The organism is Pseudomonas sp. ICBG1301 (assembly GCF_016918385.1).
GTDB classification, from domain to species: Bacteria; Pseudomonadota; Gammaproteobacteria; order Pseudomonadales; family Pseudomonadaceae; genus Aquipseudomonas; species Aquipseudomonas palleroniana.
Genome location: NZ_JAEKGB010000017.1, coordinates 1 through 57,671, shown reverse-complemented (window position 1 = coordinate 57,671; position 57,671 = coordinate 1). Strand labels below are relative to the sequence as shown.

Genomic DNA, 57,671 nt, shown 5'->3' with positions numbered 1-57,671 from the left:
CAGTTCATATCCGACAGATCAGTCAAGATCACTCGCCGCATGCCGTTCAAGCACACCCTCATCGGCCGAAGTCCGATTCACCCGCCGCCCGCGCTGCACCGCCGGCCGTGCCTCGATCGCCTCGGCCCAGCGCAGCACATGCTTGTACTCATGCACCGACAAAAACTGCGCCGCGCCATATAGACGCCCTTTCACCAACCCGCCATACCAGGGCCAGATCGCAATATCGGCAATGGTGTACTCATCCCCGGCAATGTATTGGCTCACCGCCAAACGCTGGTCCAATACATCGAGCTGGCGCTTGGTCTCCATGGCAAACCGGTTAATGGGGTATTCCATCTTGCTCGGCGCATACGCATAAAAATGTCCAAAACCACCGCCCAGATAGGGTGCGCTGCCCATCTGCCAGAACAACCACGACAAACACTCGGCATGCGCGGCCGGCTCGGTCGGCAAGAACGCGCCAAACTTCTGCGCCAGGTACTGCAGGATCGCCCCCGACTCAAACACCCGAATCGGCGTATCGCCGCTGTGGTCCATCAAGGCCGGGATCTTGGAGTTCGGGTTGACCGCCACAAAGCCGCTGCCGAACTGATCGCCGTCGCCGATCTTGATCAGCCAGGCGTCGTATTCCGCGCCCTTGTGCCCCAGGGCCAACAGCTCTTCGAGCAGGATGGTGACCTTCTGCCCGTTCGGCGTGGCCAGGGAATACAACTGCAACGGGTGCTTGCCGACCGGCAGTGCCTTATCGTGAGTCGCGCCGGCAATCGGCCGGTTGATACTGGCGAAGGTGCCACCACTTTCGCTGTCCCAGGTCCATACTTCAGGCGGTACGTAATCGGTCATGCTGAGTGCTCCAGAGGCGCTTTCGATCAACGAAGCGCTCCAGACTAAACCAAAGGTTGATGGTTGGTCACGCAGTGGAAATGGCCCTTTACGGCGTGCTGTCGCCCATGGCGCGTCATTTCACCGCGTGGCTGCTGACCCATTTGCAGGGAGACCCGACATGAACGAGCGGCTTGAAGACATCCTCGCCGAGCACCTGAGCGTGGTGTTCTGCGGTATCAACCCCGGCAAGGGCTCCGCCGCCATCGGCCAGCACTTTGCCAATCGCAGCAACCGCTTCTGGCGCACGCTGCACCTGGCGGGTTTTACGCCCCATGAGATTCACCCCGAGGACGGCCCCACGTTGTTGCAATACCACTGCGGCCTGACCACGCTGGTGGAGCGGCCCACCGCCAGCGCGGGGGAACTGGCCCGGCATGAATTCCTGCAGGCGGCGACAGCGTTCGAACAGAAAATCCGCCGCTGTCGGCCGCGCTACCTGGCGTTTCTCGGCAAGGCCGGTTACGGCGCACTCTCCGGCCAGCGCACCCTCGCCTGGGGGTTGCAGCCACAACCCTTCGCCGAGGCCTCGGTGTGGGTACTGCCCAACCCCAGTGGGCGCAACCTGGCATTCAGCCTGGAACAATTGGTTCAGGCCTACCAGCCGCTGCGTGAAGCGATTGCGCGCGCCGAGCCGATGCCCTTACTCTCTTGAGCCCGATACCCGCAAGCAATGGAGGCTTCATGAAACTGATCGGCATGCTGGACTCGCCCTACGTACGCCGCGTGGCCATATCCCTGGACCTGTACGGGGTGGACTTCACCCATGAAGCACTCTCGGTGTTCAGCACTTACACCGAATTCGCCCAGATCAACCCGGTGGTCAAGGCGCCCACCCTGGTGCTGGACGATGGCACGGTACTCATGGATTCGAGCCTGATCCTGGACTATCTGGAAACCCTGGCCCCGGCTGACAAAAAGCTGCTGCCCCCCTCGCCCGCCGCACGTGCCCGCGATCTGCAACTGCTCGGGCTGGCGCTGGCCGCCTGTGAGAAAAGCGTGCAGATCGTGTATGAGCACAACCTGCGCCCCGCCGAGAAGCAACACGCCCCCTGGCTCGACCGGGTCAGCGGGCAATTGCTGGCCGCCTTTGGCTTGCTCGACAAACACTTGGGCCAGGCCGCCGGTAACGCGATCTCCCAGGCGTCGCTGACGGCGGCAGTGGCCTGGTCCTTCAGCCAATTCACCGTACCCTCGGTGGTGAAAGCCGACGCATTTGCCAACCTGCAACGCCACGCCGAGCAGTTGGAACAGCATCCAGCCTTCAAACGCTACCCGATCGAGTAAATTCACAGCGTCGTCGCACCACACGGTGCGGCGACCAGCTCGCCCTCCAGATAAACGCGATCCTTGCCATTACGCTTGGCGCTGTACAAATTCCTGTCGGCGCTCTTGAGCACCACCGACAGCTCCGCCCCCGCTGAAAACCGCGCCATGCCCGCACTGCAGGTGTAGTTATGCGGCGCGGCGACACTGCGCCGGATCGCTTGCAACAGGTCCAGGGCAAAGTCGCAGGCCAGCGCCGAGTCATCGCCCAGCCACAGCACGCCGAACTCCTCGCCGCCGATCCGGCCGAAACTGTGGCTGCCCTGGGCATTTCTCAGGCAGGTGGCCATGGCACACAGGATCTTGTCGCCGACATCGTGGCCGTAAAGGTCATTCTTGGATTTGAAACTGTCGATATCCAGCATCAGGAAGTAGCCGCTTTGCCCCTCGGCGATCAGGTTGTCGAAGCATTGCATGAACGCGCGGCGGTTGAGGATGGAGGTCAGGTAATCGGTCTCCGCCATCACGCGGAACTCACTTTCCACCAGCAGTACCGAACGCAAGGTCTTCAAATAAGAAAAGCTCAAGACAAAGCCGATCGACACCGACGACAGGCAAAACATCCACAGGTAGGTCTGCGTTTGAGCGTAGTTATCGGTCTGCATCAACGGCCACAGGATCAGCCACACCAATGCCGTGCAGACCAGATAGTCGCGAACACTGATAAACAGGATGGCGCTGCTGATGACCAGTGTGACCGCCAGCGGCAGCACAAAAATACGCAACGCGTCCTGAGCCTCGATGACATAGGCAAAACCGGCCGACAGCACCACCACGTAGACAATGCCCAGCGCCCGCCACAGGTGAAAGTTCTCGACCACATAATGAAGCCGGCACACCACCAGCAGGCAGATACTGATCAACAAGGTGATACCGTCGAACTCAATGCCCGGATGAATCAGCAACTGGCCCACCCAGGCCACAATCCCTATCCCTTCGGCCCAGGTGACCGCCGGCGAGAGCAACCGGCGCATTCTGGGTCTCAACTTCAAGTGAGCAGGCATCTTTTAGGCTCCCATCTCGACGGCATGCACGCTCACCGCAAATGAAAACGCCATGAACCGCCGGACCAGGCTGGCAAATCGCGGCAGCACTTCCAATCGGGTCTTGGAGTGGACTTTGAAGTAGCCCTTTTCGACCCCCTCCTGAACCACTCGGATGACGTGGGTTTTCGATACTGAAAGTTGTTTGGCCAGTGCCAGGTAGGAAGACGAACGAAAGCGTGCCCGTTGATTGTCCGGCGCAAACGCATCGTTGTAGATGGCGAGCATCAACATATGCCCGGCATCTCGCTTGACCAGCCAGTAACACTCGGGCAGCAACACATCGACGGTCAGGTCGGCGGCCAGGATGACGCCAAAGCCTTTGAAATAGGTGGCCAGGAACTGCTGGTCATCCAGCGCATGCATGCGCTGCAAGGTGGCGCGATCCGGGCACATCCGGGTCAATGAGTGGGTAATCGACGCCAGCATCAGACGCACTTCGCGACAGGCTTCCTCCGACGGTGAATACACTCGGAAACGGCTGTCTTCCGGGTGTGGCGCGACTTCCATGAAACCCAGGGCACGTAGTAACGAAAAGATCGACTCCAGGCTGTTTCGCGAGCAGTACCCGCGCGCCACACAAAAGGTTTTGACCTCGGACAGTAACGGCGTCGGCTTGCGGAAGTATTCACTCAACAACGCAAACGACACCATCAAACGGCTGTATTTGAGTGCGCTCTTATAGAAAAACGGCCGTCTTGAATAGGGGCCCAACTGCACCGTGTAGTGGGCCCGGATGGAACGTTCAAAATCCACATGGCGTTCGAGCTCCTGCGCCGTGTGACATATAGCCAACTTCAACGAACTGACGTGCATGAATGAGCCCTGACCAACCAACTGTCTTCCACTGATCTCGGCCACAGAAGTTTCCGTGACCCGGTCCCACAACAAATCACGTCGCAAAACTTCAGGTAATGGCGCTTTGCCTGATGGCGCAATGTACAGCGATTGGCCGACCACACATCATCAATACCAAAGTTGTTCCAAGGCGCTGAACGCCCACAATCCAGAGAACTCTTGTGACACTTCTCCAACACTTACGCCTTGTACTTATTGAATAACTCCTCGCTCGCATTGATCAGCGAACCTTTGCCTGGCTGCGCACGTCCGAATCAATGCACTGACTACCCACAGCCTCGCGAGGTCTCCACTTGAAAGCCGCCCTCCTCAAGAAATACCGTCTGATCGTCAAAACCCTGGGTTACGTGGGCTGGTCATTGTTCTGGCTGCTGTTGTGGGATATCGCCGTCACGGTGGATTTCATGCTGTTTCTCAATGCCAAGATCAACCTGCCGCTGATGCCCCTGACACTGCTGGGTTCGGCCCTGGTGGTATTGATCAGCTTTCGTAACAGCAGCGCCTATAACCGTTGGTGGGAAGCGCGCACGCTGTGGGGGGCGATGGTCAACAACTCGCGCAGCTACGCCCGCCAGGTGTTGACCTTGCTCGATGATGTCCAGGGCGAGGTGAACCCGATCAAATCGACTTTGTTGCGTCGCCACGTCGCCTATGTGAACTGCCTGGCGGCGCACCTCAGGGGTCGCCCTTGCCCTGATGAGGTGCGTGCGTTTATTCCCGCAGACGAGTTCGCACGCAACGGCGCCACCAATAACTTTGCCAATGACCTGCTCACCGGTTCGGCGACCTTGCTGGCCCGGGAATACCAGGCCGGGCGCCTGGACAGCATTCGCCTGGCGCGGCTGGAGTCGACGCTGGTGGATTTATCCAACAGCCAGGGCGGCATGGAGCGGATTGCAAATACGCCGCTGCCCTACCCTTACGTGTATTTCCCCCGGTTGTTCATTTCGCTGTTTTGCCTGATCGTGCCGGTGGGCCTGGTGGAGTCCCTGGGCTGGTTCACCCCGCTGGCCTCAACGGTGGTGGGCTTCATGCTGCTGGCGATCGAACGCATCGGCACCGACCTGCAAAGCCCGTTTCGCTCCAGCGAACACCAGATACAGATGGAAAACATCTGCGAGACCATCGAGAAGAACCTGCAATCCATGCAGCGTGATGCCCTGGCTTGACGCCGGGCATCATCGCCGAGCCGGTAACAGACTATTACCGAGCATAATGTACTAACTGGTTACTTATATTGCTAAAATCGCGCCTCTGCCTCTCACCTTCGAGCATTTATCGATATGAAACGAGCATCGCGCGCCACCGGCGCCTCTAGATTTCTCCTGCTGGGCCTGGGCGTCATCATCGCCCTGCTCGGCGTGGCGCTGGCCGTGGGCGGCGCCAAACTGGTGAGCCTTGGCGGCTCCTGGTACTTCCTGATCGGCGGCCTGGCGATGGCGGTGTCGGGGCTGTTGATTGCCCAGCGCAAACCGGCGGGCGCCTGGTTGTTCGCGACGTTCCTGGTAGGGACCGCCGTGTGGGCGATCGCGGATGTGGGCCTGGTGTTCTGGCCGATGTTCTCGCGACTGTTCATGTTTGCGGTGATCGGCGTGGTCGTGGCGCTGGTGTACCCGCTGCTGGTCAACCGGCCGGCACGGGGCGCCTATGCGATTGCCGCCGTGCTGGCGGTGGGCGTGGCGGTTGCGGCAGGCAATATGTTTGTCGCCCACCCAAGCGTCGCGTCGACCGGTCAAGGCCCTGGCATCACGCCGGTCGCTGCGGCCGACGCGCAAAAAGACTGGGCTCACTACGGCAATACCGAAGGCGGCAGCCGCTTTGCCGCACTGGACCAGATCAACCGCGACACCGTCAATAAGCTCAAGGTGGCCTGGACCTACCACACCGGCGACGTGGCGATCAGCGACGGCAACGGTGCCGAAGACCAACTGACACCGTTGCAGATCGGCAATAAGGTGTTTATCTGCACCCCCCACAACAACCTGATTGCGCTGGATGCCGACACCGGCAAAGAGCTGTGGAAGAACGAGATCAACGCCAAGTCGGCGGTGTGGCAGCGCTGCCGTGGCATGGCGTATTTCGACGCCACCGCGCCGATTGCCCAACCGACGCAGCCCAACAGCTCGCCGATCCTCGCCGCCAGCCTACCGGCCGGTGCGCAATGCCAGCGTCGCCTGCTGACCAACACCATTGATGCGCGCCTGATCGCGGTGGATGCCGACACCGGTAAATTCTGCGAAGACTTCGGCACCCATGGTCAGGTGGACTTGAAAGCCGGCCTGGGCGACGTACCGGACAGCTACTACCAATTGTCCTCGGCGCCCTTGATGGCCGGCACCACCGTGGTGGTCGGCGGGCGCGTGGCGGATAACGTGCAGACCGACATGCCCGGCGGCGTGATCCGGGGCTTCGACGTAATCAGCGGCAAAATGCGCTGGGCCTTCGACCCGGGCAACCCCGAAGACAAGCAAGCTCCTGCAGCCGGCAGCACGTATGTGCGCAGCACGCCGAACAGCTGGGCACCGATGTCCTATGACCCATTGATGAACACTGTGTTCTTGCCGATGGGCAGTTCCTCCACCGATATCTATGGCGTGGAACGCACCCAGCTCAACCACAAGTACGGCGCCTCGGTGTTGGCACTGGATGCCTCCACCGGCAGCGAAAAATGGGTCTACCAGACCGTCCACAACGACCTGTGGGACTTCGACCTGCCGATGCAGCCGAGCCTGATCGACTTCACCCCGCCGGGTAGCGACAAAGCCGTGCCCGCCGTGGTGATCGGCACCAAGGCCGGGCAGATCTATGTGCTCGACCGCGCCACCGGCAAGCCGCTGACCGACGTCAAGGAAGTGCCCGTCAAGGCGGCGAACATCCCCAACGAGCCTTACTCGCTGACCCAACCTAAATCGCTGGGTATGCCGCAGATCGGCGCGCAAACCCTGACCGAGGCGGACATGTGGGGTGCCACGCCGTACGACCAGTTGCTGTGCCGCATCGACTTCAAAGGCATGCGCTACGACGGCCTGTACACCGCGCCGGGCACCGATAAATCGCTGAGCTTCCCAGGTTCCTTGGGCGGCATGAACTGGGGCAGTATTTCCACCGACCCGGTGCACGGCTTTATCTTCGTCAACGACATGCGCCTGGGCCTGTGGATCCAGATGATCCCGTCGCAGAACAAGGCCCAGGCCTCGTCCGGCGGTGAAGCACTCAACACCGGCATGGGCGCGGTACCGCTCAAGGGCACGCCGTATGCGGTGAACAAAAACCGCTTCCTGTCGGTGGCCGGTATTCCGTGCCAGGCACCGCCGTTCGGCACCCTGACCGCGATCGACATGAAGACCCAGAAAGTCGCCTGGCAAGTGCCGGTCGGCACCGTGGAAGACACCGGCCCGCTGGGTATCCGCATGCACCTGCCGATCAAGATCGGTTTGCCGACCCTTGGCGGTACGCTGTCGACCCAGGGCGGCCTGATCTTTATCGCCGGCACCCAGGACTTCTACCTGCGCGCTTTCAACAGCGGCAATGGTGAAGAAATCTGGAAAGCCCGCCTGCCCGTCGGCAGCCAGGGCGGCCCGATGACCTACGTCTCGCCGAAAACCGGCAAGCAGTACGTAGTCATCACCGCAGGTGGCGCACGCCAGTCCACCGACCGTGGCGACTACGTGATCGCCTACGCCCTGCCATAAAAACCCTGTGTTTGCGCGGTGCTTCGGCACCGCGCCGTCTATTTGGAAGAACCTGCATGCTCCCCGTTTCTCCTACGTCCATTGGGCGCCTGTTGCTGGGCCTGGCCTTTGGCGCCGCGCTGCCCGCACAAGCCGACGACACCACCTTGACCGGCGACTGGGGCGGCCTGCGCCGTGAACTCGACGAACAAGGCATCCGCTTCACCGGCGACTACAGCGGCGAGACCGCCTACAACGCCGACGGCGGCCAACACCGTGCGGCGCGTTACTCGCAGAACATCAAGCTCGGCGTGCAGTTCGACCTGGGCAAGCTCTACGGCTTCAACCATGGCGACCGCATCCAGGTCACGATCAATGACCGGCGCGGCAACAGCGCCTCCGAGGATCTGGTGGGTAACCGCCTGCCGATCCAGGAAAACTACGGCGGCCTCTACACCCGCCTCACCGAACTGAGCTACGAGCGCACGCTGTTCACCCCAGCGCTTAATGTCAAGCTGGGCTACATGGCCATGGGCAATGACCTCGGCGGCCTGGACAGCGGCATCCTGTGCAACTTCATGAACGCCGGTTTCTGCGGGCATCCGCTGAACATGTCCGGCGGCAGCGGCTGGACCAACTACCCGAATGCGCGCCTGGGTGCCCGCGTGAAATACGATTTTTCACCGTCCTGGCAACTGCGCGTCGCAGCCTTCAACGTCGACCCCGAGAGCAACGGTAACTCCAGCCGCGCCTGGCGCCTGGACCCGAAACACACCACCGGCACCGTGGTACCGATCGAACTGGTGTACAAACACGCAGGCGCGCTGCCCGGTGAGTACAAGTTGGGTTATTACTACGACAGCTCCAACGTCAAACGCATCGGCAGCAATAAAGAGGTCAACGGGCGTGGCGGCCATTACCTGCTGATCGACCAGGCGGTGTGGGCCTCCGAGGCCTCCGCCGGGCGCACGCTGCATGCTTTCGGTCAGTACTCGGCAGCCAGTGAAGCAGCGTCGCCGTTCAGCAAGTGGTACGGCGCTGGGTTGGTGCTGTACAAGCCCTTCGAAGGTCGGCCACGCGATACCGTCGCCCTGGGTTACGGCCGTGCGGTGCCGAACCCTCGCAGCCGTGACGTACAGGAACTGGCGGCCTTCAAGGCGGGGACCGAGTATCCCGACCTGAACAATGCCGAGCAGTTGATCGAACTCAGCTATGGCTACCAGGCCACGCCCTGGCTGACCCTGCGCCCGGATGTGCAATACATCATCGAGCCGGGTGCGTTTTCGGGTGAAAACATCGATAACGCGCTGGTCGTAGGGTTGCAGGTCAAAGCCGTGTTCTAGGCCGCGCCCTGCTGGTATTCGCGTGGCGTGCAGCCGAACTCCCGGCGAAACACCGTGTGCAGGTACTGCGCCGATTTGAAGCCGCAGCGCGCGGCAACCTCGGCAATCGCCACGCGGTGGTTCTCCAGGCCCTTGGCGGCGGCCGCCAGTTTGAAGCGCAGGATCTCGTCGTGCACGCTGCAGCCACGTTCCTTGCGAAAGTGCGACTCCAGGGATGAGCGTGATACGCCCACATAGGCCGCCACCTGGGCGGTCTTGATACCCTGGCATGCGTATTGGCGGATAAACAGCAACGCCTGCATCACGTAGGGGTTGCCCAAGGGTTGGTGCAGGCTGGAGGCTTGCACGTTGATCGCCTCCGGCGGCACCAGGATCTGCGTACCGGCGCAAGGTTTGCCGTGCAGCATCTGGTGCAACAGGGCGGCGGCGGTACGGCCCATGGTCTCGGTGCCCTGGATCACCGAACTCAGCGGCACCCGCGTGAGGGTGCGGGTCAACGGGTCGTTGTCGATGCCGATCAACGCCACTTCTTCCGGCACGGCGATCCCGGCCGTCAGGCAGGCTTGCAGCAGTTGCCGGGCACGGGCGTCGGTGACGGCGATGATGCCGATGGGTTTGGGCAGGCTTTCCAGCCAGGCAATCTGCTGCTCCACCGCGCTGTCCCACAGCGGTGCGCTGGTGCCCAGGCCGCGATAGATCTCCACCGGCACACCATCACGCGTCAACAGGCTGCGAAAGGCCTTTTCGCGCTCCTGCGCCCAGCGGTTGGCCTGGGCCGGCGGCAAGCTGAAACAGGCAAACCGGGTCAACCCCGCCTCGATCAAATGTTCATACGCCAACTTCATCAGGCCATGATTGTCGGTGGCCACATAGGGAATGCCCTTGGGGTAGGCACGCACATCCTCGTAGGAGCCGCCCACCGCCACCACCGGCAAGCGGCTCCCGGCCAGCGCTTCGCCGATCAGCGGGTCGTCGAAATCCGCAATGATGCCGTCGCCCTGCCAATGCTCGATGCCTTTGAGGCGGCACAGAAAGTCTTCCTCCAGAAACAGATCCCACGACGCACGGGTACTGCTCAGGTAGTTGCCGATGCCGGCGATGATGCCGCGATCGTAGATTTTGCTGCCGTTGAACAACAGGGCGATACGGTGAACGGGCGGTAGGGTTTTCATTGTTTTTGTCCTGAGGCCAGTCGCCACAGACTAAACCCCGCCACTCAAAATCGCACCCTCCCTTGGTGATTTTCATAATCGGCGGGCCCAACGCCGTTGCTAGTATCCAGACACCGCCAAGAACAATAAGGAAAACGCCATGCAGTATTTCCCTGGTGTCGAGAAGGTCCGCTTCGAAGGCCCCGACAGCGACGCGCCTCTCGCCTTCCGCCACTATGACGCCAACAAACTGATCCTCGGCAAACCCATGCGCGAGCACTTGCGCATGGCCGTTTGTTATTGGCACACCTTTGTCTGGCCGGGCTCGGACGTGTTCGGCCAGGGCACCTTCAAGCGGCCCTGGCAGCGCAACGGCGAGCCGATGGAGCTGGCGATCTGCAAGGCGCAGGCCGCCTTTGAGTTCTTCTCCAAACTGGGTATCGATTACTACAGCTTTCACGACACGGACGTCGCCCCCGAAGGCAGCTCGCTCAAGGAATATCGCCATAACTTTGCGCAGATGGTCGATCACCTGGAGCGTCATCAGGAACAGTCCGGCATCCAGCTGTTATGGGGCACCGCCAACTGCTTCAGCAACCCGCGTTTTGCCGCCGGCGCCGCCAGCAACCCGGACCCGGAGGTGTTTGCCTATGCGGCCGCCCAGGTGTGCAGTGCAATGAACGCCACCTTGCGGCTCAAGGGCTCCAACTACGTGCTGTGGGGCGGTCGCGAGGGCTATGAAACCCTGCTCAATACCGACCTCAAGCGCGAACGCGAGCAGCTCGGCCGGTTTATACGCATGGTGGTGGAGCACAAGTACAAGATCGGCTTCAAGGGCGACCTGCTGATCGAGCCCAAGCCCCAGGAGCCGACCAAGCACCAGTACGATTACGACAGCGCCACGGTGTTCGGCTTCCTGCATGAGTACGGCCTGGAACAGGAAATCAAGGTGAACATCGAGGCCAACCACGCGACCCTGGCCGGGCACAGTTTTCAGCATGAGATTGCCACCGCCGTGTCCCTTGGCATTTTCGGCAGCATCGATGCCAACCGTGGCGACCCGCAGAACGGCTGGGACACCGACCAGTTCCCCAACAGCGTCGAGGAAATGACCCTCGCCACTTATGAAATCCTCAAGGCCGGTGGTTTCAAGAATGGCGGCTACAATTTCGACTCCAAGGTCCGTCGCCAAAGCCTGGACGAAGTCGATCTGTTCCACGGGCACGTGGCCGCCATGGATGTCTTGGCCCTGGCGTTGGAACGCGCAGCCGCCATGGTGCAGAACGACCGCTTGCAACAATTCAAGGACCAGCGTTATGCCGGTTGGCGACAGCCGCTGGGCCAGGCCGTACTGGCCGGCGAGTACAGCCTGGAGTCCCTGGCCGAGCATGCGTTTGCCCATGAGCTGAACCCGCAGGCCGTGAGCGGGCGACAGGAGATGCTCGAAGGTGTCGTGAACCGCTTTATCTACAGCTGATTGTAGTGAGCGGGCTCGCCCCGCGCTGGGTGGCGCAGCCGCCCCAGACAGGGACGCCAGGGTGTTTCAGAAAGACCGAGGTGCCTGGTTTTGGGGCGGCTGCGCCACCCAGCGCGGGGCGAGCCCGCTCACTACAGAGTCTTACTACAACAATAAAAGGACGCACCACTATGAAGTCATTCAAACGCACTCTTCTTGCCTCGGCCCTGGCCTTGCTCGCCCTGCCGGTGATGGCTGATTCCGCTCACCCGAAAATCGGCTTTTCCATCGACGACCTGCGTCTGGAACGCTGGTCCCGCGACCGCGACTACTTTGTGGCGGCAGCCGAAAAGCTCGATGCCAAAGTGTTTGTACAGTCGGCTGATGCCAACGAGCAGAAGCAGATTTCCCAGATCGAAAACCTGATCTCCCGTGGTGTCGATGTGATCGTCATCGTGCCGTTCAACGCGACCGTACTCACCAACGCCGTCGCCGAAGCCAAGAAGGCCGGGATCAAGGTGGTGTCCTATGATCGCCTGATCCTCAATGCCGATATCGACGCGTACATCTCCTTCGATAACGAAAAAGTCGGCGAGATGCAGGCCGGCGGCGTGCTGCAAGCGGCGCCCAAGGGCAATTACTTCCTGCTCGGCGGCGCCCCCACCGACAACAACGCCAAGGTGCTGCGCGAAGGCCAAATGAAGGTGCTGCAACCGGCCATCGACAAGGGTGATATCAAGATTGTCGGCCAGCAGTGGGTCAAGGAATGGAACCCTACCGAAGCCCTCAGCATCGTCGAAAACGCCCTGACGCGTAACGACAACAAGATCGACGCCATCGTCGCTTCCAACGACGCCACCGCCGGTGGTGCAATCCAGGCCCTGGCCGCACAGAAGCTGGCCGGCAAGGTGCCGATCTCGGGGCAGGATGCTGACCTGGCCGCCGTGAAGCGCGTGCTCGACGGCACCCAGACCATGACCGTGTACAAGCCGCTCAAGCTGATCGCCACCGAGGCGGCCAAACTCTCGGTACAACTGGCGCGCAATGAAAAACCTAGCTACAGCTCGCAATACGACAACGGCAGCAAAAAGGTCGACACCATCCTGCTCACGCCCACCCCGCTGACCAAGGCCAATATCGATCTGTTGGAGAAGGACGGGTTCTATACCAAGGCACAGATTGCCGGGCAATGATGGTCATGTCCGACTACCTGTTGCAAATGCGCGGCATCGTCAAGACCTTTGGCGGTGTGCCCGCCCTGAACGGTATCGATATCAACGTGCGGCCGGGGGAATGTGTCGGCCTGTGCGGTGAGAACGGCGCCGGTAAATCCACCTTGATGAAGGTGCTGTCGGCGGTCTATCCGCACGGCACCTGGGAGGGTGAAATCCTCTGGGATGGGCAACCGCTCAAGGCCCAGTCCATCAGCGAAACCGAGGCTGCCGGCATCGTCATCATTCACCAGGAGCTGACCCTGGTGCCTGACCTGTCGGTGGCTGAGAACATCTTCATGGGCCACGAGCTGACTTTGCCCGGCGGGCGCATGAACTACCCGGCCATGCTCCACCGCGCCGAAGCCTTGATGCGCGAGCTCAAGGTACCGGACATGAACGTGGCGTTGCCGGTGTCGCAATACGGCGGCGGTTACCAGCAATTGGTGGAAATTGCCAAGGCCCTGAACAAACAGGCACGCCTGTTGATCCTCGATGAGCCCTCCTCGGCCCTGACCCGTTCGGAAATCGAGGTACTGCTGGATATCATCCGAGACCTCAAGGCCAAGGGCGTGGCCTGCGTGTACATCTCCCACAAGCTCGATGAAGTGGCGGCCGTGTGCGACACCATCGCCGTGATCCGCGACGGCAAACACATCGCGACCACCGCCATGGCCGACATGGATATCCCGCAGATCATCACCCAGATGGTCGGCCGCGAGATGAACAACCTCTACCCCACCGAACCCCACGCGGTGGGCGAAGTGATTTTCGAAGCACGCAACGTCACCTGTTATGACGTCGACAACCCCAAGCGCAAACGCGTTGACGATATTTCCTTTGTGCTCAGGCGCGGGGAAATCCTCGGCATCGCCGGGCTGGTGGGCGCCGGACGCACGGAACTGGTATCGGCGCTGTTCGGCGCCTACCCCGGCCGCTACAGCGGCGAAGTGTGGCTGGACGGCGTGCCGGTCGACACGCGCACGCCGCTCAAGTCGATCCGCGCAGGGCTGTGCATGGTGCCCGAAGACCGTAAGCGCCAAGGCATTATTCCGGATTTCGGGGTGGGCCAGAACATCACCCTGACCGTGCTGGAAACCTACTCGCGCCTGACGCGCATCGACGCCGAAGCCGAGTTGGGCAGCATCGAGCAACAGATCGCCCGCCTGCACCTCAAGACGGCCAGCCCGTCGCTGTCGATCACCAGCCTGTCCGGTGGCAATCAGCAAAAAGCCGTGCTGGCGAAGATGTTGATGGCCAAGCCCAAGGTGCTGATCCTCGATGAGCCCACACGCGGCGTGGACGTGGGCGCCAAGTACGAGATCTACAAGCTGATGGGCGCGCTGGCGGCCGAAGGCGTGTCGATCATCATGGTTTCCTCGGAACTGGCCGAAGTGCTGGGCGTGTCCAACCGCGTGCTGGTGATCGGCGACGGCCAACTGCGTGGCGACTTTATCAATGAAGACCTCACCCAGGAACAGGTGCTCGCCGCCGCGCTCAGCCAAAACCATCATGATCGGAAGACCGCGTAGATGAATCAGGTCAAACACCTTTTTACCCGCTATAAAATGCTGGCCCTGGTCATCGCCGTGGCGTTTATCTGGCTGTTTTTCAGCTGGCAGACCGAAGGCGGCTTCGTGACGCCGCGCAACCTGTCGAACCTGCTGCGGCAGATGTCGATCACCGGAATCCTGGCCTGCGGCATGGTGCTGGTGATCATCAGCGGCGAGATCGATTTGTCGGTGGGCTCGTTGCTCGGGCTGCTGGGCGGGCTCGCGGCGATCCTGGACGTGGTGTACCACATTCCGCTGCTGGCCAACCTGAGCCTGGTGGCGTTGTGCGGGCTGATGATCGGCTTGGCCAACGGCTACATGACGGCTTACCTGCGTATCCCGTCGTTTATCGTCGGTTTGGGCGGGATGCTGGCGTTTCGCGGGATTCTGCTGGGGATTACCGGCGGTACCACCATCGCACCGGTATCGCCGTCACTGGTGTACGTGGGCCAGGGCTATTTACCGCATACGGTAGGAGTCGGCCTGGGCGTGCTGCTGTTTGCGCTGACCGTGTTTCTCACCTGGAAGCAGCGGCGCAACCGCGCCTTGCATGGCCTGGCGGCGCACTCGCGAGTGCGTGATGGGTTGCGCGTGGGGGTGATCGGCGTGGTGTTGGCCGGGTTCGTCACCACCCTCAACAGCTACGACGGCATCCCGGTGCCGGTGTTGTTATTGCTGGTGCTGCTCGGCGTGTTCAGCTACGTCACCAGCCAGACCGTGTTCGGTCGTCGCGTCTACGCGGTGGGCAGCAACATGGAAGCCACACGCCTGTCGGGTATCAACGTACAGGCGGTGAAGCTATGGATCTTCGGCATCATGGGTGTGATGTGCGCCCTCGCCGGCCTGGTCAACACCGCCCGCCTCGCGGCCGGCTCGCCGTCGGCGGGCAACATGGGTGAACTCGACGCCATTGCTGCGTGCTTTATCGGTGGCACGTCCATGCGCGGCGGTTCGGGCACGGTGTATGGCGCGTTGCTCGGGGCGTTGGTGATTACCAGCCTGGACAACGGTATGTCGATGCTGGATGTGGACAGTTACTGGCAGATGATTGTGAAGGGCAGCATTCTGGTGCTGGCGGTGTGGGTGGATGTGAGTACGCGGGCTGGGCGGCGCTGAACCCGCCACGCTCATTCCCACTGAACGTGGGAATGAGCGTGGCTATGCGTCCGTGCCGAAAGCGTACGACGTCAATAAATCTGGGCGCCATTGTAGATATTGTAGAGATGGTCAGGGACCTCGGAAGGCGACGAAAAATAGACGAACAACTTTCCACCGTGTTCCTGGACAGCCAATACTTTGATGGGTTGGCCCGCGCCGATCGCGACATGATCCTTCAAGAAACTGGTTGATACGTTCTTCTTTGGTATGGACTCATCAAAGACATAGACGACCTGCTGAGTCCCCTCCCCTTTACCTTTTGCCACGCCTTTCGCCCAGCCTTCCCACTCCACTGAATTGTGCACGGTCGCCGAGGCGGACTGTACCCCAGGATCCTGGAAGACTTTGCCTACGCCATTTTTAAGCCGGCTTGCACCCTCTGGGGTGACGAACGCCGAACGATACGCCTTGCCCTCATAGGGCTTTAATTGATCAAACTCACGCAAAAACGCTTCAAGTTCCGGCGTACGCCGATTCGCACGCAGGGGCTGATTGACGAAGTCTGAGCCTGCGCGAGTATAAGTACCCACATGCTCAAAATCATCAGCATTACTTTCTCCGACAAGTTTAGTGAGGGTCTTGGTGAACTCGTCCTTCTGCTGCTCGGAGAGCGCGCCCCCTGACTGCTTGTGTTTTTCCACAACGCCAGCCAGTTCCTTACGGGCATCTCTATATTTTTGCGAAAAAACCTCTGATATTTTCCCGCCGCCCTCGACGCCTCTTCTCTTCCAGACACCTGCGTCATCAGGCTTGGCAATTTTTCCGCTACTGACTAACTGCGTAGGGTCATCCGGTTTGGCGATGCGTAACACATAGTGGACGCCATCGCCGGCATCAGGTTTTTCGGAAACAAAATACTTCACACCATTCAGCTCAATCGGCCTGACACCCGGTTGACTGCGGGGCAACGGCACGGCGGCAGCCTTGAACTGCTCAATGCCCTGAGAGGCTTTTTTGGAAGCATTGGGTGCCCATTTCAAACCCTGTACGCCGCCTTCCCATTTAACCCCGGCAACCCCAGGCTTTAAGCTGTAACTCGCAAAATTTACCGACGGCTTCAAGAACTTCGGGAGGATGGGTTTGACCCATCGGACAACCCCCCTCGTCAAGCCAGCGGCGGCTTGTTCAACAGGCGTAAACAGTGAAAGCAGATCTATCCATATTTGCGCGATGCCTTCGAGTGGGCGGCCGGCAACTATTGCCTCGACACCGTGCCAAAAAGGCACGAAACCTTTAAGGATTTCACGACGTTTCTCCCTGTCGGCCTTGAATGCCTGATAGTTTTCTCTGTCCTCTTTCTCGGCTTCAGTCACGCGCTCCGGATCCTCTTTTGCCCTCTCCAGCAAATCCAGATCCTTCATAAAAAACAGTTTTTCCGACACCGTCGTGCCGATCTGGCCGGTTCGCTCCACGAACTTTGCCTGATAGGTTGGCTTTCCGGCGCTGCCTTGCGCAGAGGCCGGAAAGGTCGCTAGCGGTTCCAACGTATAAAGCTGGGCGGAAAACGGCGTATTGTCCGATCGGGCGCCCACTGGCCGATCAGCTTTCGCCTCATAGCGCTGCCCTTGAATGCTGGGTTTTGGCCACGCGGTGAATGCGTTCGCATAACTGCCGTCGGGTAAACGTTGTTTTCCGATGACACTGTGGCCCTGAAAGACACCGACGTAATCGTCCCGCTTAACCACGGTCCCCCGTTCAGGGTTGACTTCATAGACCTTCGTCTTTCCTTCGTGAACCGCTTTAATCAAGAACGTAGTGCGCTCGGGCTCGCCGCCCTCTCCGGGTGACTTCATCGCATACACACCGACGTCACCGTGCGCTATGGCGATTTGATCCGCCGGGGGCAGCGTTGAGAGAGCGTATTGGATTATCGTGCCGTAGGCGGCTTTCTTGTTCGCCAGATCGGCTTTGAAGTCTTCGCCGAATTTTTGGTCATCGTAGATAGCCACCGGGTATTTTTTATTATCCGGATCGGCATGGCCTTTGATGGGCGATACCTGTTGCGTCCCAAGGAAATAATCCTTCCTCATTGGCATGGGGCTAGAGAGGCTAGCGATGGCACCCGCCATCTTTTCAAGATGCTGATCCAATGCGGCAAGGGCTTTTTGAATGTCCGCCTGCGAAAATTCGGTTTTATCTTCAAGAATGCCGTTGGCAACGGCCCACTCCAGCGCGGGGCCAATGCGCGTCGACTCAATCAATAGCGCCTGTTCGGGTGTCACCGCCATAGCACTCATTTTGCCGGGCAAGGCGATCAGTTCATCCTGGGTCATCCGCTTCGAAGAGCCCGGCTCGATGGCTTCGGCCAGGTTGACACCGTGCTGATAACTCACCCAACTCACAGAGCTTTTGCTGAGTTCCGATGGCGCATTATTTTTGCCCGCATGGGCCGATAAGTCGCCAGTGACCTGAGGCGGTCTGGCGGCTGAGGGGCCTGATGCGGATTTGGGCGCCTCACTGTTGCCCGCTGCGTCAGAATCCGAAGATCGTTTGGTACGACTGCTCGCTGTTTCTGCGCCCCCTTCAAGGTTTCTGGCCCAATGGCGATCAGTAGGAAATGCAAGAATATTGGTGGTCATTATTCATCATCATGCGAGTGGAATGTTCTCTCGACCACGGTAGGAAACACGGCGGTAGATTTGTCCACCCTGTGTGGTACTGAGGTAAGAAATTGTTCCATTGCACGATGGATGCCTGAATGCGACCAAACTTGTGGGAGGGGGCTTGCTCCCGATAGGCCGCGCAGCGGCCTCAAAAATGGGCCTGCTACGCAGTCCATCGGGGGCAAGCCCCCTCCCACAGTTTCCCGGCGGTGTTCTTCAGGTCGTTACTTGGACACCGGCATGGCGAATTCGGCGCCTTGTTCGATGCTCTCCGACCAACGCTGCATGATCGACTTCTGCTTGGTGTAGAAGCGCACACCCTCCGTGCCGTAGGCATGCATGTCGCCAAACAGGCTCTTCTTCCAGCCGCCAAACCCGTGCCAAGCCATGGGCACGGGGATCGGTACGTTGATGCCGACCATGCCGACTTCGATACGCCGGGCAAACTCGCGGGCAATGTGGCCGTCGCGGGTAAAGCAGCTGACGCCGTTGCCGAACTCGTGGTCGTTGACCAGTTTGATCGCTTCGGCGAAGTCGTTGACGCGCACGCAGGCCAGTACCGGACCGAAGATTTCTTCGCGGTAGATGCTCATGTCCCGGGTCACGTGGTCGAACAGCGTGGCGCCGAGCCAGAAGCCGTGTTCCAGGCCGGCCTCGGACGGCACGTAACCCCGCCCGTCGAGCAGCAATTGCGCACCGGCTTGCACGCCCTGTTCGATGTAGCCACTGATACGCTCCAGCGCGGCACGGGACACGATCGGGCCCATTTCGGCTTTCAAGTCCCGGCCATCGGTGATGCGCAGTTGCTTGGCCCGTTCGGTCAAGGCGGCGATGACTTTGTCACCCACATCGCCTACCAGCACGGCGACGGAAATGGCCATGCAACGCTCGCCGGCACTGCCGTAAGCGGCGCCCATCAGTGCGTCGACGGTTTTCTCGATATCCGCGTCGGGCATTACCACCATGTGGTTTTTCGCGCCGCCCAGCCCTTGCACGCGCTTGCCGTGACGGGCGCCGCTTTCGTAGATGTACTGGGCGATCGGCGTGGAGCCGACGAAACTCACGGCCTTGACGTCCGGGTGTTCGATCAGCGCATCCACTGCTTCCTTGTCGCCCTGCACCACGTTGAACACGCCTTTGGGCAGGCCGGCTTCGCGCAGCAGTTCGGCCATGAACAGCGAGGCGCTCGGGTCGGTCGGGCTCGGCTTGAGGATGAAGGTGTTGCCCGCCGCAATGGCGATCGGGTACATCCACATCGGCACCATTACCGGGAAATTGAACGGCGTCACGCCCGCCACCACGCCCAGTGGCTGGCGCATCGTCCAGTTGTCCATGCCACGGGACACCTGGTCGGAGTGCTCGCCCTTGAGCAGGTTGGGAATACCGCAAGCGAACTCAAGAATGTCGATACCACGGTCGACTTCACCCTGGGCATCGGTGAAGACCTTGCCATGTTCGGCGACGATGATGCGCGCCAGGTCATCCTTGCGCTCACGCAGCAGGTGCAGGAACTCGAACAACACGCGGGCACGGCGGATCGGCGGTGTGTCGGCCCAACCGGCGAACGCAGCCTGGGCAGCGGCGACGGCTTCGGACACGGTCTGGCGACTGGCCAGGGCGACGCGGCCGGTCTTTTCGCCAGTGGCCGGGTTGAAGACGTCCTGATAGCGATCATCGCGGCTCACGCGCTGGTCGTTGATGTAGTGCTCGAGGGTGGTGGTCATGGCAGAGGCTCCCTGGTGGATGGCAATGGAAGCCACGATAGGCTTTCGCTTTGTTCCCAACCAGAGCAGAATTCAGAACTTATTGTCCATACAAGCGAACAATAGCAGCATGGAAAAAGCCGAGATCGAGGGGTTGTGGACCCATATTCACTGGCTGTCGGTGCTGGAGGAGCAAGGCACCTACACCGCCGCCGCGGCGCGCCTGGGCGTGAGCAAGTCCGCCGTCAGCCAGCGCATCTCGGACCTGGAGAAAGCCACCGGTACACGGTTGGTCACCCGCACCACACGCAGCGTGCGACTGACCGATGCGGGGCAATCCTTGACCCGCGAAGTACGCAGCGCCTATGCCCAAATCGCGCGCAGTTTCTCTTCGGTACGCGACTCGGCCGGGGAGATTCGCGGCCTGGTGCGCCTCACCGCGCCGGTGGCCTTTGCCCGGCAACAGTTGGTGCCGCATCTGTCGGAGTTCTTGCAACTCTACCCGCAGGTGCGCATTCAACTGGATGTTTCCGATACCTTGAGTTCGCTGGCGGCCGAGGGCTACGACCTGGCGGTGCGCCACGGTTTCCAGGTGCCGGAAACCCATGTGGCGTGGAAGCTGTGCGACACCGCTTCAGTGCTGGTGGCGACCCGCGAATACTTGCAACGCCACGGCGAGCCGTGCGAACCCGGCGACCTCACTGCGCATAATTGCCTGTTCTATCCACGCGGGGCCGACCAACCGGCCTGGACCTTCGAACGCCACGCCGAGCGTATCACCGTGCCCATCGCCGGTAGCTTTGCCACCAACAACAGCGAAGCCCTGCGCGACTCGGCGCTCAACCACCTGGGTATCGCCCTGCTTCCGGATTTCAGTGCCCACGCCGCATTGGCCAGCGGCACGCTGGTGAAGGTGCTCAAGGGTTGGACACTCAAAGGGGTATTTGCCGATGAGATCTACTTGATCCGCCCCTACTCGCCCCATGTACCCAAGTCGGTCAGTACGTTAGTTGGCTATCTAAAGAACAAGTTATCAGCGGGGTTTCGTTTCATTGGATAAACAACAAGCACATTAAGCGGAATCATTCTCGACAAACCGCTTTTTAATAAGAAACCATATAGCCAGCGGCAATAATCCTCATAACAAACACTTCAACTATGTGGGCTCATAACAAGTTATTGACGCCCGCTGAATTTCAATACAACTAATTGTATTGAATATAAAAATCTTGCCCATACCGCCTACGTTACAGCCGTTGTGACTCGACGTACTTGCAAAAAAACCACAACCGTCTAGGTTCATGAATACCGTGAAGGCCAACCGCCATTGTTCATTCAGCCAGCCATTCTGGCGAGGGATTCTATTGCTCTGAAACAAGACCCGACGCTGCTCTAAATACAGACACGGAACTTAAGTCTTAATACTCAGAAGGGATGCTTTGATGAAACGCAGCCAGCCGTATCGTGCGTTCTTGAAAAAGGGGCCAGCCCAACATTTCTGGCTGTCATTGTTTGGCTTTTGCGTGTTGGTCATCGCCAGCTTCCTGTTGTTCGAGCAACAGATCCAGGCCTTCCTGCTTCACCTCAACCTGTACCAACCTTCCACGCCCGGTGTGGCACTCAACCTGGCCCTGCTGCTGATTACCCTGCTCGCGCTGGATGTGCTGCTGCCCGTACCCTCGAGCGTGGTTGCGCTGCTGGCGGTTGCCATGCTCGGCAGCCTGGGCGGCTACCTGGTGATTTTTATCGGCTTGTGCCTGGGTGCCGGGTTGGGCTACGCGTTGGGCGCCGGCTACTTTCGGTTGTTATCCGGTCGTCTTGGCCTGCATCAGCGTCGCCCGGGGCACTTGGCGTATCGGCTGAACACGCTGTCGTTGATTTGCCTGCGCGGGGTGCCGGTGCTGGCGGAAACTTCGGTGGTGGCCGCCGGAATGCAGCGTTACCCGCTGCGCGCGTTTCTGTTGATTACCACGCTGGCCAATGCGGGCCTGGCGTTGGCCTATACCGCCATCGGCACGTTCCTGATCGAGCAGAATGCACTGCTGGTGACGATCCTTGCCAGCATGCTGCTACCGCTGCTGTTCGTGGCGGGGTACAGCCTGTTCAAGACCTTGCGTAAACCCGCTGCCGAACAAGCGTTGCGTGGCTGCTTCAGCGTCAGCTATGACTACCCGGTGGTGTTCACCGACCACCTGTTCGACCCACGCAACCCTTGCCTGCATCAACAACTCAGCGCACCGCACAACGGGCCAGTGACGGTGCTGATATTTGCCGACGCACAACTGCTGCACAGCGCGCCTCAGCTGCGGGAGCAGATCGACGCGTATTTCGCCGCCCACACCGACCTGCACCTGCAAACGGCGCCCATCGCCGTGCCGGCCGGCGAACTGAGCAAAAACACCCAAGTCCTGGAGCAGCTCTACAGCGACATGCTGCAGCACCATCTGGACCGGCATTGCTACGTACTGGCCCTGGGCGGCGGTGCGGTGCTGGACGCGGTGGGCTACGCCTGCGCGACCTTTCATCGCGGCATCCGTCTGGTGCGCGTCCCCAGCACGGTACTGGCGCAGAACGACGCCGGTATCGGGGTGAAAAATGGCATCAATGCCTTCGGTCAGAAGAACCTGCTGGGCGCGTTCTATCCCGCTACAGCGGTGCTCAACGACTTCCAATTGCTCACCAGCCTGACCCACCGCGACCAGATCGCCGGGCTGGCCGAAGCGGTCAAGGTGGCGCTGATCAAGGACTCGGTGTTTTTCGAGTGGATGGAGCAGCATGCCGACGCCCTCGCGCGCTTTGATCACCCGACCAGCCGCTACGCCATTCGCCGTTGCGCCGAACTGCACCTGGGGCATATCACCGGCGCCGGGGACCCGTTCGAACGCGGTAATGGCCGCCCACTGGACTACGGGCATTGGGCCGCGCACAAGCTGGAAAACCTCAGCCAGCACCGCCTGCGTCATGGTGAAGCCGTCGCCGTGGGTATGGCTCTGGACGGTCTGTACGCCAATGCCGTGGGGTTGTTGAGCGCTAGCGACACGCAACGGCTGATGAACCTGCTGCACACCCTGGGCTTCAACCTGTGCCCGCCGGAACTGAAGATGAAAGATGCCCAGGGCCGCTCCCAGGTGTTGCTCGGCCTGGAGGAGTTCCGTCAGCACCTGGGCGGGCAGCTGTCGATCCCCATGCTTCTTTGCATCGGAGAGTCGGTAGACCTGCATGCCATCGATGACGCACAAATGGAACAGGCGCTGCAACGGTTGGCGAACCGCGGCGACCTGGCGCTGCCACTGAGTTACGCGCAATGAGCCAGGCCAACCTGAAAACCTGGTTGACCCTGGGTCGCGTGTCCAACCTGCCCACGGTGTGGACCAACACGCTGGCTGCCGCCCTGCTCGCCAGCAGCGCCGGAGCGTTGGCGCCGCCGTCGTCGCTGGTCTGGGGGTTGCTGCTGAGCACGCTGTCGCTGTTGTACCTGGCCGGCATGCTGTTGAACGACTGGCTGGACGCCGACTGGGATCAACAACACCACAACCCGCGCCCCATCACCCTGGGCCTGGCCAGCCGGCAGCAAGTGGGCCTGGCCACGGCGCTGCTGCTGATCCTCGCCGCCATGGCCGTGCTGGGCCTGAGCCGCCTGATCGATCAGCCCCACTGGCTGCTTGGCGGCGTGGGGCTGCTGCTGGCCTGCATCTTCGGCTACAACCTGCTGCACAAAAAATACGCCCACAGCGTATGGCTGATGGGAGCGTGCCGCTCGGCGCTGTACCTCACGGCGGCAGCCAGCCTCGCACTGCCGCCGGAGCCGATCTGGCTGTGCGCAATGCTGCTGGGCGTGTACATCAGCGGCCTGACTTACCTGGCTCGCCAGGAACACCGCAACCAACTGGTCAGCCGTCTGCCGCTGTTGCTGATGCTCAGCCCGCTGGCTTTGGCGATCTACTCCAACAACCTGTGGTTCTGGCCGGTGCTGCTGCTCTGGCTGGGTTGGTTGGGCCTGCACTACCGCAGGCACCTGGCCAACCCGCAACAACGTCAGGTGCGCGCTTTTATCGGCGCAGGCCTGGCGGCGTTGCCGCTGTTCGATGGGCTGGTGTTGGCCGTGGCCGACCAGCCGTTGGGCAGTCTGCTGTGTGTGCTGGTGTTTTTGCTGCTTCCCCACTTTCAGCGTTGGATCAAGCCGACATGAACATGCGCCAGGATCGCCTTATCGAACTGCGCCAAGTCCTAAGCCAGCGACTGCACGACAGCCAAGCGCTGTGGTGGTGCCAGGCGCAGGCCGCGCTCGCGCAACAACCGGACGCCACCACGGCGGCATTGTTGAGCAGCCAGTGCAAGCGTCACTTGACGGCCCCTGAGGTCGACCTGGCGCGTGCACTGCTGCTGGGCCAGGTGCTGGAAACCGCCGCCATTGCCGAACATTTAACCCTGCTACGCCAGTGGTTCCTGTGGGGCGACGATCAGGAAAAAATCGCCCTGCTCGGTGCCCTCGACTGGCTCGACAGCAACGGTCAGTGCCTGGCGCTGGCCTTGCAGGCCGGACGCACCAGCAACCCGCAGGTGTTTGCCGCCCTGGCCCTCGACAACGCCTACCCATCACGCCATTACCCCGAGCGGGCCTTTCACCAGCTTGTACTCAAGGCACTCGGCATGGGCCTGGACGTCGGGCGTGTGGTCGGCCTCAAGCAACGGCATAGCACCACGTTCAATCAGTTGGCCCTGGACCTGATGCAAGAGCAACAGGCCGCGGGCCGTCCCATATCGCCCGGCCTGCCCGAGGTGATCGCCTTCCACCTGCTGGACCCGGAACAACGCCGACACCTGCCACCGCAGTGGCACCCGTACCTGAACTGAGACTTTCCCTGAAGAGGATTCACTATGCCCACCTACTTCGATCCGCATATCCATATGGTCAGCCGCACCACTGACGACTACCAGAACATGGCCGCCGCCGGGATTACCGGGGTGATCGAGCCGGCGTTCTGGCAGGGCCAGGCACGCACCAGCGTCGGCAGTTTCATCGACTACTTCGACACCTTGCTCGGCTGGGAACGCTTTCGCGCCAGCATGTTCGGCATCCATCATTTCTGCACCATTGGCCTGAACCCCAAGGAGGCCAATGACCTGTCCGTGGCCAATGAGGTGCTGGAGATATTGCCGCGTTACCTGGTGAAAGACGGTGTGGTGGCCGTCGGTGAAATCGGCTACGACGACATCACCCCCGAAGAGGACCGTTTTCTCGCCGCGCAACTGGAGCTGGCCAGGCAGTTCAACCTGCCGGTGCTGGTGCACACGCCCCACCGCGACAAGATCGGCGGCACCAAGCGCACCCTGGCGGTGATCCGCGAAGTGGGGATTGCCGAGCACCTGGTGATCATCGACCACCTCAACGAACTGACCTTGCCCCTGGTGCTCGACAGCGACTGCTGGCGCGGCCATTCCATCTACCCCAACACCAAGATGTCGGAGCAGCGCATGGTCGCCTTGCTCCAGGAATACGGCACGGAAAAAATGGTGGTCAACAGTGCCGCTGACTGGGGCATCAGCGACCCGCTGAAGGTGCCCAAGACCGGCCAGGCGATGTTGGCGGCGGGCTTCAGCCAGGCCCAGGTCGAACAGGTGCTGTTCCATAACCCGGTGGATTTCTTCGCCCAGAGCGGCCAGCTGGACAAGGCCCTGGTCAGCACACCGCTGCCCATCGACCAGCGCAAGCAATGGCAGGACAACTCGGCCCTGCGCGGCCAGGAGCCGGTGGTCAAATGAGCGACATCGGCGGTTGGACGGCCACTCAGGTCGGCTATTGCAGCAATGTGCACCCGACCCGCGACCTGGCCGGGCTCAGGGCCTCGATCGCCGAACATTTCCGGGGCGTGCGCAACCTGCGCGGGTTGGACGTGCAGGACAGTGGTTTGTGGATCTGCGCTCACGCGGCCCGGCAGTTGCAGCAACCCGCGGCGCGCCAGGAATTCCTGGCGTTGCTGCAAAGCAGTGGGTTGCGCCTGACCTCCTTGAATGGCTTCCCCTATGGCGAGTTCCATCAGGGCGCGGTGAAAGCCGAGGTCTACCTGCCCAGTTGGGCCGACCCGCAGCGGTTGGCCTACAGCCTCGACCTGGCGTACCTGCTGGCCCAGGCGTTACCGCCGGATTGCCGCCAAGGGGTGATATCCACGGTGCCGCTGGGCTATGCCGCCACCTGGAGCACGGTGCTGCAAGCGCGTGCCGACGAGCACCTCAGCCAACTCACCGCCGCACTCGCCCAATTGCACCAGGACAGCGGCAAGAAAATTGTGTTCTGCCTGGAGATGGAGCCGGACTGCGTGCTGGAAAACACCGAGCAGGCCATTGCGTTTTTCCAGCGACGGCAGGCGATGGACCCGAACCATGCCTACCTGGCCCTGTGTTTCGACGTATGCCACCAGGCGGTCATGTTCGAGGATTGTTACCAGTCCCTGGATCGGCTACGCCAGGCGGGCGTACCGGTGGGCAAGGTCCAGCTGTCCAACGCGATGATCTGCCGCCTGCCGCCGCCGCATGATCCGCGACGCGAACAGGTGCTCGACACCCTGGGCCGCTTTGCCGAAGCCACCTACCTGCACCAGGTGAAGGCTCTCGACCCACAGGGTCGACGCGTGGCCTGGGCGGACTTGCCCGCAGCCCTGGCGCAGTGCAGTGAATTTGGCGAGCTGCGCGTTCACTTCCATATCCCGCTGTTCAGCGAACGGTTGCTGCTGCCCGAACTCAGCGGCAGCCAGGAGGCGCTGGCGCAGACCTTCGACTACCTGTCCGACCACGTCGAGTTTCACCCGGTATTGGAGGTCGAGACCTACAGCTGGGGCGTGCTGCCCGCTCAACTGCGCCCCACCACCACCCTGGCCCAGCTCGAAGGCATCGTCGCCGAACTTCACTGGGTCGAGGACCAGTTGCGCCAGCGCGGCCTGTTGCACGCCTATAGCCGGGAGGCCTACGCCGATGCTTTCTGAGCAACCGCTGCTGCTGATCAACGTGGTAGGGCTGACGCCTGCGCTGCTCGGTGAGGCGACACCGCACATCAACCGGTTGCTCAAGACCGCCCAGTTGGCTCACTTGCAACCGGTATTCCCCGCCGTGACCTCGACGGTGCAGGCGTCGATCCTCACCGGCGCGCCGCCGTCGCAGCATGGCATCGTCGGCAATGGCTGGTACTTTCGCGACCAGGCCGAGGTGCGTTTCTGGCTGCAACCCAATGGGCTGATCCAGGGGGAAAAGGTCTGGCACACGCTCCAACGCGAAATCCCGGGGTTTCGCTGCAGCCAGCTGTTCTGGTGGTTCAACATGTATGCCGACGTGGACGCCGCCATCACCCCGCGCCCGCACTACCCGGCCGATGGGCGCAAACAGTTCGGCCTGTATTCGTCGCCACCCGAGCTGCATGAGCAGATCGAGCAGCAGATCGGCGAGTTCCCGTTCCCGGGGTTCTGGGGGCCGGCGGCGGGCATTGCCTCGAGCCGCTGGATCGTTGATTGCGCCATCACCGAATTCCAGATCAACCGGCCACATCTGCAACTGATCTACCTGCCCCACCTGGATTACAGCCTGCAACGCGTGGGGCCTGAGCATCCGTCGATCGCCGCCGAAGTCCGCGCCATCGACAGCCAGGTCGGGCGCCTGCTGGATTTTGCCCAGGCCCAGGGCGCCGCCGTGATGCTGCTCTCGGAATATGGAATCGATGCGGTCGAGCAATCGGTGTCGATCAACCGCATCCTGCGCAACGAAGGTCTGTTGCAGGTGCGCCAGTCCCTGGGCTGGGAACTGCTCGACCCTGGCGCCAGCCCGGCGTTTGCGGTGGCGGACCATCAAATTGCGCATATCTACGTCAAACGCGCCCAGGACATTCCTCGAGTCAAGGCCCTGCTGCAGCGCCAGCCCGGCATCGAACAGGTGCTGGATAAAGCCGAGCAACACGCCTGGCAGCTCGACCATCCGCGCAGCGGCGAACTGGTGGCCGTGGCCGCCAGCGGGTGCTGGTTCGATTACTACTACTGGCTGGACGAGCGCAAAGCACCGGACTTCGCGCGTACCGTGGACATTCACCGCAAGCCCGGCTACGACCCGGTGGAGCTGTTTGTCGACCCGGCCATTCGCTTTCCCACGCTGAAAGTGGCGCGGCGCCTGCTGCAAAAAAAACTCGGCTTTCGCTACTACATGGACCTGATCCCGCTGGACACCTCACTGGTGCGTGGCAGCCATGGTTGCCTTCCGAGCAACGCGCAGAACGGCCCGTTGCTGATCACCGATTGCGCACTGTCGTTACCGCCACGGTTGGCGGCGACGGCCGTGAAGCAACTGCTCCTGGAGCATTTCCTGGGGCGCCCACAGACCGAACCGGCCACAGCCAAGGAGCTTCCATGCGGCGAGCCTTATCTTTCACAGTCCTGAGTGCACTGGCCGGGTTGGCCCATGCCCAAGACACCAACCCCTTCGACTGCACGAACTTTTTGCAGTATGGAGGCAACCTCGATCAGACCCGGGCCACCTTCGTGCAAAGCCCCAAGACCCTGGCCTGGAACTGGTTTGCCTGCCTGAATCAGCCGGCCGCTGCACAGAGCCCGAATGTGGTATGGGAAACCTTGAAACCTTCCGACCAGGTCTACCTGCCCAATGGCGCCGCGCCCCAACCCTACAACCAGAGCGTGGCGCCGCCTGCCGCCGTACTGACCCAGGCCCAGGCGATGGGTATGAACCCGAATCGCACCTTCCACAACCTCAACGCCACCCAGCAGGTGGACGGGCTGATCCTGGAAATGGGCGGCCAGGTACCCGCCGCCGAACAAGGCCAGGCGGTGCGCTTCCAACTGCTGATGGGCGAGGACACCTTCAATTACATCGTGCAGCAGAAGGTCTACAACGTGAATGGCCAGGCCGCGCTGACCAGCGACCTTGATTTTCCCGCCACTGCCTGGGAGCTCAAAGCCGCCTGGCTGTGGATCGGCAACGACCAAAGCTACCAGCAGCAACTGGCCAATGACGGCTACTACATCGCCCAGGCCTACTACCAGCAAGGCACGCAGTATGTGGTGGGGTATGCCGCGCTGAGCGGCCTGCATGTGATCAACAAACTCAATCCCGACTGGGTGTGGACCACCTTCGAAAACCGCAATAACGGCAAGTACACCGTGACCAACGCAATCCCGCCCACGCCGATGACCAACAGCACCGGGCCGACCCCGGCGGCGCAACCGGTCAACAGCACATTCCAGGCCCAGTACCCGACACTGGCGCAGTATGAGTTGATCGGCGTGCAGTCCAAGACCACCCCGACCTTGCTCGCCAACTCCCAGTTGGAATCAGCGTTCCAGAGCGAGTCGTCGTGTTTCGCCTGCCATGGCACCGCCGCGTATTCGCCCAAGCAGGGCTACTTCAATTTCGCCCTGAACAAAGACGGCGGCATCGTCTACCCCACCGCCCCGCTACCGGACACCGACTTTGTTGGTTACCACAAACTGGATTTTGTCTGGTCGCTCAAACGCGCCCAGTGGCAACGTTAAGGAGCCTGACATGAGCGTATTGAATTTCCCGCGCATCTACCTCGGCGGCCATATGTTCTGGAACCCGCCGACCGCCAACAACAATGACATGTTCCCGCTCTACGACGCGGTGAAGATGCAGATGAACTGGCGGTTCCTGAAAGACTTCGACATCACGCCATGGAACGCTGCCAGCACTCTGCTGCCCTGGACCATAACGCCGCTGCCCCCGACCCAGGTGCCCGCCTACGTCATGCAGGTGCCGGGCAATGCCGCGAATTTGGCCGCGCCGACCATCCCCGGCGAATGGAACCTGTTCGGCGACAACGCCTGCGGCACCGTGAGCTACAACCAGACGCAATCGGTGATCACTGGCGGCGAGCTGCCGGAAGGTGGCTACGTGAGCCAGGACCCGCTGATCAACCAGAGCTTTCAGTTGCTCGGCAACTCGTTCGGCGGTGCGCCGAACTCACCGGCGCGCTTCGTCGATGTGAGCCCTTGGCAGAACACCTTCACCGCGCTGTACTTCGACAGCCTGGTGTTGGGCAATGCCCAATGTGGCCTGACGCTCAAGCGCGAGCACCGCATGCTCGACCGCTTTCTCAACTTCAACTGGGCCAACCTCGGCGGCCTGGCCTACGTCACCACCACCTGGCAAACCTGCTTCCCGAAAGAAAACCTGTCCTGGGTGCTCGGCAATTCAGCGTTGCTGCAAAACCTGCAAACCCAGATGCAACAGCAAAATGCCAAGGGGTTGATGTTCCGCTTTTCCACCTACCTGACCTGCTACGACAAGAACGGCATCCTCAACAACTACCCACCGATCGATACCCACGACGCCACGCCCGAGGCCCAGGCTAAAGTGCAGGCCATGTATCAACAGGGCCTGGACAACGTCGGCGATATTTTCTTCAACCCGGCCTACAGCCGTACGGTGGGCACCCTGGGCCTGTGGTTCGATGACGAATTTCCCACTGCCCCCGCCGGGCGGCGCCTGGTACCCGCCCAGCCGGTGCCGATCTACAAAACCTCACCGAGCGATGCCACCTCGGCGCAGCTCGGCGTGATCTCGGCCCAGGCCCATGGCAATACCTTGTCTCTGGACCTGGGCAACACCTTCCCGTTTTATCCCCTGGAGCCCAAGACCGACATCCCCGTCGCAGCCAAATACCAGGCCGGCGACTATCAAGTGGGCGTGCGCCAGGGCACGCAATTCACCCCCATCGCCAGCTTCGGCTACGACGATTACCAACAGGCGCAATTCGACCAGCGCTCGGGCATCCTCGACCTGCCGTTGACGGTCGATGCACAAAGCCTGTTGCAGACCGGTAGCCTGGAACTGCAACAACCCGGCACCACGGCCATCATCGCCGCGACCCAGCAACTGTGGACCGCCGAAGTGGTGCAGAGCGCCAGCTTCATCGATGTGGGAGACACCAAGACGCTGCAGATCATGGTGCAATTCGACGGCCAGCCGGCACCGGCCGGTACCACGCTGTGGGTTGCGCAATACAACAACGCCTACATGCTGTGCACCACCGATTACTACCTGGCATTCAGTAATGATGCGGACTTCACGCTGTTCAACAACGACCCGCAGAACCCCATCAACAACAGCCCCAACCTGCCGCAATTCATTGGGACGATACCGCTGGCCGGCCAGATCACCGAAGGCACCGGCCGCCAGCTGATGGCGACGCGCCTCGCCGTGTCCGACGATCAGACCGAGCCTGTGACCTACCGGCAATTTCTGCCGACACCGGCTTCGGTTGCCTTGAGCCCGTGTCTCACCTTTGCCAACCCGATCCCCATGCAAGGCACGCTCAAGGACCCCCTCAGCAACACCGTGCAATACAGCCTGGCCAAGGTGCAGACCGACGCCAACGGTATCGCCAACCTGACCGTCACGGCCCAGGCACCGGGGTTTCCCACGCTGCGCTTCTTTGTGCAGGAAGGTCAGCAGGCACCGACCATCCCCTTCAGCTTCCCCCTCAACCAAGCCTACACCGACTTCCTCGCGCCGTTGCGCGTGCTGCCGCTGGAACCCCAGTTGCAACAGGACTTCGTCAATGCGTGGAACCTGATTTACCAGCGCGAAGATGCCGGCCAGATCATCTGGGAGACCTTCATCTACCCCTTCATCCTGCAACCTTTTTATTACCTGTACCCGATCATGAGCAAGTACATGCCGCTCAACTCCCTGACGCGCATTGAAGGCGCCGTGGACCAGTTGATTGTGCTGATCAGCAAACCGTACCAGGAAGAAAGCACCCTGGCGATGCCGATCACCCGCGACATGCCGCAAAGCCGTCGCGCGGTGCTGGAGCTGTGGGCACAAGCCCTGGTCAAGCGCAATTACCCTCCCATACCGCTCAGCATGAGCGACTACCACTGAACCACTGACGGAACCACCGGGTGACACCTGCGTCACCCGGCACAACACAGGAGTGTGATGATGAATACCCGCCTCTTGAACCGGCTGTTGCTGCTGCTACTGCTGCTCAGCCCCGGCGCGTTTGCCGACGACGCTGCCGTGTACTTCACCAACGGCGTGCACAACACCGAAGGGTGCAATGAACAAAACGGCAACTGCATCGCCAAACGGCTTCCCGGCGAGCCGTCCGACCCATTCTTCCCGGCGCAATGGATCAGCGACTGGACGATGTACCGGGTGATGCACAACTACGAGAAGAACCCACCGCCCTACAGTAACCCGCCCTCGACCCTGCAACCTTCGGACTACACGGTATCCAAGGGCACCAGCTATTACGACACCACCTACATCCCGGCAGACGGCGACGGCTTCGGCGCGATGATGGAGCACTACGAGAAGTACTGCCTGCCGATCTTTCCGATCAAGAACAACAATTACAGCTGCTCCTTCGTGTCCCTGGGCAATAAGGCGTACTTCCTCACGTACCCGCAGGACCGCCCGAAAGACATGCCGGCCTGCTGCATGTTCTCGCCGATGAACCACCCGCCGCGCCAGGACTTCGTGCAGCACCTGCCCTACAGCGTCGAACGCAGCCAACACCTCAATGGCAGCGTGCAGGCTTACGCCCTGGACTTGCAGTCGCCGTCGGGGCCGATTCTGTTCGGCTATGCCTTCAACAAGCAGCTGACGGGCAAGCCGCCTTACCGACTGCCGCAATCGTTTTTCTTCTCGGGGGACACCAGCGTCGCCAACGCGCCCATCGTCAGCCAGAACTACACCCACTTTCGCATCGCCAAGCCCGACCCGGCCGAGACCTGGAATCAAGTGGCCGCCATGTGCCCGTCGAACCCGCCGCCTTGCCAGTTGTTCGAGCCACCGGCAGCCCAGAGCAATGGGCATAAGGCGCAGTGGAACCAGCTCATGCAGCGCAAGCCCTGACCTTCAAGGATGAACCGCCATGAAAACGCTACTGAGTGTGATGTTACTCGGGCTGGCCAGCCTGTCGGCCCAGGCCCGGGAAGCTCCCCAGCCGTCGGCACAAGCGACCCAGCTCAATTGCCGGCCGCCGACCAGCGCACCGGCCGCCGACGCCGGGCAAGGACCGTTCGATACCTACAGTTGGCAGTTGTTTATCGCCTTGAACTGGCCGGCACAAAACGGGCAGCGCGGCCAGCCCGACTGCAGCAAAGCACCGGGCGCTGCCGGTTACACCGTGTGGCAGACCTACAAGACGGTCGAAGAAATATTCCTGCCTCAGGCCGCCAACCCGGGGCCGTGGAACACCCCGCTACTCGCCAAAAGCCTGGGCATCATCAATATTGCCGCATTGAAAAACAGCTCGCAGGTCAACTCGGTTGACCAGGCGGTCGGCGGTTGGCTGATCGACCAGGCCGGTAACCCGACCTTTTACGACATTTCGGCCAACGAGATCTCCTACAACTACATTGTCAGCAACACCTTCTACAACGCCAATGTGGTGTCCAAGGCGAACAACATCGCTTTCCCCAATGGAGTCATCGAGGTCAAGTCCAGCTGGCGCATCCTCACCCCCCACGACAACGCCAGCCGCTATCTGACGATGCTCGCCCGTGTGCCCACATTCGACAGCCAGGGCCAGCGTACCGGTGTGACCGAAGCCTACCTGGGGCTGGTGGGCCTGCATGTCATCACCAAGGCGGCCGGCTATCCGCAGTGGATCTGGTCAACCTTCGAGCAGGTCGACAACCTGCCGTCTGCGCAGAGTAGCAACGGCACCTACAGCTACTTCAACCCAGACGCCAGCACTACCAACCAGTCGCCCTGCGACTGGCAAACCCACGGCACCCAGCTGGTCTGCGTGCCCAAACCGGGCATGACATTCCAAACCCCCAACCCGCTCAGCCGCGTGACCCCGATTGCCGACATCACCCAGGCCGTCAACACGACCTACCGCGCCAACACCGGGCTGCAAAACAGCCCGTTGAAGTACTACCAGCTCATCACCACCCAGCGCCCGAGCACACCGAACGACCCCGGCAACCCCTTGGGTGACCCGACCCCGGCACTGTCGGCCAACGTGACCATGGAGAGCTATATCCAGCAAAACAGCAGTTGCATGAATTGCCACTCCATGGCGACGCCGGTGAAGAGCCGCTACAAGTCCGACTTCTCCTACCTGTTCAAATTCGCCAACGCGCCGGGCAACCCATCGCCCAAGGACAAGGAATAGACCATGAGCATCCTCAACGGACCCCGACTGAATTTCTGGGGCGGCATCCGCACGGACGTCAGCCTGCCGAACAACTCCCCGACCCTGCCGCAGAACTCGGATGCCAACTGGCCGCTGTTTGACCTGACCACCTCCACCCTGGCCCCCGAGGCCGAGCTGTATAGCGACGAGCAACTGAACAACATGATCAACACGCCCAACGGCAATTACTACACCGCCGGCGGCTGGAACCACTACGGGCAACATGTGGTGAGCATGAAGAACGCGCTGATCAGTTCCCAAGGCAGCCCGGGCAATGTCGGCACCAGCGGCGACCAGGTCGGCCAGCCGGTCTACCTGCTGGGCTCCATAGACCCGGTGACCCAACAAGGACCGATTTCCGGCCCGATGATGGTGGACCTGGACCCCACGGCCTCGACCACCACCCAGATCTTCGTCGGCGGCCTGCAGATCGGCAACAACGACAACATCCAACTGTTGATTCACGCCAATGCGGTGTGCAGCAGCCTGGATGTGAAAAAACGCGTGCTGGAACCGCCCAGCATGGATGCACCGGGCTCCTTTCGGTTCAGCGGCACCTTTCAACTGACTTTCCCGTTGAGCAGTATCGTCAGCTGGAACCAGAACAGCAGCGGCCTGCGCGCGATCATCCAGGCGCCGGGGGCCACCGGGATCGTGCTGCGTTTCGTGATGTTCGAAATGTGCCCGCAGATGACCACCGCGCAATTGGTCGACGACTACGCCAACGGCCGGGATACGCCGAACCCGAGCATCGGCCGGGTCATCGGCACCCTGGCCCCGGCGTTTGCCGGTGAACCCCTCGATTGCCAGCCGGGCCGGCAACTGATCAACCAGGACACCAGGAACACGGGCTACGCGCAGTTGGCCAATGCGGCGCTGTTGAGCCTCGATATGGTCAATGTGATCCCCAAACAGACTTTCCGCGCCGTCAGGGACGACATCACCAGCCCCATCGGGCCTAACGCCAATTACGGCCCGGTCACGTTGACCGCCGGCACCACCCCCCTGATCACCCTCGACCCCAGCGCCAGCCCGCTGGTCAATTACTACGTGTACGGCGGTATCGTCGATGTGCCGTTGAACACCAGCCAGCAGCAGGCGGTAAAGGCCAGCGCCCTGGCCATCAAGGCGCCGAACCGGGTGGCCGAGACCTCACTGAACGCCATCGAGTCGGTGTACCGGGTGTATGCCGACCAGCGCAATGTGTACCTGGAGGATTACCCCAAGGGTTTGTCGATTACCCTGTATGTCAGCTACCTGGGCGGCGCGGTGCCCAACACCACCCGGATCGACCTGACGCCCGGCGCACCGGCGGTCTACGACGCCCCGCAATACTGGGATTTCCTCAACGTGCCCGCCAGCGTGACGCTGGAAGCCGGCCAGCCCAGCGTCCGCTTCCCCGTCACGCTCAAACCCGGCAGTGCCGCCCAGGCGGGTTTCGTCGCCCTGGCCTATAGCGTCAATGGCCATCCCAGCGGCGCCTACTTCACCAACCTGCGCAAATACGCGCAGACCGATTTCGGCATTCCCAAGGGCACCACGATCACCTGGGCAATGATGTATCCCAAGGTCCTGCGTTTTCACTACCTGGCCTTCCCTGCCATGTCGCGCTACGTCGCGTTGAATCAGCCTGACGCAGTCATGGGCGCCAAGGATGCCATCCTCGCGCGCACCTCGGACGTGTACAAAGGCACCACACTGTTCATGCCGGTGGTGCGCTCGATGTCGCCCTGCCAGCGGGCGCTGCTGCGGGCGTACCTCACCGGTGAACCGTGGCAGCCGCCACAGACGGAGCATCAGTCATGACCCTTCTTATACCTGCGCAGCCCGGCGAAAACCTGCGCCCCAGCACATTGATCGCCGAAAGCTTGCTCAACCCCCGCGGCCTGTGCCTGCAAGCCGATGGCAGCCTGTTGCTGGCCGAAGCCGGCTCCGGCTTGCCGGACCAGCCGTTCAGCGGTCGTATCAGCCGCCTGCGACCCGATCCCCATCAGCCCGGCGCCTACCTGCCTGGCGAGGTATTGGCCCAAGGGTTTCGCGCCATGAATATGCAGGCGCGCATGCTGCGCGATGAGATCATGGGCCTGTCGGACATCGCCTGCGGTGGCGGGCGCTGTCTGGCCAGCCAGACCGATTACGTTGGCGGCTCCAAACTGCTGGACCTGCAATACAGCCCGCCTGAGCCGGTATTCCATAGCCGGGGCAACCTGAATGCGCTGTGCTATCACCCCACCCGCAAGAGTTGGCTGGCGGTCAAGCCCGATACCAACCAACTGGTGGAGTTCAGCAGCGGCGCGGACGAGCGCGTGCTGGTGCAATTGCCCGATCTGGCGCAAGGCCAGGACGCCGTGCCCGTCACCCTGGTGTACGAAGCCCAGACCGATGCGGTGCTGATCAGCCTGTTTTCCGGTGAACTGCACGCTGATCCTGCGCGCAAAGGCATCGACTTCGCTGACCGCGCCGGCCAAGTGATTCGGGTAGACCCATCGAGTGGGCGTATCGACGTGGTGGTTCACGGCCTGCAACTGCCTACCGGCCTGGCACTCTGCCCGGACGGGCATCTACTGGTGCTGGAACTTTGCAGCCACCTGCAAGAGCCCTTGCCACCGGACTGGAGTGGCGCACCTTTGCATGGCGGTTTTACCCGTTTCAGCGGGCGGCTGCTGCGATGCGGCTTGAAGACCGGGCAGGTAGAAGTGCTGGCCCGCGGGCTGGATACACCGTCCAATGTATGCCGAGTGGACGGTGCGGTACTGGTGAGTGAAGGGATGGGGTTGACGGGGCGAGCGCTGCCTTCGCCCGACCACAGGAGCGTACCGCTGAGCGGCAGGCTGCGGCGGGTGTTGCTCTGAGTGATCAGGCGGGAGAGCGTTGCAGGACGCTCCCCCGCCGTTTGGCCCGTGCTTAGAAATCCACCGTGGCCGACAGTTGCAAGGTGCGCGGGTAGCCTGGCGAAAAAGCCCCATACGACGCAACGCCCGACCAGTACTCACGATCAAACACGTTCTGCACCGTTGCGCGGAACGTTGTCGGGCGGCCCTCGATCTTCGTCGCATAGCGTGCACCGGCATCGACGCGTGTCCAGGAACCCAGCACCTGGGTGTTGGCCTGGTTGACGTATTGACGGTCGGTGTAGATCGCCCCGCCGGTCAGGGTAAAGCCCTCCAGCCACGGCGTATCCCATTCGCCCCACAGGTTGGCCTGGATGTCCGGTACGCCGACCGGTTTATTGCCACGGTTGGCGGCAGTGGCCGACTGGGTCAGCTCACCATCGAGCAACGTCACACCGCCCATCAAGCGCGTGCCGGGGGCCACTTCGCCGAACACACTCAACTCGACACCCCGGTTGCGCTGTTCGGCCTGCACCGAATACACGCCGTCAGCGCCTACCTCACCGCCGGGCTTCTCAATCTGGAACAGCGCCACGGTGGTCATGAAGGTGCCGTGCTCATATTTCACACCCAACTCATGCTGCTTGGACGTATACGGCGCAAAGGCTTCCCCGGCGTTCACCGCCGTGCCCGGCGCGATATCGCCTTTGCTCAGGCCCTCCACATAGTTGTAGTAGAGCGAAACATCCTCCCAGGGCTTGACCACCACCCCCACCAGCGGCGTCGTCGCGTTGTCTTTGTAGCGCGAACTGACGACGCCCGTGGCCGCGTAGTTACGCGACTCGATATCCTGGCGGCGCACGCCCAGGGTCAACTGAATACGGTCGTCCAGCACGCCGAGGGTGTCGCTCAATGCGAGGCCGGACAACTCCGATTCGGAAATGCGCAGCACCTTGGGGCTGTTGATGGACTGCTTCGGCGCGTCCACCGGGTGATAAATGTTGGAAAGGATCGGCGTGCCGTTGTTGATGCCACGGGACAACTCATCCTGATAACGAGTCGCCATCAACGTGGTGATATGGCTCACCGGGCCTGTGACAAAGTTGCCCCGCAGGCCAATATCAGCCGTCGAACGATCGACATTGAATTTGTAGTAACCGGGTGTATTGCGGGTGTCACCGGCGTCATTGAGGATCTGTGGCACTTGGTCGGACATGCGTTTCACATCCGACCGGCCGCCACCCGCATGGGCGAACACAGTCAGTGAGTCGTTCAAGTCATATTCGCCGCCGAGCAGTGCCGACTGCTCTTGGGTGTCCGACCAGCCCCATTTCTGCGGCAGACTGGTACGCCCATTGGCGGCCGACGGCACCTGCACGCCAGCGGCAATGGTGAACGGTCGCGATGCGCCGTCGAAGCTTTCTTTCTGGCTGATGTAGTCGAGGTTCAGGCGCAACCGTTCGCCGCGGTAATCCAGGGCAATCGCCCCGACCCCCACGTCGCGACTCTGGTTGTCGACCGCCGTGTCCCCACCCTGGAGGCTGCCGTTGAAACGCACGCCGAACTGGTTTTCGTCACCAAAGCGGCGGCTGATATCCAGGTGCCCCCCTACTTGGGAGTCCGAAGCGTAGCTACCGGTGAAACGGGTCAAGTCTTGGTCCAGCGGGCGCTTGGGCACGATATTGATCACCCCGCCGACACCGCTGTTGGGCGAAATGCCGTACATCAGCGCACCCGGCCCCTTGAGCACCTCGATGCGCTCGGCATAGTCGGTGAAGGCCCGGTAGTTGGGCGCCACGCCGTACACACCGTCGTAGGCCAACTCGCCCAGGTTGCCCTCACCGACGGCAAACCCACGAATGAAAAACGAATCGACGATGCCTCCTGTCTGCCCGGTAGAGCGCACCGACGGGTCGCGCTCCAGGGCATCGGCCACCGTCACGGTTTGCAGGTCGGCCATGGTCTTGGCGGTGTAACTGGTCACGCTGAATGGTGTGTCCATAACGTCCTTGTTACCCAGCATACCCAGGCGAGCACCACGGGCCACCTGGCCGCCGGCAAGCACGTCGGGCAAGTCGCCAGGGCCGTTGTAACGGGCGTTGACGTTGGTTGCGTCAAGGGTCAGGGGCTGCGTGCCGTCAGCCGGTTGCGGGGTGACGGCCCAGGCGTGGGGGCTTGAGACGGCCAGAATCAAGGCGCTACGAATGGCGAGTGTTAACCGGCGAGTAACGGGCATGACATCGGGGTCCTTTCAACGAGAGGCAATGGGAATTACGCCTATTGCCAGTCGACTCGCGAAAAAGTATCAGCCTCCTGAATATTTTTTTGACCTCATGGGCGTTGCGCGATCAAGGCTTTGCCCTTTAGCATTGGGAATACTTCTCAATTGCACGAATGCGCGCCATGAGCGAAACCTGTTCCGCCGATCACAACCACCACCTGCGCGCGATCGAGGCGCTTTACAGCGGGCATCACGGCTGGTTGTACGCCACTCTGAAAAGAAAACTCGGGAATGCCATGGATGCGGCGGATCTGGCCCAGGACACCTTCACTCGCATCCTCGCCTCCCAAGTCACTGTCATCGAGCGGCCACGGGCTTACTTGAGCTGCGTGGCCAAGGGCATCCTGGTCAATTGGTACCAGCGCAAGGCATTGGAACGCGCCTACCTGGATGCGCTCGCCCATGCGCCGCAGCACGAGGCGCCTTCGCCGGAATCGCACTTTCTGGTGCTGGAGACCCTGCATGAAATCGATGCGATGCTCGACGCGCTGCCGCCCATGGTCAAACGGGCTTTCCTGCTGTCGCAGATCAACGGCCTCAAATACCACGACATCGCCGTGCAACTGGACGTGTCGCTGATCACCGTCAAGCGCTACATGAAACAAGCCTTCCTGCAATGCCTGATGTGGGTCGAATGAATGCCCACAGTGCGTAGAGAGCCACCACTGGCAGCCGAAACCCTCGAAGAAGCCGCCGAGTGGCTGATGCGCCTGAGCGAGAACGACTTGAACGACAGCGAGCGTGCCGACTGGGAACGCTGGAAGGTCAGTACGCCGGAGCGCGAACGCGCCTGGGCGCGGGCACAATGGCTGCAGAGTACGCTGGGCGGCCTGCCGCCGTCCCTGGCGATGTCGGCACTGGATCGGCCAAGCCACCCGGAACGGCGCGCGGCCCTGGGCAAACTGGCCTTGTTACTGGCAATGATGCCCGTGGGCTGGGGCGGCTGGAAGCTGGCCCAATCCCAGCAGTGGACAGCGGACTACCGTACCGCCGTGGGCCAACGCCGCGAACTGACCCTGGCCGATGGCTCGCGCATCACCCTCAATACCGACACGGCCATCGATGTGCGGTTCGACCACCAGCAACGCCTGGTCTATTTGCGCGAGGGCGAAATCCTGGTGCAGACCGCAACGGATACAGCCGCCCTCCCCCGGCCGTTTCTGGTCAATACCCGCCAAGGCCGCATGCGTGCCCTGGGCACGCGCTTTACCGTGCGTGAATGGGGTCCGCGCACCCAGTTGGTGGTGCTCGAAGGCGCGGTGCAAGTCGCGTTGGCCGAGAACCGTCAGACGTCGCCGCTGGTCGTCAATGCCGGGCAACGCACCGCCTTCTCTGCACAGACCTTCGACGCGCCGAGCCTGGCCGATCGCAACGCCGATACCTGGACCCAGGGCATGCTGATGGCCGACAAGATGCGCCTGGCCGATTTTGTCGCCGAACTGGCACGCTACCGCCGAGGCTTCGTGCGCTGCGATCCGGCGATTGCCGACCTGCGCATTTCCGGCGCCTTCCCCATCAGCGACACCCAGCGCACCTTGAACATGCTGGTGCACACCTACCCGGTGCGTGCGGCCGACCATTTGAGCGGCTATTGGGTCACCCTTGCCCCCGCCTGACCCGGCGCACCGATAAATAAGGGGCCTCTTCATGCTCGTCATTCGCAGCACGCTGCTCAGCCTGGCGCTAGCCGGCGCCGCCCTGGCAGCCACCCCACCACCGTTGGATTCGCTCAGCCCACGCACCTACCGGATTGCCCCTGGACCACTGGGCCCCACGCTGTCGGGTTTCGCCATGGACGCCGGTATTGCCCTGTCGTTCCTGCCGGCCTTGACCGAAGGGCGCACCAGCCCCGGCCTGTCCGGGACTTATTCGGCCCAGCAAGCCGTCACGCGTTTGCTGGCCGGCAGTGGCCTGGAGATGGTGCCGCGCGACGACGGCAGTTATACCCTGATGCTGCGCCAGGTCATTCTGTCCGCCACCACGGTCAACGGCGTCATACCCCGTACCGAGAGTTTGTCGCTGCCCTACTCGGGCGGCCAAGTCGCCGCCGGCGGGCGCCTGGGTATGCTGGGCAATACGGATGTGATGGACGCGCCCTTCAGCCTCAGCACCTACACCGCGTCGCTGATCCAGGACCAGCAGGCCGTGACGGTAGGCGATGTGCTGGAACGAGACTCATCGGTGCGCTCCACCGGCCAGGCGGGCGGGATTGTCGATTCGTTCTTCATACGCGGCTTTCCTGTCGGGGAAGGCAACCTCGGTGAGCTGGCGTTCGACGGCGTGTACGGCGTGGCTGCCAACTATCGGGTCTTCACCGACTACGCCGAGCGTGTCGAAGTGGTCAAAGGCCCGGGCGCCCTGCTCTACGGCATCTCGCCGAACAGCGCTGTCGGCGGGGTGATCAACGTGGTGCCCAAACGCTCCCTGGATGAGGACCTGACCCGTTACACCGCCAGCTACGCACAAAATGCGCACGTCGCGAATCGGATCGATATCAGCCGACGCTTCGGCGACGAACGCCGCTTCGGTGTGCGCTTCAATGGCGGCGTGCAACAAGGCGATACACGCGTCGACGCGCAATCGCGTGCAGTCGACATCGGTGCCCTGTCCCTCGATTACCAGGGTGACCGCTTGCGTACCAGCCTGGACCTGATCGCCCAACAGGAACAATTCGACGCCGCTTCCCGACCGTTCCTGATCGCCCCAGGTATAAAAATTCCCGACGCCGCCAATGGGCGTACCAACGTGAGCCAGGACTGGGGCTGGTCGAAAACCCGTGATAAATCCGCCCTCTTCAGCGCAGAGTACGACCTGAGCGACACACTCACCGTATTCACCCATGCCGGTGGCGGCCAATCGGGCGTGGCACGCCTGTCCGATCAGACACCCACAATCATCAATACCGCCGGCGACACCTCATCGACCCCTGGCTATTACCGTTTCGAGGTCCGGCGGTACACAGTGGATGGCGGTGCACGCCTGCACTTCGATACCGGCCCGATCAGCCACAGCACCACCGTGCAGGTCAGTCGTTATCGCGACGAGCTGTCGCGCGGGATCAATTCCGGTACGCCGATCCTGTCCAACCTCTACCATCCCGTCGACCGCCCTGAGCCATCGATTGCCAAGCCGGACGCCCTGAAGGTCTCCACTTCCGAACTGTCCGGCGTCGCCATTGCCGATACGCTGTCGCTGCTGGAGCAACGTGTGCAAATGACCGTCGGCCTGCGCCAGCAGCACATCCAGTCGCATAACTACACTGCGAGCGGCACGGTGGCCACGCCCTACGACGCAGGCAAGACCACACCGCTGTTCGGCGCGGTGGTCAAGCCGTGGGAGCATGTGTCGCTCTATTACAACTACGTCGAAGGTCTGAGCAAGGGTGACATTGCCCCCGCCAACGCCTCGAACGCCGGTGAGGTCTTTACGCCTTACGTTTCGAGGCAGCACGAACTCGGCTTGAAACTCGACTACGGCACCTTCATGTCGACCCTGGCGCTGTTCCAGATTTCCAAGCCCAGTGGCGAATTGGTCAACGGGAGATTTTCAGTACAGGGTGAACAACGCAATCGTGGCCTGGAGTTGAGCCTGCTGGGCGAAGTCGCCCAAGGCGTGCGCCTGCTCGGCGGTATTACGTTGCTGGATGCGCAATTGACCCGAACCGGCGTTGCCGCCGACCTGGGCAATACCCCGGTGGGTGCACCCAAGGTGCAGGCCAACCTCTGGACCGAATGGGATGTGCCCTGGGCAGAAGGGCTGACGCTGACCGGCGGCACGCTCTACACCGCCAGCCAATACGTCAACCAGGACAACACCCAGCAACTGGCCCCCTGGACCCGCATCGATGCCGGCGCGCGATACAGCACGCGCATCGCCGAACGACCGACCACATTCCGTGCCTCGGTGCAAAACCTGTTCGACCGCCATTATTGGTCCGGCGTGGCTTCCTACGGTGCCTTCTCCCAAGGCGCGCCGCGCACCCTCGTGCTATCAGCCACCGTCGATTTCTGAAACCCGTACGCTCACCCAATCCTCTCGAATACTTGCCTGATCCTCTGAACTTGCCGACTAGCGGATAGATCCCCCTTGCGCGCTGGTCTAGAGTTCGACGATGGGCGACTTGTTGTCGCACCACTCCTATAAGAAATCAGCACCACCAACCGATGATCAGCAGGTGACCCAGCCATGGAATTACGTATAAACCAAAAGGCCTATCAGGTTGAGGCCGACGCCGACACGCCCTTGTTGTGGGTTATCCGCGATGACCTGGGGCTGACCGGCACTAAATACGGTTGCGGGCTGGCCCAGTGTGGTGCCTGTTCGGTGCTGGTGGACGGCAACGTGGTGCGCTCCTGCGTGACGCCGGTGGCCGGCGTGGTGGGACGGGAGATCACCACCATCGAGGCCGTTGAAAATGATGACGTAGGCAAACGCGTGGTCGCGGCCTGGGTCGAACATCAGGTGGCGCAGTGTGGTTACTGCCAGTCCGGGCAGGTAATGGCGGCCACGGCGCTGCTCAAGCACACCCCAGCGCCCACGCCGGCGCAGATCGACGCGGCGATGGTCAACCTATGCCGCTGCGGCACCTATAACGCGATCCATACCGCCATGCAGGACCTGGCGAAGGAGGTCGTCTGATGAATACCTCCGACAAAAACCTCGACTTGCCCCTGGGCGATCCGGTCAACCTGTCCCGCCGTCGTTTCCTTGCCGGCACCGCCGTGGGCGCGCTGGTCATTGGCTTTGGCCTGCCGCTGAGTTCGCCCAGGGCATTGGCAGCCACAGCCAACGCCGCAGAACGGGGCACCCAGGTGCCGGCGTTCCTGGAAATCCGTCCGGACGGCAGCATTCACCTGCGCAGCCCATTCATGGAAGGCGGCCAAGGCACCCACACCGCCATGGCGCAGATTGTCGGCGAAGAGCTGGATGCCGACCCCGCCAGCTTTATCGTCGAGGCTGCGCCGCCCGGTGAAGCCTACGTGGTGATGGAAAACGGCATGCGCATCACCGGCGGCAGTATGTCGGTGCGGATGAGCTACCCGACCATGCGCCGCCTCGGCGCCCTGGCCCGCGCCATGCTGCTGCAGGCCGGTGCCGAACAGCTCGGCGTGCCCGTGGCCCAATTGACCACGCAACCCGGCCGCGTCGTGCATACAGCCTCCGGCCGCTCGGTGGGTTATGGCGAACTGGCCGGTCGCGCGCTGGACATGCCGGTGCCCGATCCGGCAACGATCACCCTGCGTGATCCAAGCCAGTTCCGCTGGATCGGCAAGCCGGTCAAGCGCCTGGATGCCTACGACAAGTCCACCGGCAAGGCGCAATACAGCATCGACCTCAAGGTCGACAACATGCTCCACGCCGCCGTGCAACATGCGCCGCGCCTGGGCATGACCGTCGGCAGCCTGCGCAACCAGGCGCAGGTCGAAGCGATGAAGGGGGTGCACTCGGTCCATCAACTGCCCGGCGCAGTGGCCGTGGTTGCCGAACGCTGGTGGCATGCCAAGCGTGCCGTCGAAGCGATCCAGGTGGACTGGCTGGAAGCGCAGGCCGACTCGCCGCTGCGGGTCATGCCTGCGAATTTTTCCAGCGACAAGCACCGTGACTTCCTTGCCGCCCAACAGGGGCCGGCCCGTGACGACGAAAAGGAAGGCGATGTGGCCGGTACGCTGGCGAATGCCAAAACCAAGGTCGAAGCCACCTACCACAACCAATACCTGAACCACGCCCAACTGGAGCCACCGTCGGCCCTGGCACGCTTCAACCCCGACGGCACGCTGGAGGTCTGGCTGCCCAACCAGGCGCCGGACATGTTCCGCGGCGATATCGCCAAGCGCACCGGGCTCGACCCCGCGAAGATCACCCTGCACTCGCCGTTGCTCGGTGGTTTTTTCGGCCGGCACTTCCTGTATGACTCGGCCAACCCGTATCCGCAGGCCATTGCCTTGGCCAAGGCAGTCGGTCGCCCGGTCAAGTTGATCTGGAGCCGTGAAGAAGAGTTCCTGCGTGATGTGCTGCGCCCGGTCGCCGTGGTCAAGTTCCGCGCTGCGCTGGACGACAAGGGCCTGCCGGTCGCCCTCGAGGCGGTCAGCGCCACCGAAGGCCCGACCGAAGCCCTTGCCGGCAAACAGGGCGATAAAATCGACCCCACGGCCCTTGAAGGGCTGTCGGGCAAAGCCTACGCGATCCCGAACAAACGCATCGCGCAGATCTACGTCAAAGGCGCGCCCATGCTCGGCTACTGGCGTTCGGTGGGCAATTCGCTCAACGACTTCTTCTACGAGGCGTTCCTTGATGAACTGGCCGACAAAGGCGGCCACGACCCCTACGAGTTGCGCCTGCACCTGTTGCGCGACAACAAACGGCTGACCACCCTGCTGCAAGCGGCGGCGGAACTCTCCGGCGGCTGGAAGCGCGGGCCGTACACAGCGGAAGATGGCAGCCGACGCGCCCGCGGCATCGCCATGGCCTCGCCGTTCGGCTCCCAGGCGGCGGTGGTCGCCGAAGTCTCGATTGAAAATGGCCAGGTCAAGGTGCATCACATCTGGGAAGCGATCGACCCGGGCAGCATCGTCAACCCGGCGATTGTCGAGGCGCAGGTGCATGGCGCCGTGGCGTTGGGCTTGTCGCAGACGTTGGTGGAAGAGTCTGTGTGGGTAGACGGCAAACCCCGGGCGCGCAATTACGACCTGTACCCGATCCTGCCGCCTTCGCGCATGGCGCAGGTGCACGTGAAGATCGTCGAGAGTGGCGAAAAAATGGGTGGTATCGGTGAGCCGCCGCTGCCTGCAGTGGCGCCCGCCGTGGCCAATGCGGTGGCACATCTGACCGGCCAGCGCATCCGCAGCCTGCCATTGAGCCGATATACGTTCGCCTAACCGACAGGAACCGCCCATGAACAACCCACGATTCGCAAGAACCGCAGGCTGGCTGGTGCTGGCCGGCCTGGTCGCGGCCGGCGCGCTGGCCTGGTATGTCACACGCCAGCCCGCCACGCCTTTCGAGCAGGAACAGACCTTTGACCCGGGCCTGGTCAGCCGCGGCGAGTATGTCGCCCGCGTCAGTGACTGCGTGGCCTGCCACAGCCTGCCGGGCAAGGCACCGTTCGCCGGTGGCCTGGAGATGGCCACGCCGTTGGGGGCGATTCATGCCACCAACATCACGCCCGACAAGGGCGCCGGTATCGGCGCCTACACCCTGGCCGACTTTGACCGTGCGGTGCGCCACGGCGTGGCACCCGGCGGGCGACGGCTTTACCCGGCCATGCCCTACCCGTCCTACGTCAAGCTCAGCGATGACGACATGCGTGCGCTGTACGCGTTTTTCATGAAGGGCGTGCAGCCTTCCAACCAACCCAATATCCCCAGTGATATTCCCTGGCCGTTGAATATGCGCTGGCCCATTGCACTCTGGAACGGCCTGTTTGCCCCCAGCGCCCCGTACGCGGCCAAACCCGGCCAGGTTGCGCAATGGAATCGCGGCGCCTATATCGTCCAGGGGCCCGGCCACTGCGGCAGTTGCCACACACCACGCGGCCTGGCCTTCAATGAAAAAGCCCTGGATGAGTCCGGCACCCCGTTCCTCGCCGGCGCCCTGCTCGACGGCTGGTATGCACCCAGCCTGCGCCAGGACCCCAACACCGGGTTGGGCCGCTGGAGCGAGCCTGAGATCGTGCAGTTCCTCAAGACCGGTCGCAACCGGCATGCCGTGGTATATGGCTCGATGACCGAGGCGTTCAATAACTCCACCCAGTTCATGAACGACGAGGACCTGGCAGCCATCGCCCATTACCTCAAGTCACTGCCCGGCGACCCGCAGCGTGACGGCACGCCCTGGCAATACCAGAACGCCGCCGTCGACACCCGCCCCGGCGCCCACACCTACGCCACCCGCTGCGCGTCCTGCCACGGCGCGGACGGCAAGGGCCAGCCCGAGTGGATGCCGCCCCTGGCCGGTGCTACCTCGGCCTTGGCGGCGGAAAGTGCCTCAGCGATCAACATCACCCTCAACGGCTCACAACGGGTCGTGACCGCCGGCATGCCGGACGCGTACCGCATGCCGGCGTTTCGTGAGCAGTTGTCGGACGCAGAAATCGCCGAAGTGCTGAGTTACGTGCGCAGTACCTGGGGCAACCATGGCGGCGCGGTTGAGGCATCAGCGGTGAACAAGCTGCGCGGGCATACCGACCCGGCCAGCAGCAGCCCGATCATCCTGCATATGCGCTAAACAAGCCGCTCCTCGGTTAAATGTGGGAGGGGCGGTGCAACGATTCGACTTGCTCCCGATGGCCGTGGGTCAGTGGGTATATCTGCCGACTGACCCACCACCATCGGGAGCAAGCCCCGTCCCACATTTGGATCGCGGTGCATCCATTGATCAAGCGTTGCGTTCCAGGCTCACGGCGAAACAACAGCCGTTCGGCTCTCTGGCGGTGAGGTCGACCTGCCATTGCTGAATGCCGCAAATCCGCTGCACCAGCGACAGGCCCAGGCCCAACCCTTCGCCACGGCTTTGTTCGCCGCGTACGAAGGGTTGGAACATCGCTTCGCGCTTGTCATCGGGAATGCCGATGCCACTGTCTTCCACACTGAAGCCATGCTCACTCAGGGTCAGGCGAATAAACCCTTGGTCGGTGTAGTGCCAGGCATTGCGCAGCAGGTTGCCCATGACCGATTGCAGGAACGTCTGGTTGTACAACTGCGACGAGGCGTGTTCGCTGGCATAGATGAACGTCAAGCCTTTTTCGCGAATCATCCGCCCCCAGATCTCGACCAAACCGTCGGCCACTTCTTTCAGGGTGGCCTGCGCGCCATTTTCCCGGGCATCCGAAGCCCGCGCCAGCATCAGGAAGGTGTCCACCAGTTGGCGCATTTCATCGCTGGCCCGGGCAATGCGGCCGACCTGCGCTGCCGAGCGCTGATCCAGGGAGGGGTCACTGAGCAACAGCTCACAGGAGCTGGCCAATACCATAAGCGGCGTGCGCAATTCGTGGCTGACGTCACTGGTGAAGAGCTTTTCCCGGCTCAACGCGTCGCGCAGCCGACCCAGGGTCTTATCGAAGGACAGGGCCAACTCCCCCACCTCATCTACCGCGTAGTCCGGATGCAGGGGCGGCGCCACGTCCAGCAACTGATCACGATGGCGCACCTGCCGCGCCAGGCGGATCACGGGCGCCATGACCCGACGAGCCAACAAGCGGCCCAACAGGATCGCCAGCAGAATGCTCAGCACAAAACCCACCGCCACCGCAGCGAACAGCACGCGCTCGCGTTGCTCGAAGCTTTCCTGGTTACGCAGCAGCACATATTGGCGACCGTCCACCACCTGGGAAACCGCGTAGTAAGACTGCCCCTGATACTCGATTTCCTGGAACCCTGGCGCCAGCGTGGCCAGGGCCGGGTCGAGGGCCATGTCGCCCGACTCGCCCTGGGCAAAAAACAACTCGTCTTTTTCCGGGTGGTGGCTCCAGGCGCCAGCATCGTCCTGGCGCAACAGACGGTTCAAGCCGCCCCCAAGGTCGGCACTGGTGAGTTTGGACTCGACGACATGCACGGTCGCCACGATACCTGCGGCAAACACTCCCGCTACAAAGGCACTCATCAGGGCAAACACAATCACGATCCGCTTCGTCAGGCTTTGCCTGAAATCCATGCCCATACGAGGTTCCACTGCCGCGTTCAAACCGCAATACCCTTGGTGTCGGGCAGTGCCTTGCGACGCCGCCGTTCGAACCAAAGATAGACTACGGGAGTGGTGTAGAGCGTAAGAATCTGCGAAACCGCCAACCCGCCGACAATCGCGATACCCAACGGTTGGCGCAATTCAGCCCCGGCCCCATGCCCGAACGCCAGCGGCACCGCCCCCAGCAAAGCGGCCAGCGAGGTCATCAGGATCGGCCGCAAGCGCAGCAAGCAGCCTTCGCGCACCGCCTCGCGGGGCGACATACCCTGCTGCTGGGCCTGCAAGGTGAAGTCGACGATCATGATCGCGTTTTTCTTGACGATGCCGATCAGCAGGATGATGCCGATCATGCCCAGCACCGACAGGTCCTGGCCGCACAGCATCAGCGCCAGCAAGGCGCCAAACCCGGCAGACGGCAACGTCGAAATAATCGTCAGCGGGTGGATCGCGTTCTCGTAAAGCACACCGAGCACGATGTACACCGTGAGGATCGCCGCCAGGATCAGCCACGGTTGCGACTTCAGCGAGTCCTGGAACGCCTGGGCGGTCCCCTGGAAACTGCCGACCACGGTGTCGGGCATCGCCACCGCCAGGCTCGCCTGGTTGATCGCATCCACGGCATTGCTCAGGGCTTGGCCGGGCGCCAGGTCGAACGACAGCGTAATCGCCGGGAACACGCCCTGATGGTTGATGATGATCGGCACTTGCTCGGTCTGCACGCTCGCCAGCAGGTTGAGCGGCACTCGCGCGCCGGAACTGGCGCGCACAAACAGATGCGCCAGGGTGGCGGTGGAGGTTTGCCAGCTCGGGTCGAGTTCGAGGATCACATGGTTCTGGTCCAGTTGGGTGAACATCGTTGCGACCTGGCGCTGGCCGAAGGCGTCGTACAGCACGTCATCAATCGCCTGCACCGTCACGCCCAGGCGCGCGGCGGTCGGGCGGTCGATCACCAGGGTCGACTGGGCGATGGCCTGCTGCTGGTCGGAGGTCACATGCTGCAGTTGCGCCAAGGTCTTGAGCTTGGCCAGCAGCACGCCGCTCCAGTGGTCCAATTCAACGCTGTCCGGGTCTTGCAGGGTGTACTGGTATTGGGTCTTGCTGGCGCGACCGCCGATCTGGATGTCCTGGTTGGCCTGCATGAACACTTTCACACCGTCCAGGCGATCCAGCGCCGGCTGCAAGCGACGGATCACGTCAGCGGCACTGGCGGTGCGCTCGCTGAAGGGTTTGAGGTTGATCATCACCTTGCCCTGGCTGACGGTCGGGTTGGGACCGATCCAGAAATACACGCGTGCCACCGCGGGGTCTTGGCCGATGACTTCGGCGGCGCGGTTGACCTGGGCACGCATCGCCGACGGCGAGATATCCGGCGCCGCTTCGGCCACACCCTGGATCAGGCCGTTGTCCTGCTGTGGGAAGAAGCCCTTGGGAATGCCTACGTACAGCACCGCCGTAGCGGCCAAGGTCGCAATGGCGACCGCCAGGGTCATGCGCTGATGGTCCAGCACCCAGTCCAGGCTGCGTCGGTAGCCATTGTGCAAGCGCGTGAAGGCGCGCTCGCACGCCTGGGCGAAGCGTCCCTCTGGTTGCTCGGCGTGAGGTTTGAGCAGCCAGGCGCAAAGCATGGGCGTAATGGTCAGCGAAACGATGCACGACATCAGGATCGCCACGCTGACCGTCACTGCAAACTCGCGCATCAAGCGCCCGACGATCCCCGACATCAACAAAATCGGCAGGAATACCGCAATCAACGACACCGTCATCGACACAATGGTGAACGCTACTTCGCGCAGGCCATCCACCGCCGACTGCAAGCGCGACTTGCCCATTTCCAGGTGACGCACGATGTTTTCCATCACCACGATGGCATCGTCCACCACAAAACCCACGGCAATCGCCAGGCCCATGATCGACAGGTTGTCGAGGCTGTAGCCCAACAGGTACATCACGCCGAACGTGGCCACCAGCGACAGCGGGATGGTCAGGCTCGGGATCAGCGTGGCCGTGGCCTTGCGCAAGAAGATAAAGATCACCACGACCACCAGCGCGATAGACAGCAGCAAGGTGAATTGCATGTCGTTGACCGAGGCTTCGATGGTTTGCGTGCGATCGCCGACCACCTGGACCTGCACATCGCGCGGCAACGAAGCGGTGAGTTCAGGCAACTTGGCCTTGAGCGTGGCGATCGTCGACAGCAGGTTGAAGCCCGGCTGTTTATGAATATCGACGATCACCGTCGGCTCACGCCCCAACTGAGCGGCTTGCTGGGTGTCTTCGGCCCCGGCGATGACGCGGCCGAGGTCGCCGAGCTTGATCGGCATGCCATTTTTATAGGCGATGACCTGGTCCCGGTAATGCTGCGGGTCAAGCATCTGGTCGGTGGCGCCAAGGGTGATGGAGCGGCTGGGCCCGTCGAGGCTGCCCTTGGGCTGGTCGAGCGTGCTGACACCGATCACGCTGCGCACGTCCTCCAGCGTCAGGTCACGGGCGGCCAGCGCATCCGGGTCGATCTGCACGCGCACGGCAGGTTTCTGTTCACCGTGAAAATCCACCAGACCCACACCGGGCATCTGCGACAGGCGCTGGGCGATGTAGTTGTCGGCGTAGCGGTCCAGCTCCGGCAAGGTGCGTGTGGGCGACGTGACCGCCAGGGACAGCACGGTGCCTTCGGCCGGGTTGACCTTGTTGAAGGTCGGCGCGCTGGACATCGTCTTGGGCAGGTTGGGCGTGGCGGTATTGATCGCGGTCTGCACATCCTGGGCCGCACCGTCGATGTCACGGTTGAGATCGAACTGCAGGACGATCTGAGTCTTGCCGGCGGCGCTCGATGAGGTCATCGAGGTGACTTGCGGCACGGCGGCGAACGCCCGCTCCAACGGCGTCGCCACCGAGGAGGCCATGGTTTCGGCGCTGGCGCCGGAGAGTTTGGCGGTGACCTGAATCGTCGGGAAATCCACGGTCGGCAGCGGTGCCACCGGCAACTGGAAGTAGGCAAACGCGCCCAGCAGCATCACGCCCACCGCCAACAGGCTGAGGCCGACGCGGCGTTGAATCAAACCGGCCAGGCCCGTCATGGCTTGGTCTCCGCCAGCACGGCAGTGTCGGTGTTGGCGGGCATCACCTTGACGCCGGGGGCGACACGGGATTGGCCTTGTACCACGACGGTTTCCCCGGCGTTCAAGCCCTGGCGAATCCACTGTTTGCCGTCGACCACGGTACCGGCGTCGACCTGCCGGGGTTGCACGCGCTGATCGTCGCCCACCACGTACACAAAATTGCCTTGGCGGCCGAACTGCACGGCCTCGGCAGGTACCACAGTCACATCCTGGTGGGTTTGCACCAGCAAGCGCGCGCTGACCAGTTCACCCGGCCACAGCTGGCCGGCGGTGTTATCGAATTGCGCCTTGAGCTGCACCTGACCGCTGGCCGCCGCCACCTGGCTGTCGATAAAGCTCAAGCGCCCCTGCGCAATCGCCTGGCGACCATCGCGGGTCATCGCCACCACCTGCAACGCGCCCTTGGCGTTCTCTTGAAGAATCTCGGCCAAGTCATCCTGGGACACGGCAAACGCCACCGAAATCGGGTTCATCTGGGTAATGGTCACCAGCCCCGTGGCCTCGGCGCCGTGGGCAATAGCGCCGACATCCAGCAAGCGCTGGCCGGTGCGCCCGGTGAACGGCGCCTTGACCTGGGTGAACTCCAACTGCAGGCGTGCGCTGTCCAGCGCGGCCTGATCAGCCTGCACCGTGGCCTGTTGCGCAGCCAGTTGGGCACGGAAGGTGTCCACATCCTGGGTCGGCCCGGCCTTGGCGGCGGCCAATTTGCTGGCGCGGTCGAGGTCGACCCGCAGGTTGGCCAGTTGTGCCTGATCTTTAGCCACCAGAGCCTGGGCCTGGGCGACTTGCGCCTGATACACCCGTGGGTCGATCACCGCGAGCAGGCTGCCGGCGCTGACCATCTGGCCTTCGTTGAACAGAATCTTTTGCAACTCGCCGTCGACCCGCACCCGCACATTGACGCTGTTGAGCGCCTGCACATTGCCGATGGCGCTGATCCAGATCGGCAAGTCCTGACGGCTGACCGTCGACAAACGTACCGGCACGGCACTTGCCTCCACCGGCAGCGGTGCGGCCTGCGCGCGCCGGACCCAATGAACGCCCCCGGCCACGACGGCCAGCGACAGCACGATCAGGGTGCCCAGAACCAGGCGATGACGGGAATTGGAGACACTCATGGCTGAGCCACCTGTACGGGAGATTGGGAAGCAAGGCCGGCGACGGAGAAGTCCCCACCCAGAGCGCGGAACAAACCGACGGCGGCCTGTAAATGCTGCAGACGCACCTGAAGCAGGCTGTCTTCGGCCTGGTACTGGGTGCGCTCGACGATCAACAGCGTCTGGAAATCGGTGGAGCCCAAGCGGTAGCGCACCTGGGCCAGGCGCGCGGCTTCGCGGGCCGAGTCGACAGCGGCCTGGTTGAGCGCGTAGCTCTTGTCCAGCTCACGGGTAGCGCTCAGTTGGGTCTCGACGTCTTGCAGGGCCTCGATGATCGATTCGCGGTAGCTGGCGGTCAGCTCCTGCACATGGGCTTGATCGAAATGCAGTTGGCCCTTGAGTTGGCCGCCCTGGAACAGCGGCTGGCTGAGGGTGCCGATGGCGCTCCAGATTTGCCCGCCGGCCAGGGTGTCGATACCGCCCAGCAGGTCCAGGGACAGGTTGGGCAGAAACGCCGCACGCGCCACGCCGACATCAAAGTTGGCCGATACCAGGCGCGCTTCGGCGGCCTGAATGTCCGGGCGCTGGCGCAGCAGCCCGATCGGCAGGCCCGTGGTCGGCTGCGGAACTTGCAGACCCTTGAGCCCCTCCCCTTGCAAATGGAAGCCCTCGGGCGGCGCGCCGACCAGCACCGCCAGTTGATACAACGCCTGGTCGCGCTGCTGGCGCAGCGGTGGCATGGCCGCTTCGAAGGTTTGCAGGGCGTTGCGCTGCTGGGCCACTTCCAGGTTGGACACGGCGCCCTGGCGGGCTTGCACCTCCACCAGGTCGAGCACTTGGCGCGCATCGTCGGCGATGGATTGGGCCAGGCGCAGGCGCTCTTGCAGGGACAGCACCTGGAAATAACTGTCGGCGATGCTTGCGCTCAAGCTCATACGCAAGGTGCCGGCATCAAACACCGTAGCCTTGGCCAGTGCGTCTGCCGAGTCTGCCGCTGCACGCTGTTTGCCCCAGAAGTCCAGCTCATAGGTGGCTTCGGCAAACACGCTGCGTTTTGGTGTGGTGCCGTAATTGTTCTGGCGTTGGAAGTTGCCTCCCAGATTCAGCGCCGGAAACTGCGCCGCGCCCGCCACTTGCGACGAAGCGCGGGCTTCATCGATACGACTGACCGCCGCCTTGAGCGTGTAGTTGGCGGCCAGGCCACGGGCGATCAACTGGTCCAGCTCGGCGCTGTGGAATTCGCGCCACCAGCGCCCGCCCTGCGCCGCCGACGCCGACGCCCCGGCATCCCATTGCGCGGCCAGGGGTAAGGTGGGCGTTTGATAATCGGGCACCATCGAACAACCGCTGAGCAGCAGGCCGACAAGCCATAAAGAGGTTCTTGCAACTGACATGGGCACCCGCCCCCCGCTAAAGAATGCGGCGAAGATAGCGAGAGGTGCCTGCCAGGGCGTTCGTCAGTCGATAAACTTTTGTTTAAGAAACCTGGAAACTGTAGCCGGCCCCGGGGATGGTCTTGATCAGCGAGTACTCGAAGCCTTCATCCAATTTGCGCCGCAAGCGGTGGATGTGTTTGTCGATCACGTTGTCGTTGGGGTCGAAGTCATAGTCCCAGGCACTGTCGAGCAACATGTCGCGGGTCACCACCTGGCCACTGTGGCGCATGAGCTTTTCCAGCAACAGGGCTTCGCGGTGCTGCAATGCAATGCTACGCCCCTGGCGCACGGCGGTGCGGGTGGCGCAGTCAAGTTGCAACTCGCCGACGTGCAGGGTTCTGCCCGATTGCTCGCGGCCGCGCAGCAACGCATCGAGTCGCGCCAGCACTTCGGCAAACGCATAGGGCTTGGACAGGTAATCATCGCAACCCGCTTGCAGGCCCTCGACCTTGTCGCGAGTCGATGATTGGGCGCTGAGCATCAACACCGGCACCCGCGACTGGCGTGCGCGCAGTGCCTTGACCAAGGCAATGCCGTCCAGGCCCGGCAGGCGCCGGTCGACGATTAACACGTCGTGAATGCCCTCCAGCGCCAGGCCGAGGCCGCTGGTGCCGTCCACGGCCACATCCACCACATGCCCGCTTTCGCTTAAACCGCGCAGCAGGTAGTTGGCGGTCTGCTCGTCATCTTCAACCACAAGAATGCGCACGCTTGTATCTCCAGCTCGAATCTAAACTTTAATTTATCTGGCGGGAACGTGGCGCCGCTCCAGGCTTTGCCACACTATGCCACCTCTGCCCTGAAGACGTGACCGGTTCTCTTGCCATGACTCATGTTCTGGTCGTTGAAGACGACTTAACCACCGCCCGCGAAATCGAACTGGCGCTGATCGACTACGGCTTCAGTGTGACCACGGCGCTGAACGGTCGCGACGGCCTGCTCAAAGCCTTGAGCGAGCCGTTTGACCTGATCGTGCTCGACCGCATGTTGCCCGGCGGCCTCGATGGCCTGGGCGTGCTCACTGCATTGCGCGCGGCGGGCACCACCACGCCGGTGCTGATCCTCAGCGCCTTGAGCGCCCTGGATGAACGCGTACGCGGGCTGCGTGCCGGTGGCGATGACTACCTGACCAAACCTTTCGAATTCATTGAGCTGACCGCTCGCCTGGATGCGCTCAACCGCCGCCGCGCCGAACCGGTGGCCCCGGCGCCGGAAACCCACCTGCGCGTGGCCAACCTGGAAGTCGACCTGCTGCGCCGTACCGTACGCCGTGGCGAGCGCACCATCGAACTGGTCCCGCGCGAATACGCCCTGCTCGAACACCTGATGCGCAACGCCGGCCTGGTCATCACCCGCACCATGCTGTTCGAGGCCGTGTGGAATTACCGCTACGACGAGCGCACCAATGTCATCGAAGTGCACATCGGCCGCCTGCGCCGTAAAATCGATGGCGACGGCGAAGGGCAGATGATCCATACCGTGCGAGGAGCCGGCTATGTCCTTCGCACGCCTGAGTGAAATCCCGCGGACCATCAGCTTTCGTACCGGGCTCTTGTTTCTGGGTCTGTTCGGCTGCTCGTTCCTGGCGTTGTTCGGCTATATCTACTGGCAGACCTCGTTCTACCTGAAAACCGAAGCGGATACCGCGCTGTATCGCCAGGTGGAAAACCGCAGTGCACAAGACGCCGAGTTGCGCCTGCATGAAATCCGCAAACACGCCGCCCAAGACACCGACGGCCGCCTGCCCCACAGCCTGTTCGATGCACAGGGGCAGTTCATTGCCGGCGCGATTCGTCAGTTGCCGGCGTATACGGCGTTGGACAAACCCCAGGAATTTCGCTGGCTCAAGGCCAACGGGCACCACCGGCCCGTGCGTTTTATCGTACATCGACTGGATGACGGCAAGCTGCTGCTGGTTGCCCAGGATGTGCATGACATCCGCGAATTCGACGAACTGCTGATCAATGCACTGATCTCCGGCGGGCTGCTGTTGCTGCTGGTCGGCCTGGTGGGCGCGGTGGGGCTGGGCTACCTGGCCCATCGTCGCCTGGACAAGGTCAGCCGTTCGATCACAGGCATTATCGAAGGCGACCTGAGCGGCCGCCTGCCGGTACGCGGCAACAACGACGACATCGACCGCCTGGCCCAGGTGGTCAACGGCATGCTCGATGAGTTGGAACGCTTGATGAGCGAGGTCAAAGGCGTGTGCGATGACATCGCCCATGACCTGCGCACCCCTTTGACCCGCCTGATCGCCGGCCTTGAGCGTGCACAACGCCGTGACATGGCCCCCGTCGACTATGCCGCCAGCGTGGACGCCGCGCTGAGCGAGGCCAAGGGGTTGCTGCTGACCTTCAAGGCATTGCTGCGCATCTCTGAAATCGAAAACAGCGCCCGGCGCAGCCACTTCGCCCCGGTCGACCTCAACCTGATCGCCGCCGACGCCGCCGAGCTTTACGAACCGCTCGCCGAAGAGCGTGGCACGGTCCTCAGCGTCGACACCCACGACACCCCGGTGATCATCGCCGGTGATGCGCAACTGTTATTCGATGCGCTGTGCAATTTGCTGGATAACGCCATCAAGTTTTCACCCGGGCACAGCCAGGTGCGGCTGAGCGTGATTGCCGATGCGGCCTGGACCGGCATTCACGTGACCGACAACGGCCCCGGCATTCCCGAAGCCGAGCGCCAGGCGGTACTACGCCGCTTGTATCGCGCCGAAGCGAGCCGGCACACACCGGGCAATGGGCTGGGGTTGAGCATGGTGGCGGCGGTGGCGCGGCTGCATGACATGCAACTGACGGTCAGCGATGCGCAGCCTGGGTGCCGGGTGGAATTGGTAGGCAGGACTACCGCCAAGACGCTCTAGCCCCCTGTGGAAACCCGCATTGTAGTGAGCGGGCTTGCCCCGCGCTGGGTGGCGAAGCCGCCCCAATAAGAACGCCGTGGTGTTTCAGAAAGATCGAGGTGCCCGGGTTTGGGGCGGCTGCGCCACCCAGCGCGGGTGTAGAACCGTAGACATCGTTTACATCTGAAACCGGGGACATCGTTTACACATTTGAAGCTTGGACGCGAGTCATTCCCCGTCCAAGCCTCCCCAAGGG

42 protein-coding genes are annotated in these 57,671 nt (G+C 62.1%); 30 read left to right on the top strand and 12 right to left on the bottom strand.

Features of this window, described 5'->3' with window-relative positions:
- Positions 1-18: 18 nt before the first annotated feature.
- Complete coding sequence (gene yghU, locus JBE38_RS26905; RefSeq protein ID WP_205345535.1) at positions 19-846, bottom strand: glutathione-dependent disulfide-bond oxidoreductase; 828 nt, start codon at positions 844-846, stop codon at positions 19-21.
- A gap of 160 nt (positions 847-1,006) precedes the next feature.
- Here yghU and mug point away from each other — a divergent pair, with 160 nt between their 5' ends.
- Together mug and JBE38_RS26895 are read left to right on the top strand one after the other, a co-directional pair.
- Positions 1,007-1,540, top strand: coding sequence for a G/U mismatch-specific DNA glycosylase (gene mug / locus JBE38_RS26900; protein ID WP_205345534.1), 534 nt, complete (start codon positions 1,007-1,009; stop codon positions 1,538-1,540).
- Positions 1,541-1,569: 29 nt separating this feature from the next.
- Positions 1,570-2,172: a glutathione S-transferase family protein gene (locus JBE38_RS26895; RefSeq protein ID WP_090371855.1), complete on the top strand. Its 603-nt coding sequence runs from the start codon at positions 1,570-1,572 to the stop codon at positions 2,170-2,172.
- A 2-nt stretch (positions 2,173-2,174) separates the two neighbouring features.
- On the opposite strand, the gene JBE38_RS26890 is transcribed toward JBE38_RS26895, so the two are convergent.
- Both JBE38_RS26890 and JBE38_RS26885 read right to left on the bottom strand, forming a co-directional pair.
- Positions 2,175-3,215 (bottom strand): GGDEF domain-containing protein, encoded by a 1,041-nt coding sequence (locus JBE38_RS26890; protein ID WP_090371857.1) that lies wholly within the window; start codon positions 3,213-3,215, stop codon positions 2,175-2,177.
- A 3-nt stretch (positions 3,216-3,218) separates the two neighbouring features.
- Complete coding sequence (locus JBE38_RS26885; RefSeq protein ID WP_174554040.1) at positions 3,219-4,070, bottom strand: hypothetical protein; 852 nt, start codon at positions 4,068-4,070, stop codon at positions 3,219-3,221.
- 335 nt (positions 4,071-4,405) lie between these two features.
- Between JBE38_RS26885 and JBE38_RS26880 the strand changes: the two genes are divergently transcribed.
- The 3 genes from JBE38_RS26880 (at position 4,406) to JBE38_RS26870 (ending at position 9,126) form a co-directional block, all read left to right on the top strand.
- The gene (locus JBE38_RS26880) at positions 4,406-5,281 is read left to right on the top strand and encodes a bestrophin family protein (RefSeq protein ID WP_205345533.1); all 876 of its coding nucleotides are present in this window, start codon (positions 4,406-4,408) and stop codon (positions 5,279-5,281) included.
- Positions 5,282-5,395: 114 nt separating this feature from the next.
- Positions 5,396-7,804 carry a glucose/quinate/shikimate family membrane-bound PQQ-dependent dehydrogenase gene (locus JBE38_RS26875; RefSeq protein WP_205345532.1) on the top strand — a complete coding sequence of 803 codons (2,409 nt, stop codon included), beginning with the start codon at positions 5,396-5,398 and terminating at the stop codon, positions 7,802-7,804.
- 56 nt (positions 7,805-7,860) lie between these two features.
- Positions 7,861-9,126 (top strand): carbohydrate porin, encoded by a 1,266-nt coding sequence (locus JBE38_RS26870; RefSeq protein WP_205345531.1) that lies wholly within the window; start codon positions 7,861-7,863, stop codon positions 9,124-9,126.
- On the opposite strand, the gene JBE38_RS26865 is transcribed toward JBE38_RS26870, so the two are convergent.
- Positions 9,123-10,298 (bottom strand): XylR family transcriptional regulator, encoded by a 1,176-nt coding sequence (locus JBE38_RS26865; RefSeq protein WP_060755418.1) that lies wholly within the window; start codon positions 10,296-10,298, stop codon positions 9,123-9,125. The two genes, JBE38_RS26870 and JBE38_RS26865, sit on opposite strands and share 4 nt — an antisense overlap.
- 139 nt (positions 10,299-10,437) lie before the next feature.
- Between JBE38_RS26865 and xylA the strand changes: the two genes are divergently transcribed.
- From xylA to JBE38_RS26845, 4 genes are all read left to right on the top strand, one after another.
- The gene (gene xylA / locus JBE38_RS26860; protein ID WP_205345530.1) at positions 10,438-11,754 is read left to right on the top strand and encodes a xylose isomerase; all 1,317 of its coding nucleotides are present in this window, start codon (positions 10,438-10,440) and stop codon (positions 11,752-11,754) included.
- Between the two features lie 170 nt (positions 11,755-11,924).
- Positions 11,925-12,926 carry a D-xylose ABC transporter substrate-binding protein gene (gene xylF, locus JBE38_RS26855; RefSeq protein WP_205345529.1) on the top strand — a complete coding sequence of 334 codons (1,002 nt, stop codon included), beginning with the start codon at positions 11,925-11,927 and terminating at the stop codon, positions 12,924-12,926.
- Entirely contained in the window at positions 12,923-14,476 is a 1,554-nt protein-coding gene (gene xylG / locus JBE38_RS26850; protein ID WP_205345528.1) for a D-xylose ABC transporter ATP-binding protein, read from the top strand. Before xylF ends, xylG begins: the two co-directional genes overlap by 4 nt.
- Positions 14,477-15,613 carry a sugar ABC transporter permease gene (locus tag JBE38_RS26845; RefSeq protein WP_090371873.1) on the top strand — a complete coding sequence of 379 codons (1,137 nt, stop codon included), beginning with the start codon at positions 14,477-14,479 and terminating at the stop codon, positions 15,611-15,613. It abuts the gene before it with no gap.
- Between the two features lie 71 nt (positions 15,614-15,684).
- Here the strand turns inward: JBE38_RS26845 and JBE38_RS26840 are convergent, their stop codons facing one another.
- Positions 15,685-18,234: a hypothetical protein gene (locus JBE38_RS26840; protein WP_205345527.1), complete on the bottom strand. Its 2,550-nt coding sequence runs from the start codon at positions 18,232-18,234 to the stop codon at positions 15,685-15,687.
- A 248-nt stretch (positions 18,235-18,482) separates the two neighbouring features.
- On the bottom strand, positions 18,483-19,982 hold the full coding sequence (locus tag JBE38_RS26835) for a CoA-acylating methylmalonate-semialdehyde dehydrogenase (RefSeq protein WP_090371875.1): 1,500 nt from the start codon (positions 19,980-19,982) through the stop codon (positions 18,483-18,485).
- A gap of 109 nt (positions 19,983-20,091) precedes the next feature.
- On the opposite strand from JBE38_RS26835, the gene JBE38_RS26830 reads away from it, so the two are divergent.
- From JBE38_RS26830 to JBE38_RS26770, 13 genes are all read left to right on the top strand, one after another.
- Positions 20,092-21,021, top strand: coding sequence for a LysR family transcriptional regulator (locus JBE38_RS26830; protein WP_205345526.1), 930 nt, complete (start codon positions 20,092-20,094; stop codon positions 21,019-21,021).
- A 382-nt stretch (positions 21,022-21,403) separates the two neighbouring features.
- Positions 21,404-23,269 (top strand): 3-dehydroquinate synthase, encoded by a 1,866-nt coding sequence (locus JBE38_RS26825; protein WP_205345525.1) that lies wholly within the window; start codon positions 21,404-21,406, stop codon positions 23,267-23,269.
- Entirely contained in the window at positions 23,266-24,150 is an 885-nt protein-coding gene (locus tag JBE38_RS26820) for a UbiA family prenyltransferase (protein WP_205345524.1), read from the top strand. The genes JBE38_RS26825 and JBE38_RS26820 overlap by 4 nt, the downstream gene beginning before the upstream one ends.
- Positions 24,147-24,815, top strand: a complete 669-nt coding sequence (locus JBE38_RS26815) for an EboA domain-containing protein (protein ID WP_090371885.1) — start codon at positions 24,147-24,149, stop codon at positions 24,813-24,815. Before JBE38_RS26820 ends, JBE38_RS26815 begins: the two co-directional genes overlap by 4 nt.
- Before the next feature lie 24 nt (positions 24,816-24,839).
- Positions 24,840-25,724, top strand: coding sequence for a TatD family hydrolase (locus JBE38_RS26810; protein WP_090371887.1), 885 nt, complete (start codon positions 24,840-24,842; stop codon positions 25,722-25,724).
- The gene (eboE, locus tag JBE38_RS26805; protein ID WP_205345523.1) at positions 25,721-26,941 is read left to right on the top strand and encodes a metabolite traffic protein EboE; all 1,221 of its coding nucleotides are present in this window, start codon (positions 25,721-25,723) and stop codon (positions 26,939-26,941) included. The genes JBE38_RS26810 and eboE overlap by 4 nt, the downstream gene beginning before the upstream one ends.
- Positions 26,931-28,376 carry an alkaline phosphatase family protein gene (locus JBE38_RS26800; protein ID WP_205345522.1) on the top strand — a complete coding sequence of 482 codons (1,446 nt, stop codon included), beginning with the start codon at positions 26,931-26,933 and terminating at the stop codon, positions 28,374-28,376. The genes eboE and JBE38_RS26800 overlap by 11 nt, the downstream gene beginning before the upstream one ends.
- A complete protein-coding gene (locus JBE38_RS26795; RefSeq protein WP_205345521.1) occupies positions 28,346-29,485 on the top strand; it encodes a hypothetical protein in 1,140 nt (379 codons plus the stop codon). The genes JBE38_RS26800 and JBE38_RS26795 overlap by 31 nt, the downstream gene beginning before the upstream one ends.
- Positions 29,486-29,495: 10 nt before the next feature.
- Positions 29,496-31,859, top strand: coding sequence for a hypothetical protein (locus JBE38_RS26790; RefSeq protein WP_205345520.1), 2,364 nt, complete (start codon positions 29,496-29,498; stop codon positions 31,857-31,859).
- Between the two features lie 60 nt (positions 31,860-31,919).
- The gene (locus JBE38_RS26785; protein ID WP_090371898.1) at positions 31,920-32,837 is read left to right on the top strand and encodes a hypothetical protein; all 918 of its coding nucleotides are present in this window, start codon (positions 31,920-31,922) and stop codon (positions 32,835-32,837) included.
- Positions 32,838-32,856: 19 nt separating this feature from the next.
- Positions 32,857-34,107 (top strand): hypothetical protein, encoded by a 1,251-nt coding sequence (locus JBE38_RS26780; RefSeq protein ID WP_205345519.1) that lies wholly within the window; start codon positions 32,857-32,859, stop codon positions 34,105-34,107.
- Positions 34,108-34,110: 3 nt separating this feature from the next.
- The gene (locus JBE38_RS26775) at positions 34,111-35,934 is read left to right on the top strand and encodes a hypothetical protein (protein ID WP_205345518.1); all 1,824 of its coding nucleotides are present in this window, start codon (positions 34,111-34,113) and stop codon (positions 35,932-35,934) included.
- A complete protein-coding gene (locus tag JBE38_RS26770; protein WP_205345517.1) occupies positions 35,931-36,980 on the top strand; it encodes a hypothetical protein in 1,050 nt (349 codons plus the stop codon). The genes JBE38_RS26775 and JBE38_RS26770 overlap by 4 nt, the downstream gene beginning before the upstream one ends.
- Positions 36,981-37,032: 52 nt before the next feature.
- Here the strand turns inward: JBE38_RS26770 and JBE38_RS26765 are convergent, their stop codons facing one another.
- Entirely contained in the window at positions 37,033-39,195 is a 2,163-nt protein-coding gene (locus tag JBE38_RS26765; protein ID WP_205345516.1) for a TonB-dependent receptor, read from the bottom strand.
- A 167-nt stretch (positions 39,196-39,362) separates the two neighbouring features.
- Here JBE38_RS26765 and JBE38_RS26760 point away from each other — a divergent pair, with 167 nt between their 5' ends.
- The 6 genes from JBE38_RS26760 (at position 39,363) to JBE38_RS26735 (ending at position 47,463) form a co-directional block, all read left to right on the top strand.
- Complete coding sequence (locus JBE38_RS26760; RefSeq protein WP_205345515.1) at positions 39,363-39,878, top strand: sigma-70 family RNA polymerase sigma factor; 516 nt, start codon at positions 39,363-39,365, stop codon at positions 39,876-39,878.
- On the top strand, positions 39,879-40,856 hold the full coding sequence (locus tag JBE38_RS26755) for a FecR domain-containing protein (protein WP_205345514.1): 978 nt from the start codon (positions 39,879-39,881) through the stop codon (positions 40,854-40,856). It abuts the gene before it with no gap.
- Between the two features lie 31 nt (positions 40,857-40,887).
- The gene (locus tag JBE38_RS26750; RefSeq protein WP_205345513.1) at positions 40,888-43,251 is read left to right on the top strand and encodes a TonB-dependent receptor; all 2,364 of its coding nucleotides are present in this window, start codon (positions 40,888-40,890) and stop codon (positions 43,249-43,251) included.
- A 174-nt stretch (positions 43,252-43,425) separates the two neighbouring features.
- On the top strand, positions 43,426-43,878 hold the full coding sequence (locus JBE38_RS26745; RefSeq protein ID WP_060755441.1) for a (2Fe-2S)-binding protein: 453 nt from the start codon (positions 43,426-43,428) through the stop codon (positions 43,876-43,878).
- Positions 43,878-46,115 (top strand): xanthine dehydrogenase family protein molybdopterin-binding subunit, encoded by a 2,238-nt coding sequence (locus tag JBE38_RS26740; protein WP_205345512.1) that lies wholly within the window; start codon positions 43,878-43,880, stop codon positions 46,113-46,115. Before JBE38_RS26745 ends, JBE38_RS26740 begins: the two co-directional genes overlap by 1 nt.
- Before the next feature lie 16 nt (positions 46,116-46,131).
- Positions 46,132-47,463, top strand: coding sequence for a c-type cytochrome (locus JBE38_RS26735; RefSeq protein WP_205345511.1), 1,332 nt, complete (start codon positions 46,132-46,134; stop codon positions 47,461-47,463).
- 150 nt (positions 47,464-47,613) lie between these two features.
- On the opposite strand, the gene JBE38_RS26730 is transcribed toward JBE38_RS26735, so the two are convergent.
- The 5 genes from JBE38_RS26730 to JBE38_RS26710 form a co-directional block, all read right to left on the bottom strand.
- Positions 47,614-48,888: a sensor histidine kinase gene (locus JBE38_RS26730; protein ID WP_060755468.1), complete on the bottom strand. Its 1,275-nt coding sequence runs from the start codon at positions 48,886-48,888 to the stop codon at positions 47,614-47,616.
- A gap of 26 nt (positions 48,889-48,914) precedes the next feature.
- On the bottom strand, positions 48,915-51,992 hold the full coding sequence (locus JBE38_RS26725) for an efflux RND transporter permease subunit (protein ID WP_205345510.1): 3,078 nt from the start codon (positions 51,990-51,992) through the stop codon (positions 48,915-48,917).
- On the bottom strand, positions 51,989-53,152 hold the full coding sequence (locus tag JBE38_RS26720) for an efflux RND transporter periplasmic adaptor subunit (RefSeq protein WP_205345509.1): 1,164 nt from the start codon (positions 53,150-53,152) through the stop codon (positions 51,989-51,991). The genes JBE38_RS26725 and JBE38_RS26720 overlap by 4 nt, the downstream gene beginning before the upstream one ends.
- Entirely contained in the window at positions 53,149-54,525 is a 1,377-nt protein-coding gene (locus tag JBE38_RS26715) for an efflux transporter outer membrane subunit (protein ID WP_205345508.1), read from the bottom strand. Before JBE38_RS26715 ends, JBE38_RS26720 begins: the two co-directional genes overlap by 4 nt.
- Positions 54,526-54,607: 82 nt before the next feature.
- Positions 54,608-55,276, bottom strand: a complete 669-nt coding sequence (locus JBE38_RS26710; protein WP_090371923.1) for a response regulator transcription factor — start codon at positions 55,274-55,276, stop codon at positions 54,608-54,610.
- A gap of 116 nt (positions 55,277-55,392) precedes the next feature.
- Between JBE38_RS26710 and JBE38_RS26705 the strand changes: the two genes are divergently transcribed.
- Positions 55,393-56,085, top strand: coding sequence for a response regulator transcription factor (locus JBE38_RS26705; RefSeq protein WP_060755448.1), 693 nt, complete (start codon positions 55,393-55,395; stop codon positions 56,083-56,085).
- Complete coding sequence (locus JBE38_RS26700) at positions 56,063-57,436, top strand: sensor histidine kinase (protein WP_205345507.1); 1,374 nt, start codon at positions 56,063-56,065, stop codon at positions 57,434-57,436. Before JBE38_RS26705 ends, JBE38_RS26700 begins: the two co-directional genes overlap by 23 nt.
- Positions 57,437-57,671 lie beyond the last annotated feature (235 nt).

Excerpts from the sequence above, each read along its gene's own strand:
- yghU (WP_205345535.1), bottom strand. The coding sequence starts at position 846 with ATGACCGATTACGTACCGCCTGAAGTATGGACCTGGGACAGCGAAAGT.
- mug (WP_205345534.1), top strand. The coding sequence starts at position 1,007 with ATGAACGAGCGGCTTGAAGACATCCTCGCCGAGCACCTGAGCGTGGTG.
- JBE38_RS26895 (WP_090371855.1), top strand. The coding sequence starts at position 1,570 with ATGAAACTGATCGGCATGCTGGACTCGCCCTACGTACGCCGCGTGGCC.
- JBE38_RS26890 (WP_090371857.1), bottom strand. The coding sequence starts at position 3,215 with ATGCCTGCTCACTTGAAGTTGAGACCCAGAATGCGCCGGTTGCTCTCG.
- JBE38_RS26885 (WP_174554040.1), bottom strand. The coding sequence starts at position 4,070 with ATGCACGTCAGTTCGTTGAAGTTGGCTATATGTCACACGGCGCAGGAG.
- JBE38_RS26875 (WP_205345532.1), top strand. The coding sequence starts at position 5,396 with ATGAAACGAGCATCGCGCGCCACCGGCGCCTCTAGATTTCTCCTGCTG.
- JBE38_RS26870 (WP_205345531.1), top strand. The coding sequence starts at position 7,861 with ATGCTCCCCGTTTCTCCTACGTCCATTGGGCGCCTGTTGCTGGGCCTG.
- JBE38_RS26865 (WP_060755418.1), bottom strand. The coding sequence starts at position 10,298 with ATGAAAACCCTACCGCCCGTTCACCGTATCGCCCTGTTGTTCAACGGC.
- xylA (WP_205345530.1), top strand. The coding sequence starts at position 10,438 with ATGCAGTATTTCCCTGGTGTCGAGAAGGTCCGCTTCGAAGGCCCCGAC.
- xylF (WP_205345529.1), top strand. The coding sequence starts at position 11,925 with ATGAAGTCATTCAAACGCACTCTTCTTGCCTCGGCCCTGGCCTTGCTC.
- xylG (WP_205345528.1), top strand. The coding sequence starts at position 12,923 with ATGATGGTCATGTCCGACTACCTGTTGCAAATGCGCGGCATCGTCAAG.
- JBE38_RS26845 (WP_090371873.1), top strand. The coding sequence starts at position 14,477 with ATGAATCAGGTCAAACACCTTTTTACCCGCTATAAAATGCTGGCCCTG.
- JBE38_RS26840 (WP_205345527.1), bottom strand. The coding sequence starts at position 18,234 with ATGACCACCAATATTCTTGCATTTCCTACTGATCGCCATTGGGCCAGA.
- JBE38_RS26835 (WP_090371875.1), bottom strand. The coding sequence starts at position 19,982 with ATGACCACCACCCTCGAGCACTACATCAACGACCAGCGCGTGAGCCGC.
- JBE38_RS26830 (WP_205345526.1), top strand. The coding sequence starts at position 20,092 with ATGGAAAAAGCCGAGATCGAGGGGTTGTGGACCCATATTCACTGGCTG.
- JBE38_RS26825 (WP_205345525.1), top strand. The coding sequence starts at position 21,404 with ATGAAACGCAGCCAGCCGTATCGTGCGTTCTTGAAAAAGGGGCCAGCC.
- JBE38_RS26820 (WP_205345524.1), top strand. The coding sequence starts at position 23,266 with ATGAGCCAGGCCAACCTGAAAACCTGGTTGACCCTGGGTCGCGTGTCC.
- JBE38_RS26815 (WP_090371885.1), top strand. The coding sequence starts at position 24,147 with ATGAACATGCGCCAGGATCGCCTTATCGAACTGCGCCAAGTCCTAAGC.
- JBE38_RS26810 (WP_090371887.1), top strand. The coding sequence starts at position 24,840 with ATGCCCACCTACTTCGATCCGCATATCCATATGGTCAGCCGCACCACT.
- eboE (WP_205345523.1), top strand. The coding sequence starts at position 25,721 with ATGAGCGACATCGGCGGTTGGACGGCCACTCAGGTCGGCTATTGCAGC.
- JBE38_RS26800 (WP_205345522.1), top strand. The coding sequence starts at position 26,931 with ATGCTTTCTGAGCAACCGCTGCTGCTGATCAACGTGGTAGGGCTGACG.
- JBE38_RS26795 (WP_205345521.1), top strand. The coding sequence starts at position 28,346 with ATGCGGCGAGCCTTATCTTTCACAGTCCTGAGTGCACTGGCCGGGTTG.
- JBE38_RS26790 (WP_205345520.1), top strand. The coding sequence starts at position 29,496 with ATGAGCGTATTGAATTTCCCGCGCATCTACCTCGGCGGCCATATGTTC.
- JBE38_RS26785 (WP_090371898.1), top strand. The coding sequence starts at position 31,920 with ATGAATACCCGCCTCTTGAACCGGCTGTTGCTGCTGCTACTGCTGCTC.
- JBE38_RS26780 (WP_205345519.1), top strand. The coding sequence starts at position 32,857 with ATGAAAACGCTACTGAGTGTGATGTTACTCGGGCTGGCCAGCCTGTCG.
- JBE38_RS26775 (WP_205345518.1), top strand. The coding sequence starts at position 34,111 with ATGAGCATCCTCAACGGACCCCGACTGAATTTCTGGGGCGGCATCCGC.
- JBE38_RS26770 (WP_205345517.1), top strand. The coding sequence starts at position 35,931 with ATGACCCTTCTTATACCTGCGCAGCCCGGCGAAAACCTGCGCCCCAGC.
- JBE38_RS26765 (WP_205345516.1), bottom strand. The coding sequence starts at position 39,195 with ATGCCCGTTACTCGCCGGTTAACACTCGCCATTCGTAGCGCCTTGATT.
- JBE38_RS26760 (WP_205345515.1), top strand. The coding sequence starts at position 39,363 with ATGAGCGAAACCTGTTCCGCCGATCACAACCACCACCTGCGCGCGATC.
- JBE38_RS26755 (WP_205345514.1), top strand. The coding sequence starts at position 39,879 with ATGCCCACAGTGCGTAGAGAGCCACCACTGGCAGCCGAAACCCTCGAA.
- JBE38_RS26750 (WP_205345513.1), top strand. The coding sequence starts at position 40,888 with ATGCTCGTCATTCGCAGCACGCTGCTCAGCCTGGCGCTAGCCGGCGCC.
- JBE38_RS26745 (WP_060755441.1), top strand. The coding sequence starts at position 43,426 with ATGGAATTACGTATAAACCAAAAGGCCTATCAGGTTGAGGCCGACGCC.
- JBE38_RS26740 (WP_205345512.1), top strand. The coding sequence starts at position 43,878 with ATGAATACCTCCGACAAAAACCTCGACTTGCCCCTGGGCGATCCGGTC.
- JBE38_RS26735 (WP_205345511.1), top strand. The coding sequence starts at position 46,132 with ATGAACAACCCACGATTCGCAAGAACCGCAGGCTGGCTGGTGCTGGCC.
- JBE38_RS26730 (WP_060755468.1), bottom strand. The coding sequence starts at position 48,888 with ATGGATTTCAGGCAAAGCCTGACGAAGCGGATCGTGATTGTGTTTGCC.
- JBE38_RS26725 (WP_205345510.1), bottom strand. The coding sequence starts at position 51,992 with ATGACGGGCCTGGCCGGTTTGATTCAACGCCGCGTCGGCCTCAGCCTG.
- JBE38_RS26720 (WP_205345509.1), bottom strand. The coding sequence starts at position 53,152 with ATGAGTGTCTCCAATTCCCGTCATCGCCTGGTTCTGGGCACCCTGATC.
- JBE38_RS26715 (WP_205345508.1), bottom strand. The coding sequence starts at position 54,525 with ATGTCAGTTGCAAGAACCTCTTTATGGCTTGTCGGCCTGCTGCTCAGC.
- JBE38_RS26705 (WP_060755448.1), top strand. The coding sequence starts at position 55,393 with ATGACTCATGTTCTGGTCGTTGAAGACGACTTAACCACCGCCCGCGAA.
- JBE38_RS26700 (WP_205345507.1), top strand. The coding sequence starts at position 56,063 with ATGTCCTTCGCACGCCTGAGTGAAATCCCGCGGACCATCAGCTTTCGT.